Raw genomic sequence first — 57,671 nt, forward strand, 5'->3', positions numbered from 1 at the left:
GACTTTTGCTTTTAGTAATATTCGGTATTTTCAATATATATCTAGCTATGCGCAAATATCCTCGTACTAAATTTCAAAATTTTCAATTGATCTTAGGGAGCTTGGTCATTTTTTTTAGCTTAGTCAACAGTCCTGCTTTATGGATGATGGTTGTATTGGCCGTTTTATTTATCGGGCTGAAAGGTGTAGAGATTTCAGGAATAGATTTGACAAAAAATGCTTTTTGGCGAAAAAAACAGATCATGATGGTCCAAACAGAGCAATTAAAAACACATAATAATGAGCGTAAAAGACAGCAATTATTTGGTAACCAACGTATTGGAAACGACGTCTATGAATGGGATGATATCAACATTGCCATCATTTCTGGTGATACTATCATCGATTTGGGTAATACACTTTTGCCAAAAGATGATAATATTGTGATTGTAAGAAAAGGGATAGGCAGAACACGGATCTTAGTACCCCTGGGAGTGGCTATTCGTTTAGAGCATGCGACATTAGTAGGAAATGTCTTGTTTGAAGAAGAGCAGTTTTCCTTAAAAAACGAACAGATCAAAATCTGCAGCAGTGATTATGATGAAAATCCTCGCAGATTGAAGATCATTACCAATACCTTGGTTGGAGATGTCGAGGTGATACGAATATGATGGGAAGAATATCCAAAGCAATGCTAGCTGTTTATTCGGGGATTGCGGCTTTCCTTATTATTCTATTTTCACTTTTCACTTATTTTTATGCCAGTAACCAAAGTCATTGGTGGGGAGAATTGCTGCGTGCGCGTTTATTATACGTTCCGCTTATCTTCCATTTGATGGCAATTTCATTAGGTGTAGGATTGATCGTATTTCTATTGTTATCACTTATTCAAAAGGCAAAATACGGGAAAATCGAAGAAAAGCTTCGTGCACTTTCTTCTGGCAATTATGAATCCAAACTTTTGCATCAGCCGATCCCAAGCGCGTCGGATGATCTGTACATCAAAGATATTGATATGGAAATTGCTAAAATAAAAGAAAAAATGATCGAAGTATCCAGTGAATTACAGATTATGACTAGCCGTCCTCAATATGTAGATGGACAAACCAAAGAAGAGATTTTAGAATTAGAAAGGCATCGATTAGCTCGTGAGCTTCATGATTCAGTTTCACAGCAATTATTTGCAGCGATGATGATGATGTCGGCATTGACGGAGCAAGCAGAAAAAAGTGAGACACCAGAAATGTTCCGTAAGCAGTTGAAAATGGTGGCAGAGATCATCAACGCTTCCCAGTCTGAGATGCGTGCGCTGCTTCTTCATCTGCGTCCAGTCAATTTAGAAGAAAAAAGTTTAAAACAAGGCATTGAGCAGTTATTGAAGGAATTGCAGAATAAAATCCAGATTTCGCTAAAATGGGATGTAGAAGATGTAAAATTAACTAGTTCCATTGAGGATCACTTGTTCCGAATCGTTCAAGAATTGTTATCAAACACATTAAGACATGCTAAGGCTAATGAATTAGAAGTCTATTTGCATAAAATAGATAACAATCTTTTATTACGTATCATTGACGACGGGACAGGATTTAATATGAATGAAACCAAAACGGGAAGTTATGGATTGAACAATATCAAAGAACGAGTAGCTGGTATTGGTGGAACAGTAAAAATCATTAGTTTTAAAGGGCAAGGTACGAGCGTGGAGATCAAGGTCCCTTTGATGAAGGAGGCATAGATAAAGATGATAAAAGTTTTATTAGTAGATGACCATGAAATGGTACGCTTAGGCGTCTCTTCTTATTTATCTATCCAAGAAGACATTGAAGTGATTGGAGAAGCTGAAAATGGACGTCAAGGCTATGAAAAGGCGATGGCACTTCGACCAGATGTCATTTTAATGGATCTAGTCATGGAAGAAATGGATGGCATCGAATCAACAAAAGCAATCTTAAAAGATTGTCCAAAAGCCAAAATCATTATCGTCACAAGTTTTATTGATGATGAAAAAGTTTATCCTGCAATTGAAGCAGGAGCAGCAGGATATTTGTTGAAGACGTCTACCGCACATGAAATAGCTGATGCTATAAGGGCTACGCAACGCGGCGAGCGAGTATTGGAACCTGAAGTGACAACAAAAATGATGGAAAAAATGAGTCGGCGAAATGATCCAGTATTGCATGAAGAATTAACGAATCGAGAAAATGAAATTTTGATGCTGATTTCTGAAGGGAAAAGTAATCAGGAAATCGCGGATGAATTGTTTATCACACTGAAAACAGTTAAAACGCATGTGTCGAATATATTAGCTAAGTTAGAGGTAGAAGACCGAACTCAAGCAGCTATCTATGCGTTTAAACATGGTTTGGTGAAATAAAAACGATGATAAAGAGGATAATCAAAAGCTGAGAAAATAACTATTATTTTTCTTGGCTTTTTTACAATAATGATGCTTGCTTTTGTTTTTGGAAAGGCTTTGTTATACTGAGAAAAGAAGATACTAAAGGAGGAAAATGGTGAAACAAAATTTTGCAATTGTAGGCCTTGGACGATTTGGCGGAAGCATCTGCCGTACACTGATCGAAGCTGGACAAGAAGTACTGGCTATTGACAGTAATGAAGATCGAGTCAATGAATATATGAATATAGCCACTCATGCTGTTGTGGCAAATGCACAGGATGAGATGACACTTCGTTCATTAGGTATAAGAAATTTCGATCATGTAATTGTCGCTATTGGAGAAGATATCCAAGCCAGTATCTTAGTTACTCTGATGGTAAAGGAAATGGGCGTACCGAATATTTTAGCAAAAGCCCAAAATGAGTACCATGCCCGTGTACTAGAGAAGATCGGAGCAGATCGTGTCGTACACCCTGAGCGAGACATGGGGATACGGATTGCACATAACTTAGTATCAAAGAATATTCTAGACTACTTAGAGCTGTCAGATAAATATTCTTTAGCAGAAATCCGAGTCTCCAATCCTAAATTTTTCAACAAAACATTAGCTGAATTAAATTTCAGGCAACGTTTTGACTTAACAGTAGTCGCCATACGAAGAGTAGATCAAACGGTTATCGCTTCTCCTGCAGCAGATGAATATGTTCGCGAAAATGATAATCTACTGGTGATTGGAGAGACAGGCGATGTGGATATTCTAGACGATAAGATGAATCAATAGAAAGAAAAGAGAAAGTAGGTTGTTGGGATGGAATTAACGGTAACGCCAAAAGCACAAAAGTGGTTTGACTCAGAAATTGATCTGCCAGAAACTTACGGAATACGTTTTTTTGGAAAAGTCTACGGCAAAACAGAGGTTCATGATGGTTTTTCGATTGGAATGTCAGTTGAACAGCCAGAACATCCTGTAAAGAAAGTGGAAATGGATGGGACACTTTTTTTTATCGAGGAAGCAGATGAATGGTTCTTTAAAGGATATGATTTACTTGTTGATTATGATCCCAACCTGGAGGAGCCAACCTATCACTTTAAAAAACAATAAAAAAAGAGAGGGTGACACAAGTTTTGTGGCTCTTTGTCAATAAGGACTGATGGGTTGTACAAAATCAAATCTGGGTCAGAATGAACCTCATTCTGGCTCAGATTTTTTGTTATCTTACTTTGATTAATTGATTGATCAAAAAGATTCTAATTCTCATGTTCTCAAATGATTTAAATCCGTAGGATACTCGTTTCATTGTCTTTATATGGGTATTCTTCGCTTCTATTTTTCCATTGGTGTAAGGATAGATCATCGCGTTGGTGATGCCTTCTTCATAGGTCAGAAGGTTTTGGAGCTTTTCCCGAAAGCCGTCATCTAACGTTTCGGGAAGTTCTGCCAATAAGGAGAAAAATAAGTCAGGGTCTTTGTCTCGAAAGGCTTCAACTAATTCATGAAAATAGGGATACGCCTCCTTCAGGGACGTAGAAAAGCCAAGCAATCGATCAATCATCATCGCTTCCGTAAGAAATGGGTATTTTGGTGCTCGAAAACTTTTCCATGTTTTGTATTCATAATGGTTGATGTTTGCACGATTTTTTAGCAAAAAGCGCCAGTTCTTTTTCAGTTTTTCTGCCTGACTTTTCTGTCCTACTTTACGAAGTTCATTCATTTCACGGATACGCAACTCATTAAAGGCTTGATTCATGTGTTTGATAATATGAAACCGATCAATCACTACTTTCGCATTTGGCAGAATACGTTTGGTAAGCTGGAAGTAGGCGGCGTTCATGTCTGTGACTAAAAATTTTACTTCTTCAGGATTAGCGCAGCCTAAGAAATAGCTTGTTAATCGAGGCAATTTACGCGTAGGCAAGACATCAATTAATTGTCCTGTTTCGCCATCTGCGCAAATAAAGCTCATTTTATCTTCTATGGAAGCGTGCGAACGAAATTCATCAACCATCAATACTCTGGGGAGAATCCTCTTAGATTGCTTTGGTAAGTAGCTTTTAAACTCTTTCAACGTACGAATAACGGTGGTCAAAGATACCTGACAATTTTTCGCAATAAAAGATAAAGATACTTTTTCAGTCAGTAAAGAAGCAATTTTATATCTGACATGATTCGCGATTGAATGTCTGGGTTGAACAAAATAACTTTGAGCCGTCCAATGGGTTCGACAGTTTTTACAGGTATAGCGCTGCTTTTTTAAGCGCATAACCAAAGGCATGTGATTGTATTGTTCAAAGCGGACAATCGTTTCCTTCTTCCCATTTTTCACTACAATTACTTTCCCGTTTCCATCTACCACAGTAGAACCACAATTTCTACAGGTATGGGGAGCAGGTGAGAAAACAGCATCGACGATCAACGTCTTTTTCTTCTGAAAGGTCTCGTAAGAGACCTCTGTAATCATCAAATCTTTCTCTATTAATCGCAGCATTTTTTTGATAGAATCATTCATATAGCATATCGTCCTCTCAGTTGTTTATTTTGTCGTGATTTAATCATACTAGAGAACGATATGTTTTTTAATACTCTTAATTGTCAAATTAAGTTAGACAGATCATCAATACTTACGTAACTCAAAAATACTTCCAAAGGTGTTCGATAATCCAGTGATTTTCTAGGAATATTATTTCGTTTAGATGCGACAGATTGAATAAAAAATTCATCTACTGAATTGAAATCCATAGATTTCAATAAACCATCTCTACGTAACAATCCGTTAGAATTCTCGTTTAGGCCTCTTTGAGACGGCGTTCCTGGATCAGCGAAATAAATGGCAATATCATTGACATTACTGATCTGTTTCCAATTTGAAAATTCCTTTCCACAATCAAAAGTGATGGATTTGAATAGGTTTTTCGGTACAGATTCAAACCATTGATTTAATTTTTTTTCAATATCAATCGCTTGTCTACCACACGGTTTCAATGTGATGATAACTTTTGATAATCGTTCAACTAAGGTAATTACAGCACTTTTATGTTTCAGACCTACGATAGTGTCACCTTCAAGGTGACCAAACTCATTTGAGAATTGGCTATAATCCTTTTCACGTTCATGAATAGAGCGGCGGAAAGTTTGTTTTCCACGTCTTTCTTGATGTCCATTCGGTTTACGCTTGCCTTTCATCGGTAAGTCAGAAGAATCAAATAGCCCCTTTTTGAACATACGATAAATGGTACGAGCAGAACAACTAATAGGAAACGCTGCACGACCAACAATCACATCGGGTGTCCATCCTTGAACAACCTTTCTTTGAATATATTCTGATTGTTCCTCGGGTAAAACAAGCGGACGTCTACCACAGTTTGATTTGTTTTTCTTATACTGTTGATAATATTCTAAGGCTGATTTTCCTTGCTTGAAGAACAGATATACTTTATGGATCGTTTGTCTTGAACGATTCAAGCAATGGGCAGTTTTAGCAACAGATTGATTCATTTTGAAATAAGACTCTATTATTACAAGTTCATCCGTTGTAAGATGGGTATAGGTCATTTGTACTCACTCCTTATAATTCTTTGGTCGGAACTATTTTGAGTGTAGCACAAATGACTTTTTTAGTTGTCTAGCTTAATTTTACAATCGGCGTACCTAAAATAAAAATGGGGCTGAAGAATCAATTCTGATTCATCAGTCCCATAAATTATAGAGCCAGTTTTGTCACCTTCTCTTTGTTCTTTTGAAAATATTGTTTTCAGCTATTAATATCCTGCAGACAATTTTACTTGATTGGTTTGAAGCTCATGGGTGGCAAAGTAGCTTTTCAGATTGGTTAAAAAAATAGCCATTAATTTCTTTTGAAAATCAGGTGTCAAACCTGCAATGTGGGAAGTAATCAGTACATTGTCCATTTTCCAAAGAGGATGATCTTGTGGAAGAGGCTCTTCCTCAAAAACGTCTAATGCTGCAAAGGAAAGTTGCTGGTTATTTAAAGCCTGCACCAGATCTTGTGTCTTAACAGAAGCACCACGGCCAACATTGATGAATACAGATTTTGGATCAAAGTGTTCAAACATATGCTGATCAAAGAGCCCAGTTGTTTCCTCCGTTAGAGGTAAGATATTGACTACGAAATCTACTTCAGGAAGAACTTCCTTTAGTTGATTTAAAGAAAAAGTCTTTTCCATTCCTTCTGCTGGATGACCGGATGTATTGATTCCATAGCAGTTCATGTCTAATGCTTTGCATTTTTTTGCAATCATTTTTCCAATATGGCCAGTTCCAATGATTAGTATTTTTTTTCCTTGGATAGATTGGTAATGGACCGATGAACCTAACCATTTCATGTCACTCTGTGCTTTTTGTGCTTGAAAAAGACCACGAGAATACCCAAGGATGATTCCTAAGACATGCTCCGTAATCGATTCACTGTGGATGCCACTACCATTTGAAAGTAAAATATGTTTCTTTGAAAAAGTCTCAAGGGGTAGCTGATCAACACCAGCTGAGATAGATTGGACCCATTTCAAGGTAGAAGAGGCTAATAGTTTTTCTTGGTAGTCTGAGTTCCAGCCCAAACTGATCTCTACATTTTGTAGATCCTCTGGTTGTAATTCTGTTTTAAAGATATAACCAGGCGCTATAGTATGGATTTCTTCGATAAATTCATCACGAAATGGACGATCTGCATAAATGATTCTTTCTGACATAGTTAATTTCCCGCCTTTCTTTACTCTAAGTGTAGCGCATACAAGAAGAACTTTGAAGCGCCTTGCTTGTTTTTTGAGAAAGAAATATTTTTCAAATAAAAAAGGGGCTGTGACAAAAAAATGTCACAACCTCTAAAAGGGTCTATTGAAGTAGAAATAACGAGTTGTCTTTATTTCTTAATTGATCGATATTTTTGCCCATCCTTTGACAGCTTGAGCAAAAATAAAGATTCCTGCAAAAGCAATGAAGGCGCTTGTGTCAAAAGAAGGAAGAAAGACCATCAAGATTGTTGCAATTATAGTAGGCAATGAAATTGAATAGATCAATGTTTTTAAACAATCAAGAAAAGTAGCTTTTGTTAGTCGAAAGCGTGCATAGAGAAAAGCAGCAATGTTGGTAAATAGCAAAGTGATCAGCAGATTCAGAAAACTAGGATAAATAGAAAATATAAATGTCAGGACTTTTATCCAAAGTGGTATAGATGCTTTACTTAAAAAAGAACGGAGCTCCTTACCTGTTAAGTTTTTTAAAGATTCATTGGTGTAGGGAAGTTCTAATTGGTTATTGTTCAACAAAGCAGAAGTCGTGCCTGTATTAGGAAGAGCTATGATAAGTTTGTTTTTTAACATCCCGACACTAACAAAATTCCCCATCAAATCAGTAGAGATGTCCTGTTCTGTTCGTTTTCCCTCTGGATCAAATGTGAAGATAATGGAGTTTGTTTGGTAAATGAATCCTTCTTTTTCTTCGGTTTGAAGCTGCCCGTTTTGGATTGTAAAATCAGGAATGCGAGTAGCAATCTTTTGCCCATCCAATTGAATGTTGTTTAAGACTTGAAAAACTTGAAAAGAGATTGGCAAAGCCATAATTATACTCAAAACTAAAAGATAGACAATGGCTTTCCAAAATGGGACATTTCTCGTCTCCTTTAGGTCTTTGAATCGTATAAAGGAACTGATAATTAATTGTTTTGTTGTCATAAGTACTCCTCATCTAGTAGTGTCATCACTTGCAATTCTAGCGAAGTATCAAGTGAAATACAAGTGCTTTAGGGAAACATCTGAATGATTGGTGAAATATCAAAAAAATGTTATTCTTGTCTAAAGACTATCCAATATAAATAAAATGGAGGAAGGAATAGTGCCTACACAGCCACAGAGATCATCAAAAAAACTATTTGGAGTAGTGGTTTTGAATGCGGTGATCACTTTATCAGAATTTATTGGAGGGATTATGTCAGGGAGTTTGTCTCTTGTTTCAGATGCTTTCCATAACCTTAGTGATACATTGGCAATTATTTTTTCTTACGGGGCACAAAAAATGGCCCGAAAAGAAGCAAATAAAAAACGTACGTATGGCTACCAGCGTTTAGAAATATTGAGTGCTTTCATCAACTCATTCATATTGATCATATTATCCTTGTTTTTAACCGTTGAAGCATTCAAGCGGTTCACTTCACCAGAAAAGATAAATAGTCATTTGATGCTAACAGTAGCAGTTATTGGATTGCTCGCGAATTTGTTCTCAGTATTATTATTACGACAAGAAGCAGATGAAAGTTTGAATATAAAATCTAGTTATTTGCATTTGTTAAGTGATACACTGTCTTCGGTAAGTGTGATTATCGGAGCAATTTTGATCCGTTTTTTCGATATCTACTGGATCGATCCAGTTATTACACTGATCATTTCGATATATATATTGATAGAAGCGATAATGGTGATCAAAAAAGCTGCCGCTATTTTGATACAAAGTGCACCTGCTATTGACTATGAAAAAATGGAACAAGAAATTGAAGCAATCGATGGGGTAAAGAATGTTCATCATGTCCATATTTGGCAGTATAGCGAAAAGATAATTATTTTCGACGGACATATTGATTTTGAAGATCAGCTACTAAGCGAGATTGAAAAGATATATCCTCGTATAATTTCTTTATTAAAATTAAAATATGGTATTACACATGTGACGATCCAAGCAGAGACAAAGGCAAAGGATCAAAAAAAATTAATTTTTTTAAATAAAGATGAAAGTTATTGAAATATAGAGTATGATAAATAAGAATTTTTAATAAGGTAGGTTGGCTCATGAAGCAGTATCGACAGTTAAAAGGATATTTAGAAGCAAAAGGATATTGGGAGATACTAGTCTATCTCTTTTTTGGTGGTTTGGCTACGATTGTAAATTTTGTTAGTTTTGCTCTCGCACGCCAATATTTTGATTTAAGTATGGCCTTATCCAATTCTATTTCGTGGTTTTGTTCTGTATTGTTTGCTTTTGTAACGAACAAACTTTGGGTATTCCATTCAAAATCACCGAATTTTACACATGCACTTATTGAATGCGGTAAGTTCTTCTTCTACCGTATCCTTTCTTACGGATTGGACATGGGGGCAATGGTATTGTTGATCAATGTTATGAACAGCAATGAGTATGTGGCGAAAATCATCACTCAAATTATTGTTATCCTAGCGAACTATATTTTCAGCAAGTTGTTTATTTTTAAAGAAACTGAGGTTTTTGAAGAAGAAGTAGGTCAAAGTGAAAAAGACGACTAGGCATAACAATTGAAGAATTTCCTTCTCTTTGTTACTCTTTGTAATGTAGACATTATAAAGAAAACATTGAGGAGGAATTTTTTTATGACTTACACATTACCAGATCTACCTTATGCATATGACGCATTGGAACCTTATATTGACGAAGAAACGATGCATCTGCATCATGATAAGCATCACAATACTTATGTGACGAATTTAAATGCAGCAATTGAGAAATACCCAGAATTAGGCGAAAAAACAATAGAAGAATTATTATCTGATATGGACGCTATTCCAACAGATATCAAGACAGCTGTACGTAACAATGGTGGCGGACATGCTAACCATTCATTTTTCTGGGAAATCATGGCACCAAATGCTGGTGGCGAACCTACAGGAGAAATAAAAGAAGCGATTAATGAAGCTTTTGGTGATTTTTCTTCTTTTAAAGAAGAATTCAAAAAAGCAGCCGCTGGACGATTTGGTTCTGGATGGGCTTGGCTTGTAATGGAAAATGGAAAATTAGCTATTACCTCTACTGCAAATCAAGATTCTCCATTGATGGAAGGAAAGACACCAATTCTAGGTTTGGACGTTTGGGAACATGCTTATTATTTGAAATATAAAAATGTCCGACCAGATTATATTGCAGCATTCTGGAATGTTATTAATTGGGATGAAGTAAACAAACGTTTCGAAGCAGCAAAATAACCATTTCCTCCGTCATATCAGTCTTAAAAATAATTTGGAAAATAAAAGAGCGAAAGCTTGCTAGCGTTTTCTAAATTGGGTATAATGTTCTTGCAAGGTTACTTGCAAGAACTTTTTTGGAGGCTATACATTTATGGAACACGGAACGGTTAAATGGTTCAACAATGAAAAAGGATTTGGGTTTATTACAGTAGACGGCGGAGATGACGTATTTGTTCATTTCTCAGCAATTCAAGGAGACGGCTTCAAGAGCCTAGAAGAAGGTCAAGAAGTAGAATTCACGATTGTTGAAGGTGCACGCGGACCTCAAGCTGCTGAAGTGACTAAATTATAATAATTTGTTGAATAAAGACACGACTTCTTAGAGAGTCGTGTCTTTTTGTCTATTTATGAAGTTTTTAGATTTTTTGGCTAAGTAAATGCATTTGTTCACTTGACATGTCCTAACTAATTATCAAGCAAGGAACATTTTCTTCGTTAGTAATGGATTTTAAAGAAATTTCAGTTTTTGGATGTTGAATAAAAGACCATTTGTGAAACCACTAGTATACATACTCATTACCATGTCAATTCTATTACTTTAAAAGAAAATCGTTTTACTTTGAAGAGGAGCATATCTATCCATTAAAAGATGATGGTAATGAAATCACTAGTTCGAGTCATTTTAAGAGCCATGCAGTGAGCTGGAAATAAAACGAATAGAAGATGGGTTTAACAAAAGGACCAGTCATAGGAAGAAATTTTCGTGAAATCGAATGATAATCTGAACGGTAGGCAAAGACTGTTAAAAAGATGGGAAAGGTATGTGCGATCATTTTACTGCACGATTATTTGGAAAATACCTTGTTGTTCGCTTTTTCTGGAAAAAATACGTAAAAAAAGATAAAACGATTGCGAACTGCGTGTATTCGGTCTTTCGATCTTTTTCACGGTATGGTATGATAGTTAAGAATTTTGAGAAATTTTAAAAAATAGTAATCGTTACACAAAAATGTTTTTTAAAGTTTTCTTATGATTAAAAAGTGAATTTGCTGATTGAACAGTTATATGAGACAATATTTTAGAAAATGTGAAACAGAGGTGTATTATGAAGCGATGGCAAAAAGTTCTATTAACCTTGTTAGGGGTATTTGTTTTGCTGATTGCCGGATTATCAGCATACGGAATCAGATTTATGGGAGAAGCGAGCCAAACAGTAAACAAAATTTCTAAAAACTCTAATCGAATATCCTCCAAACGTTCTGAGAGAGTAAGCATTGATGACAAAGAACCTTTTTCGGTTTTGCTATTAGGTTTAGATACCGGTGGATTAGGAAGAACGGAACAAGGACGTTCTGATACGATGATGGTAGTAACAGTTAATCCGAAACAAAAAAAATCAACGATCATCAGTTTGGACCGAGATATTTATACGAATATCGTAGGTTATGGAACGGTAGATAAATTAAATCATGCCTATGCATTTGGTGGTGTCGAAATGGCCATGGATTCAATTGAGCAACTGCTCGATATTCCTATTGATCATTATGTAACGATCAATTTGGATGGCATGGAAGATTTGATCAATGCGGTCGGTGGCATCAAAGTGAATAATAAAATTGACTTTACTTTGGATGGTGTCCATGTACCAGTAGGTGAACAAACATTGAATGGAGAAAAAGGTTTAGCCTATTCTCGAATGCGACACGAAGATCCAGAAGGCGATATCGGTCGACAACGTCGTCAGCGGGAAGTAGTGACGAAAATCGTCAATAAAGTTTTAAGTTTAGATGGCGTAAGCAATTATAGAAAAATTTTAAAAGCAGTTGAGAACAATGTGACGACGGACTTAGATTGGGATGACATGCTTGATGTAGCGACGAACTACACCCCTGCGTTTGAAACAATCAAACAAGACCAGTTGCAAGGCGAAGGACAAATGATCAATGATATCTACTATCAAATTTTAGGAAAAAATGATCTTCTTTCGATCCAAAATGAACTGAAGAAACAATTAAATATAAAAACAAGCGATACATTACCTAATTTGAAAAATGAGAATGCTTCAATGATGTTCTTTGATGATTCGGAAGATGGCGATTCGACAAACGGTGATGGATCGAATAGTGAAGGGTACACCGATTATTCTTCCTATTCAGAAAACACATATGATCAGTACCAAGATCCGAATACCTATTATCAGCAAACAGAAGATACAAGTCAGTACTATACACCAAGTCAAGATACTCAAAGTTATGATCCTTACGCTGGACAGGAACAAAATGGTTATGGTTATGACCAGAATAATGAGTATGGAACAACAAGTGGGTACTAGAAAAAAATAGTTTGGTTAATAAAGAGTGCCACCTAAATTAGACAAAAAATCTAACTTAGGTGGCACTTTTTCTATGTGTTAAATTACAGGACGTCTCTTTTTAGCGCTTAGTTTAAAAAATAAATTGAATAATTCAATAGAGTTGCGAATAGTACCCATAAATAATAAGGAATCATGAGCCACATTGCCAGGCGATGATGTAGCCACAACTGATACATAAGCACTGACAAGAAAATAACTAAAAGTGTAATATCGATTGCTGCAATGAAAATATTTCTTAAATCGCCGATTGTAAAATTAAGCTAGACAACTAAAAAAGTCATTTGTGCTACACTCAAAATAGTTCCGACCAAAGAATTATAAGGAGTGAGTACAAATGACCTATACCCATCTTACAACGGATGAACTTGTAATAATAGAGTCTTATTTCAAAATGAATCAATCTGTTGCTAAAACTGCCCATTGCTTGAATCGTTCAAGACAAACGATCCATAAAGTATATCTGTTCTTCAAGCAAGGAAAATCAGCCTTAGAATATTATCAACAGTATAAGAAAAACAAATCAAACTGTGGTAGACGTCCGCTTGTTTTACCCGAGGAACAATCAGAATATATTCAAAGAAAGGTTGTTCAAGGATGGACACCCGATGTGATTGTTGGTCGTGCAGCGTTTCCTATTAGTTGTTCTGCTCGTACCATTTATCGTATGTTCAAAAAGGGGCTATTTGATTCTTCTGACTTACCGATGAAAGGCAAGCGTAAACCGAATGGACATCAAGAAAGACGTGGAAAACAAACTTTCCGCCGCTCTATTCATGAACGTGAAAAGGATTATAGCCAATTCTCAAATGAGTTTGGTCACCTTGAAGGTGACACTATCGTAGGTCTGAAACATAAAAGTGCTGTAATTACCTTAGTTGAACGATTATCAAAAGTTATCATCACATTGAAACCGTGTGGTAGACAAGCGATTGATATTGAAAAAAAATTAAATCAATGGTTTGAATCTGTACCGAAAAACCTATTCAAATCCATCACTTTTGATTGTGGAAAGGAATTTTCAAATTGGAAACAGATCAGTAATGTCAATGATATTGCCATTTATTTCGCTGATCCAGGAACGCCGTCTCAAAGAGGCCTAAACGAGAATTCTAACGGATTGTTACGTAGAGATGGTTTATTGAAATCTATGGATTTCAATTCAGTAGATGAATTTTTTATTCAATCTGTCGCATCTAAACGAAATAATATTCCTAGAAAATCACTGGATTATCGAACACCTTTGGAAGTATTTTTGAGTTACGTAAGTATTGATGATCTGTCTAACTTAATTTGACAATTAAGAAATTAAAAAATAGAGCAGACCATATAAAATTAAAAATGAACTGAATCACAAAAAGACCGACAAGATTGTTTCGCTGTTTTTTGTTGTTGTGATTAAGTAACAAATAAAGAGAAATACCCATCAATATATACAGTAAGGTCCACATCGGCCCAAATATCCAGCTAGGTGGTGCAAATGGTGGAAGTTGCAAAGAATAGTAATATTCTCCGGGATTTCCGCTAAGCAACCCTGATAAAAAGCCTAATATGACAATTCCTATAACACAAACCCAAAAACGAATATCTTTTATCATCTTCATTTTACTAACTCCTTTCTATAATAGTAGTTTACCATGAAGGCTCACAGCAAGACCTGTATTTAGTTTGTGAAGTAAGAAAAAAATTGATAATTGTTGTTATTAAAAAGTTGAACATTTGTTTATATGAATGATGTTTTTGAAAAAGATCATATGATTTGATTCTCATGTTTTCTATTTGTACTTTTCTCGTCTACTTCTGTTATAATCTGCATCTTACTTTTTTCACCTTTTTTACTTCAACATAAAATTATAAAAGCATAATGTTTGTGTTAATACAATAAAGCGTTTACAATGTGGTTATCAAATGAAGGAGGTTTCTACATGAAAAAGATTAGTACGTTATTGTTTATTGGGTTAGTTAGTTTAGGGTTGTTCGGTTTTAGCATTCCAGGTTTTGCGCATGGTTATATTACTTCTCCAGGAAGCCGTGCATACCTAGGAACATCAGCAGCAGGAAACTTAAATCAAAATGTCGGAAGAGCACAATGGGAACCGCAAAGTATCGAAGCTACCAAAAATACATTCATTGATGGAAAAATTGCTAGTGCAGGAGTCAGCGGCTTTGAGCCTTTAGATGAACAGACATCTAACAGATGGCATAAAAACATGGTTAATCCAGGAACATTAAATATTACTTGGAATTTAACAGCACAACATCGGACAAGTACTTGGGATTACTACATTACCAAACCAACTTGGAATCCTAATCAACCTTTGAAATTTAGTGATTTTGAATTGATCACAAAAATAGACGACAAAGCAACTGTTCCACCAAAAACAGTCAACCAAACGATCACACTTCCGCAGGATCGAAAAGGATATAATGTGATTTTAGCAGTATGGAATATCAGCGATACGACAAATGCATTTTATCAAGTGATAGACGTGAATATCCAATAATAATCAAAAAGGGCTGTGACAAAAACTATGTCACAACCCTTTTTTTAAATAAATAGTGTCCTCCTGTTAACTCTTCGGTCACAAGTACAGTATTCATAAAACATGAAGAGCTATTTTTGTTTGGCTGTTCTTATTACTTGATACAGGGCAGACTTTTTCACAACCTCTTTCATTTAGTCAGCGAGTCTCGTCATCTTCACGACAACTTCACAACGTGCAGTCTGAGGAAACATGTCGACGGACTGTAAATATTCAATCTTGAACTTTTTACTTAAATTAACCAGATCTCTGGCAAGTGTAGAAACATTACAGGAGATATAAACAAGTTTTTTTGGAGGGTATTTCAATAATGATTGGATCAATGCGTTATCCAAACCCGTACGTGGTGGATCTACGATGATACCATCAGGCTGAAAACCTTCATTCAACCATTTAGGCAGAACTTGCTCTGCTGTCCCGACTTCATATCGAGTGTTGTGATATCCTAATCTTTCCGCATTTTTTTTTGCATCAGCGATTGCTTGAGGAACGGTATCCATTCCCCGTACTTCTTTGGCTTGTTTTGCTACACTTAAGCCGATCGTCCCAACTCCGCAATAAGCATCCACGATCGTTTCATTAGGCTGGACATCTAATGCTTTGATTCCTTCGCCATAAAGCAATTCGGTCTGCTGAGGATTGAGTTGAAAGAAGGCACGAGGAGAAAGATCGAAAGTCACTTCATTGATTTGTTCTTCAATGGCTTCTTTTCCCCATAAGTGGATCGTTTCATCCCCCATCACGAGAGACGTTTTTTGTGCCTGGACATTTTGCATGATTGAAACAACTTCGGGCAGTCGTTCATTGATCTCACGGATCATTGCGTTTTTTTGCGGGAATTTTTTACTGCGAGTAATAAAAACAACTTGTAACTCCCCAGTTTTAACACCGATTCTAACCATGATTGTGCGGAAGATTCCACTGTTTGTCCGTTCATCATAGATGGGTGCATCAAATTTATTCAATAGTTGAACAACAGTATTCATTACTTTTTGTGTTCGAGGTTCTTGAACCAAGCAGTCTGTTATAGGGACTAACTGATGAGAGTTTGCTTCGTATAAACCAGCTTCAATTTTTTGAGTCTGCTTATTTTTTCGTAACTGAAATTGTGCTTTGTTTCTATAATGCCAAGGCTCATCCATCCCGATCGTCGGCAAAAGTTGATAAGATCGAAAGCCTGCTGGTTTGAATTTTTCCAATGCTTGCAAAAGCAGATCCTTTTTAAAATCCAATTGAGCTTGATAAGCTAAGTGTTGTAATTGACAGCCACCGCATTCATAGTAAACAGGACATGGTGCCACTACGCGATCTTTGCTTGTTTTTTTGACTTTTATTAATTCTCCTTCTGCATAGCGAGGAGTTGCTTTCGTGATTTTCACTAGTACTTCTTCTTTTGGTAGTGCATATGGAACAAATATGATCAACCGTTTGAAATAACCGATTCCTTCACCATTTATGCCTAAACGCTTGATTTTCAAAGGAACCGTTTGTCCAGTTTTGACAATTGTTTCTGCCATAAGTATCTCCCTTTTTCTTTTTTCTGTGGTTTATTCTAACATATAATACCTGATTACGGGGATTTTCTGTGGTATGATAGAGAATATATGTTCGAGGAGGATGTTTATGTTAACCGTTACGAGAATCAGTAAAGGCAAAGGCCCTTTCTATCGCGTAGATTTATCTGAAGGAGAAGCTTTACAAGTATCTGAAGATGTATTAGTACGCTATCGATTATTAAAAGGACGGGAATTAGACGAAGAAACTATCCAAGAGATCAAGAAGAGTAGCGGAGCTGATTTCGGTTTTCACCTAGCAATGAATTACTTAAGTTATCAGTTGCGATCGGAAAAAGAAATCCGAACATACTTAAAAGAAAAGGAAATCCTTCAAGAAGATCGAAATAAAATCGTAGCCCGCTTAAAAGAATTGGACCTTGTCGATGATTTGGTCTATGGGGAAAGTTATGTGCGCACGAATATGCGCTTAAGTGACAAAGGACCAAAGAAATTAGCGCAGCAGATGCAGCAAAAAGGTTTGAAACCTGAAATCATTGAACAAGCGCTCAGCCAATATACATTTGAAGACCAAGTTCAAAATGCACATCAGACAGCCGAAAAAGCGTTTGGAAAAAATCACGGAAAAAGCCAAAAAGAATTATTGAGAAAAATCCAACAAACATTGATGACGAAAGGCTTTTCTCAAGAAGTGATCCAACAAGCGATAGCTGATCTTCCGCAAGAAGCAGATCAAGAAATAGAATATGATTATTTAGTCAAACAAGGAGATAAACTATGGCGAAGAAATTTAAGGTTTGAACCTAAAAAAAGAAATCTAAAAGTAAAGCAAAGCTTATATCAAAAAGGATTTGATTTGGATATGATCCAGCGATTCATTACGGAAAAGGAAGAGGAAAGTGAATAAAGAATGGGAAAAATGGACAGATAAAGAAACAAAAGAATTTCAAGATCAGTTCATTCAATGGTATGAACAAGAAAAAAGAAACCTGCCTTGGCGCTATAATCGTGATCCTTATCGTATCTGGATCTCTGAGATCATGCTTCAGCAAACCAGAGTAGACACAGTGATCGATTATTTTTATCGTTTCATGGAATGGTTTCCTACAATTGAAGAGCTAGCAAATGCTCCAGAAGAAAAGCTTTTAAAAGCATGGGAGGGCCTTGGTTATTACTCAAGAGCCCGGAACATCCAAGCTGCTGCTAAACAGATCATGTCAGAATTTGATGGGGAAATGCCGCAAACGCCTGAAGAAATTAGCTCATTGAAGGGAATAGGACCATATACGACAGGCGCGATTGCAAGTATCGCATTTGGACTTCCAGAACCTGCAGTTGACGGCAACGTGATGCGAGTAGTCAGCAGATTGTTTTGCATTGAAGCAGACATCGCAAAAGCTTCTAGCAGGAAAATCTTTGATGAAGCGATGCGGAAAATCATTGATGAAAAGCATCCAGGTGAATTCAACCAAGCAATGATGGATCTAGGTTCAGCTATCTGTACACCAACTTCTCCAAAGTGTGAGACTTGTCCGATCCAAGCCTTTTGTTTAGCTAACAAACGAGGAATCCAAACGAGTTTTCCTGTAAAAACAAAAAAAGCAAAGCCAAAAGACGTTTATTATATCAGTGCAGCTCTTCAAAATCATTCTGGAGCGTATTATTTTGAAGAAAGAGATAGCCAAAAATTGCTGGCGAATATGTGGACATTTCCAATGATGGAAGTGACACAAGAGGAGTATGAGCGATTGAAAAAAGAATGGGAAACAAAGCCAGAAATCGATCTGTTTGATGACCTAGTAGCAGAAGAAGAGCAAAATCTCCCATTTGAAAAGCAGGAACTCTTTGTTTGGCAGACACGACATTTAGGAGAAGTTACTCATATTTTTAGTCATCTGAAATGGCATGTTCTCCTTTTTTACGGACGGGCAACCGAGGGAGCAGAACAAGAATTTACCGAGAACAAAACTTCGAAGTGGTTGAAGCCTGATGCATTTGATTCGGTCGTTTTTCCTAAGGTCCAAATGAAACTGGTAGATCAGTTAGAGAAAAATCGAAACAATAGGAATCCTTTCTAGGCAAAGCTCATTTTTATTGATATAATAATTATGATGTCGGTGTAATGAACACCCAAACACAAAGCACAAAATGCTGCTTAAGGAAGGGTTGCTATGGGAGTTCCAAAAGAAGGAGAGTTTGTGACGATCCAAAGTTACAAGCACGACGGCAAATTGCATCGAACGTGGCGAGATACCATGGTATTAAAAACAAGCGAACACTCTATGATCGGCGTGAATGATCACACATTAGTCACTGAATCTGATGGACGCCGATGGGTAACGCGCGAACCAGCGATTGTTTATTTTCATAAAAAATACTGGTTCAATGTAATAGCAATGATCAGAGAAAAGGGGGTTTCCTATTATTGTAATCTAGCTTCACCTTTTTTGCTGGACGATGAGGCCTTGAAATATATCGACTATGACTTGGATATCAAGGTATTTCCTGACGGCGAGAAACGACTATTGGATGTCGATGAATATGAGATGCACAGCAAAATGATGAATTACCCGAACGATATTGACTTCATCCTAAAAGAAAATGTGAAGATTCTGGTTGACTGGATCAATAATGGAGATGGCCCGTTCTCGGAAGGCTATATTGATATTTGGTATAACCGTTACAAGCAATTGTCGCGTAAGTAAACACAAAAAAGAACAGTAAGCCAGTGAGAGATTTTTCTCAAAAGCTTGCTGTTTTTTGCTTTTTTCGAAATAAATTTTTATAAAGTCTTTTTCATATAAATATGAGGCATGCCAGCATCTTCAAAAGGATCGCCGTAAGCTGTATATCCTAGTTTTTCGTAAAAAGTTTCAGCTGTGGACTGTGCCCCTAATAAAATCGTATTATAGCCTTGATTCTTAGCAAAGTTTTCTGCTTCTTCAATCAATATTTTTCCTAACCCTTGGTGTCTGTATTCAGAAAGAATCGCCATCCGCTGTAATTTCATTTTTCCGTTTTCTAAAGGCAAAAGACGTACAGTTCCTTGCGGTTCTTTTTTATCTGAGTACAGGACGAAGTGGATACAATGGGCTTCATCTTTGTCTATTTCTCGAGACAAAGGCACACCCTGTTCGACTACAAAAACTTGATGCCTGATCCGTACAGCATCTAAGTAAATATTGCTCATTGTATCTTTTGTTTGTACAACTTTCATGGTCTAGCCACCTTCCTTTCGTATAGTATACTGGAAAATAAAACAAATAAAAAGTATGGCAAGTTTTCAAAAATAAAAAAAGAATAAAAGAATTTTTAACGAATATAATATATACTAGTAAGAAAGAAAGGAGGAAATCTATTGTTTGAAAAACTTAGACAGTCTAAACTAATGTTTTGGTCGCTTGAATTATTGATCATAGCTGCATTGATCATGATTTCATCAGAAATAAACTTTATTTTCGAACCGATCGGGACATTTTTTTCCACGTTATTTGCACCTGTACTGATTGCAGGCTTTCTTTACTATTTATTGAATCCTATTGTCAAGCTGTTGATGAAAGCAAAAATCAAAAGAATATGGGCTGTCGCAATTGTGCTGCTCCTTTTAGTTGCAGCAATTATTTGGATTTTACTTAGTGTCATCCCAAGTCTAGTACAGCAAATTTCCTCATTGGCATCTAATATGCCTGATTTCATCAAACAGGTAGAAAGCTGGTTAAAAGAGGTAGCCGAATTGCCTTTGTTCAAGGAAGTAGATATCAATAAATATTTTGAGCAATTAGACATTTCTTACGGGACAATCATTCAGCAATTCCTTAGTGGAGTATCCAATAGTTTAGGTTCGATCGTTGGAACGATCGCTTCGGCAACCGTAGTAATCATTACAGCACCATTCATCTTGTTCTATATGTTGAAAGACGGAGAAAAACTAGTGCCAAACATCCAACAGTTTTTCCCAGAAAAAAGAAGAAACCAAATTGTGGAGTTATTGGGGCAACTGAATAAAACATTGGCTAATTACATTAGCGGACAAGCAATCGAATGTTTATTCGTTGGTACCTTCACATTTTTAGGATATATGGTAATTGGTGTGGATTATGCTTTCTTATTTGGGGTCATTGCGGGATTGACAAACCTAATTCCATATTTAGGACCTTATCTAGGACTAGCACCTGCATTTCTAGTAACAGTCTTCAATGATCCGGTAAAAGCATTACTTTGTTGTGTGGTTGTGCTAATCGTCCAACAGTTGGATGGGAATATCATTTATCCTAATGTAATTGGGAAATCACTGAAAATCCATCCATTAACGATCATTATCGTTCTTCTAGTAGCTGGAAATATTGCCGGATTGCTTGGTATCTTCTTAGGTGTTCCTTTTTACGCAATCTGCAAGACGATCATTTCCTATATAATCAAAATCGTCAAAGAAGACAAGCAAAATGAAAACAAGAAGAAAATTGCTACGACCTCGTAGGTAGTTTTAGTACACTTGTTTTTATTGCAAAGAAAATTGCTTTGTGATACCATTTTAACGTGGCTATAGTGCCACGTTTTTTTCTATCGTAAACTAAAAATTAATTTTATAAGGAGAGAATGCGATTATGAATGCTGACCCTGAGAGTCAGTCGCTGTTAGCGCAGATTTTATTATTGATCGTTTTGACATTGATCAATGCTTTTTTAGCAGCTTCCGAAATTGCTGTTGTTTCGATCAATAAGAATCGAATCGAGCAAAAAGCTGATGAAGGAGATGTGAAATCTCAAAAGCTTTTAAAAATATTGCAGAATCCAAATAATTTCCTATCGACAATCCAAGTAGGAATCACTTTGGTCAACATTTTGTCTGGTGCTTCACTAGCTAATACTTTATCGGAACGGTTAGCTCCGGTATTAGGTGGCGGCACAGCGGCAAAAAATATTGCAAATATCATTGTGCTGGCTATTTTGACCTATGTATCGATTGTTTTTGGAGAATTGTACCCTAAACGTATTGCTTTAAATAAATCAGAAGAAGTCGCAAAGTTCACTTCAGGGCTGATACGCTTGATTGGTGTAGTAGCTAAGCCCTTCGTCTGGCTGCTTTCTGCTTCCACAAGTTTATTGGCGCGTATCACGCCGATGACTTTTGATGATGAAGATTCAAAAATGACCAGAGATGAAATGCGTTATATGCTTGAAAACGAAGGCGTATTGAATAATGAAGAATTAGAAATGCTCCAAGGGGTTTTTTCTCTTGATACGAAAGTTGCCCGAGAAGTCATGGTCCCACGAACGGATGCATTTATGATTGATATCAACGACACTGTGGAAGAAAATGTGAATGAAGTTTTATCCGAAAACTATTCAAGAATCCCTGTTTATAACGAAGACAAAGATAAAGTAGTCGGAATCCTTCATACAAAGAATTTACTAAAAGCTGCCCATAAATTCGGCTTTGATAATTTAGATATCAAGAAAATCATGCAGGAGCCTTTATTCGTTCCTGAAACGGTCTTTATTGATGATCTGTTATATGAAATGAAAAAGACGCAGAATCAGATGGCTATTTTATTAGATGAATATGGCGGCGTCGTTGGGTTAGCAACACTAGAAGACCTTTTAGAAGAAATCGTCGGAGAAATCGATGATGAATCAGATGAAGTTGAGAATCTTTATGAAAAAATCGATGAACACGAATATATCATCCAAGGACGTATGCTGATTGATGAGTTCAATGAAGCTTTTGACAGTGATCTGCATATGAGTGATGTAGATACGATGGCTGGTTATTTGATTACAGCATTAGGCATGATTCCGGATGAAGGCGAAAAGTTATCGTTTGATGTCGATAATATTACGCTGGTTTCTGAAGAAATGGAAGGTTCTCGAATCCTTAAAATCCGTGTCATTTTTCATGATCCGGAAGAAACAGAAGCGGAACCTGAAGAAGAACGAAGATACTTCAGAAAAGAATTCGAAGATGACGAGCCAAGAAGATAATTGGAAACTTGGTTATGAAAGACGTGTTGCTTGAATAAACAAGCAACACGTCTTTTCTTTTAGTCAGCTGACAAAAAAATATTTGACTCTTATGGTTTGGTGGCTTTTTCATTCGCTGAATCCATGCTATACTGATTCAGTTGTAGTAGTTGACAAAGGTTGTGAAAAAGCTATCCTGCATTAAGTAATAAGAGCAGCCAAGCAAAAACAGCTTTTCGTATTTTTGGCTTGGGTGGGCTTATTGCTGATAGGCTGTCTCTAGAACGCCGTTTACTCGGAAAAAGAGACTGCTACACGGCTTTTGTCACAGCCCTATATGAAATTGTCTTTCTTTAAGAGATCGGACAATCTGTGCCTAGAGAAAATATAAATAATTGAATGGAAGAAATGGAGTTAGGTTATGAATAATCCAAAATTAAAGCAACAAGTGGACAATCGCAGAACTTTTGCGATCATTTCCCATCCGGATGCTGGGAAAACAACGATTACAGAACAATTACTATTGTTTGGTGGGGCTATCCGTCAAGCCGGGACCGTAAAAGGCAAAAAAACAGGTAATTTTGCCAAATCAGACTGGATGGAAATCGAGAAACAACGTGGGATTTCTGTTACTAGTTCTGTTATGCAGTTTGATTATCAAGGGAAACGAGTAAATATCTTGGATACACCAGGACATGAAGATTTTTCTGAAGATACTTATCGTACTTTGATGGCCGTGGATAGTGCGGTCATGGTAATCGATAGTGCAAAAGGGATCGAAGCACAGACAAAGAAATTATTCCAAGTTGTAAAAAAACGTGGCATCCCGATATTTACTTTTATCAACAAACTAGATCGTGATGGTCGTGAACCATTGGAATTGTTAGAAGAATTAGAAGAGCTATTAGATATCGAATCTTATCCGATGAATTGGCCAATCGGTATGGGTAAAGGGCTAGAAGGTCTTTATGATATCTACCATAATCGTGTAGAGTTTTATCGTCCGGAAAATTATCAGGATGAACGATTAGTAGAATTGGATGAAGATGGACTGCTTCCCGAAAATCATCCTCTAACTGAAAATTCCTTATATGAACAAGTCTTAGAAGAAGTAGAACTAATCAAAGAGGCTGGAGATGCATTTAATCAAGAAAAAATTGCTCGTGGCGATCAGACACCAGTATTTTTTGGTTCTGCATTGACTAACTTCGGTGTACAGACTTTTTTAGAGACTTTCGTTGAATTGGCACCAGCTCCTTATGGACACAAAACACAAGATGATCAGATGGTAAGTCCTTATGAGGAAGAATTTTCAGGTTTCGTATTCAAGATCCAAGCAAATATGAATCCAGCCCATCGTGACCGAATCGCTTTTGTCCGAATCTGTTCTGGAACATTCGAACGAGGAATGGATGTCTGGTTGGAACGTACAAATAAAAAACTGAAATTAAGCAATGTCACACAATTTATGGCAGATTCGAGAGAAAACGTCGAAAAAGCAGTAGCAGGCGATATCATCGGTGTATATGATACAGGCAATTATCAGATTGGGGATACATTGTTCGAAGGAAAACTAAAAGTTGCTTATGAAGAACTCCCTTCATTTACTCCAGAGCTGTTTATGAAAGTGACTGCAAAAAATGTCATGAAACAAAAATCCTTCCACAAAGGAATCTATCAATTAGTTCAAGAAGGAGCGATTCAGCTTTATAAAACATATCTAACGGAAGAATATATCATTGGAGCTGTTGGTCAGCTACAATTCGAAGTATTCCAATATCGTATGTTAAATGAGTATAACGCCGAAGTAATCATGTCTCCAATGGGACACAAAATCGCTCGCTGGATCGATCCAGAAGATTTGGATGAGAAGATGAGTTCAAGTCGCAATATCTTGGCTCGTGACCGTTTCGACCAACCGTTGTTCTTATTCGAGAACCAATTTGCAGAACGCTGGTTTGCGGATAAATATCCCAATGTAAAATTAAAAAGTTTGATGTAAAGAAGTCTTGACACAAGCTGCCCTGCATCAAGTAATAAGAATAGCCAAACAAAAACAGCCTCTCATATTTTGTTTAGAGCCGTGACGGATTTTCCGTGACGGCTCTTTTTACTATATTAAAATCATAGAAATGTCTAGGCTCTTTGTCAAATGATGTTGGTAAAGAGAAATCTTAGAATAATTTGGACAGAACAGAAAGAAGAAAACCTCTTTCTGTTCTGTTTATTTGGTTAAAAATGTTTTGCCATGACGAATCATAATTCGTAGTTTGAAATTGTAAAAGTTGCGAAAGCCGTACGCATTGCGTTTTAATACTTTGATGTGGTTGTTTAAGCATTCCAATGGTCCGTTTGAATAGCTGTAGTGAAGCGCATTTTGGATCTGTGGCAGAAACTTTTTAAACGTTCGTAAAGTGGTTGTATAGGTTTCTGGCAGACCGCTAATGTCTCTAGTTAAACAATCCTCAAATAGTGACTGATCTCTTTTCTTTACCGCATAAAGAATGTCTTGGTATAACTGATAGCCTTGGCGTAAGTTGGGACAAGCAGCTAACAGTCGATCGGCAATCTCACTTTCAGTCAAATAATCTTTAAAACTGGCACGCCAAACCCGTTTTTCATAGTTTAACTTTGCTTCTTCTTTTTGTAGGAGTTTCCAATAGCGCTTCAATTTTTTCCCTAACCCTCGTTGAGAGTGGGAATTTCCTTTAAGTCGTACCGTGGTTTCTTTCACTCGATGATTCAAGAAAGTTCTGCCAATATGTTGGACGATGTGGAAACGATCGATGATCAACTGAGCATTCGGGAAAAGCTTTTTCACCAACGAAACATAAGGCGCATACATATCAATAACAATCAATTGAACGGCTTCACGAGTCGCTAATGAAAACCGAGAAAAATAGCGTTCTAAATAAGGCAAGCGTCGATTTTCGACAATATCCAATAATGCATGGCTTTGTCCGTCCATCATGATAAAACTCATTGCACTGGCAACACTTCGAACCGATTTGAATTCATCAAAGCATAAGACCTTTGGCAAAGTCTGTTTGAAAGGATTCAATGGGCGGTAGAATCGCTTCATGACACGATAGACCGAAGAAGTGGAAATATTTTTCTGACGAGCGATTTCCGTCATGGAAGTATTCTCTTTTAAGCGAGCAATGACAGACCAACGAACTTTTTGACTAATGAAACAGTGTTTTTCAGCAACAGAGGTATCCGCTACGAATGTTCTTTGGCAAGACTTACATTTAAATCGTTGTTTCTTCAGCTCCAGATAAGTGCGATACTCAGACACATCATTCAGTAACAACCGAACGGTTGTCGTCCCCCAACGAATGATCCTAGAGGGGACGACACAAAGACAATGGGAACACTCTTCTGGCTTGTACAGAAGAGTTCCTTTGTAAATCAAGCAAATTTGCCCTTTGTATTTTTCTTTAGTTAAACAATTTTCCTCGAAATAGATATTTAGGTCTAGAATATTTAGGGTATCTTTGATAAGCTGAGTATGAGACATCTTGAATCCTCCTATGAATTGGTAGCCAAATTAATTCTAAAGGATTTCAGGGTGTCTTTTCTATATTTTTTTATACAAAAAAGATGTTGGTGAAGTTCACCAACATCAAAAAGTATAGAGCCAATGTCTAATCAAAAAAATATAAAAATTATTTTGCGTACATATGATTAAAGAAAGGAGAGTGTGACACATGGAAACAGAATGGCAAAGACGTGAAAGAAAAAAACAGAAAAAAGAAGAGATGTTACGATTATGTCGATTATTAGATGTAAAAGACTGGGACAAAAACGAGCAAATTGCACAAAAAGTACGATCAATCATCCATAAAGAGGAAAAAGTTAAAAATAAAGACACGCGTAGAACTGAAAATGAAAAGAGAAAAGTACAAAAGAAAAGAGAAAAATCAAAAAGCTAGAAAGAAAAAGAGGCTGAGACAGAAGCGTTTAACTCCAAGAAATAAGCTGGAATTCACAAAAATTTGAAAAGCAATTTTCGTGAATTTCAGCTTATTTCCGAAGGAGTTGCTTCTGCTTTCGCCGTTTATACGTGTTTAGAGCGTGAGACAAAAGTGTTCTTTACTTTTGTCCCACGCTCTTTAATTATTATGTTCAAAATTTGTTTACACGGCTAATGTAGCGCCTAATTCATGTTTTGGAATCGAGATTTCAACAAGGCCTGCCAATTCGATTACTTTGATTTCATCCTCGTGGTAAACGGCGTCTTTGATTTTATCTAAGAAATAATTTTTAGCATCTTCGATTTCTTTCGGCTGGATTTTACGTTTGTCATTGATCAGCAGAATTTCATTATGTTCAGGGGCTTCAGTGTAGACAATAGTGGTATTTCCGGCTGTGTAGACCTTGACTAGATGGGCATCAGTGTTTTCAAGCTGGTTTAATACAAGACGGGAATGGCTGTTTGTTACATTTACCAATTTCATGGCGCTCACCTCTTTTATGTATTTTTAATTGCTTGTTTCTCTTATTATAATTTCTTTTTTATAAAATGAACAGTATTTTGACTTTTCTGAAAAAAGAATGAGACGGCATTTCTCAAAGAAATACCGTCTCACGCTATAAAACTGGATTTATTCAGCCGTTTCTTCGGCTGATTCTTTAGCCAAACGTTCTGGTTTAGAAGTAACGATGATTTTTCCATCTTTATCCAGTTTTGCTTTCAACTCATGGATAGAAGGGTGATCAAGATAAAATTCAGCGATACCATCTTCGATTTGTTCTTGGATCGTGCGTCGAAGAGGACGAGCACCCATAGATGGATCATAGCCTAAGTCAACTAATTTTTCTTTGACATTCGTAGGAACTTCGATGTGAAGTTGCTGTGCTGCCAGCATTTGGTTGACATCGTCTAGCATTAGTGTGACGATTGTCATCAAGTTTTCTTTTGATAATGCACTGAATTCGATGATCCCGTCAAAACGGTTCAGAAATTCTGGTGTAAAGTAGTTGTTTAATTGGTTCAATACAGAACGAGTAACACCTTCGCGTGCCGCACCAAAACCAACGTTTGCTTCTACTTTACCAGTTCCGGCATTACTTGTCATAATGATGATCGTATCTTTAAAGCTGACCGTTCTTCCTTGTGCATCTGTCAATCGACCATCATCTAAGATTTGCAAGAACATATGCAAAACATCTGGATGAGCTTTTTCTACTTCATCTAACAAGACAAGACTGTAAGGATTTCTCCGTACTTTTTCTGTTAATTGACCAGCTTCTTCGTATCCGACATAACCTGGAGGAGAACCAATCAATTTAGAGACACTATGTTTTTCCATATATTCAGACATATCGAAACGAATCATTGAATCTTGTGAACCGAATAGTTCGTAGGCAAGTTGTTTCGCAAGCTCTGTTTTACCTACACCAGTTGGTCCAACAAATAAGAAGGAGCCGATTGGACGATTCTGTTTGTTTAATCCAACACGGTTTCGGCGAATCGCTTTCGCTACTCGATCTACAGCGTTATCTTGTCCGATGACATGAGCTTTCAAGTCATCTGCTAAGTTTTTCAGTTGTGTCTGTTCTTTTTCTTTTAATTCACCCACTGGAATACCTGTCCGTTGTTCAACGATTTTTTCCATATCTTTTTCGGTAATCACAGGTGTTTCCTCTTCAGTGAGCTGACGTTCTTTCATTTTTTGAAGTTTATTGATCTGATCGCGATAATAAGCTGCTTTTTCGAAATCTTCTTCTCGAGAAGCTAAAACTTTTTGTTCTTCTGCTTCTTGCAGTTTTTTCTCGATTGTTTTAGGATCAACGATTTGGATCGTCAAGTTTTTCTTAGAACCTGTTTCATCTAGCAAATCGATGGCTTTATCCGGCAAGAAGCGATCTTGGACGTAACGATTGGATAAAGTTGCGGCTGCTTCGATGGCCTCATCAGTATATTTTACATGATGATAGTCTTCATAACGTTTTTGCAAACCTTTCAAAATACTGATCGTTTCTTCGACAGTTGGTTCATCTACCCGTACAGGTTGCATACGACGTTCTAAAGCAGCGTCTTTTTCGATGATGCGGTACTCATTTAAGGTAGTAGCACCAACCATTTGCAATTCTCCTCGAGCTAAAGCTGGTTTTAAAATATTACCAGCATCCATATTTCCATCACCAGCAGAACCAGCACCGACGATTTCGTGAACTTCATCTATGAATAGGATCACATTTTCTGCTTGACGGATCTCTTCAATCAATTTTTGCATACGTTCTTCAAATTGTCCTCGTATACCAGTACCTTGGACTAAAGATACGACATCTAAACGAATGACTTCTTTGTCCATTAATTTTTGCGGTACATCACCATCTACGATTTTTTGTGCTAAACCTTCAACAACTGCTGTTTTACCAACACCTGGTTCTCCAATCAAGACAGGATTGTTCTTGGTTCGGCGATTTAAAATTTCAATGACTCGTTTGATTTCGTCATCGCGTCCGATCACAGGATCGATATCACCTTGTCGTGCTTGTTCTGTGATATTGATTCCGTATTCTCCCAATAAACCTTCTGTATTGCCTTGAGGTGGCTGACCACCATTGAAGTTGTTGTTTCCGCCAAATTGTGTTGGTGGTGTTTGCTCATAATTTCCTTGCTGTTGCATTTGGCGAGACATGGAACGGAAAAGATCGTCCAAACTGCCAAATCCAAATGGATCATTTTGGGCCATATTAGTCAGACCTCCATTTTGTTGATTTTTGATTTTTTGATAACAGCTCTGACAGTAATCGAGTTGTGTCCGCTGACCATTGACAGTGGCATACAAGTGAATCGTTGCCTCATTCTTGCCGCAGTTTTGACAAAGCATGAATCATTCACGTCCTTTCACAAAAATGGGTACATCCATATTTTACATCTCGTTTTTCATGAGGTAAAAGAATAACCCCTAGTTTTTTAAGAGATTTATGAGGTAGAAAAGGTGAAATCTCTATTGACCATTCCTGACCTTTGACTCTTATTATACTAAAAATAAAAAGGGAAGCAAGTAATTCGTTTCATATGAAAACAAAGAGGGTCAAAGGAAAGAATGATAAACGTCAGGAGAAGAGAAAGCGACAAGAAAAAGGAAATAAACACGTTTGTTATAAAATGTGAAGAAAAGGATGAAAAAGAATCCGGAATAATTTGAATACTTTTATCTGAAATTGAATGAAAACTGTTGTATCTAACGAAAAAAAATGTTAATCTTTACAGATGAAAGGGTGGCATTTGTTAGGATTCTCTGAATTACTAAAAAAGAAAACCCTCACATAAAAACAACACTCACTTAAAGGAGACCGATTAATATGGAAAAGAAAGAATTTCACGTAGTAGCAGAAACTGGGATCCACGCTCGTCCAGCTACACTATTAGTACAAACAGCAAGCAAATTTAACTCTGATGTAAACTTAGAGTATAAAGGTAAATCAGTAAACTTGAAATCAATCATGGGCGTTATGTCTTTAGGTGTAGGTCAAGGTTCTGATGTTACTATTACTGCAGAAGGTGCTGACGAAGCTGATGCAATGGCAGCAATCGTTGAAACAATGAAGAAAGAAGGCTTATCTGAATAATGGTTGAAATGCTAAAAGGGATTGCCGCTAGTGACGGTGTAGCCGTTGCAAAAGCTTACCTGCTAGTTCAACCGGATTTAACATTCAGTAAGGCAACAGTAGAAGATACTGCGGCTGAAGAAGCTCGTTTGGATGCTGCATTAGCTAAATCTACTGAAGAATTGCAGCAAATTCGTGAAAAAGCAGCGCAAAGCTTAGGTGAAGCAGAAGCGCAAGTATTTGATGCCCATTTGATGGTTCTTTCAGATCCAGAAATGGTAGGTCAAATCAAGCAAAATATTAAAGACAACAGCGTAAATGCTGAATCAGCGCTAAAAGAAGTAACGGATATGTATATCGGTATGTTCGAAGCAATGGAAGATAATGCTTATATGCAAGAGCGTGCTGCAGATATTCGTGACGTTGCTAAACGTATTTTAGCGCACTTATTAGGCGTTACTTTACCAAATCCATCAATGATCAACGAAGAAGTGGTCGTTGTTGCACATGACTTGACTCCAAGTGATACAGCACAATTAGATCGCAATTTTGTAAAAGCGTTTGTAACAGACATTGGTGGACGTACTTCACATTCTGCTATCATGGCACGTTCTTTAGAAATTCCAGCAATCGTTGGGACAAAAGAAATTACTGCTAAAGTCAAAGAAGGCGATATTTTGGCTGTCAACGGGATCGAAGGCGATGTAATCATCGATCCTACAGATGAACAAAAAGCTGAATTTGAAAAAGCAGGTGCAGATTACGCAGCACAAAAAGCAGAATGGGAAAAATTAAAAAATGCAGAAACTGTCACAGCTGACGGCAAGCATTTTGAATTAGCTGCAAACATCGGAACACCAAAAGATCTAGTTGGTGTCCATAATAATGGTGGAGAAGCAGTTGGTCTGTACCGTACTGAATTCCTGTATATGGATTCTCCAGACTTCCCAACAGAAGATGACCAATATGAAGCTTACAAAGCTGTATTAGAAGGTATGGAAGGAAAACCTGTAGTTGTTCGTACAATGGACATCGGTGGAGATAAAGAACTACCATATCTGCAATTACCTCATGAAATGAATCCATTCTTAGGATATCGTGCATTGCGTATCAGTTTATCTGAACAAGGCGACGAAATGTTCCGTACACAAATGCGTGCATTGCTTCGTGCATCTGTTCATGGTAATTTACGTATCATGTTCCCTATGGTAGCTACACTCAAAGAATTCCGCGCAGCAAAAGCGATCTTTGAAGAAGAAAAACAAAAATTGATAAGTGAAGGCAAGGAAGTATCTGATACGATCCAAGTCGGCATCATGATCGAGATTCCAGCAGCAGCAGTCTTAGCAGACAAGTTTGCAAAAGAAGTAGATTTCTTCTCTGTAGGTACGAACGATTTGATTCAATACACAATGGCAGCAGACCGTATGAACGAACGCGTTTCTTACTTGTACCAACCATATAACCCATCAATTTTACGTTTGATCAAAAATGTAATTGATGCAGCACACGCTGAAGGAAAATGGGCAGGTATGTGTGGAGAAATGGCTGGAGATCAAACAGCTGTTCCATTGCTAGTAGGTATGGGTCTAGATGAGTTCTCAATGAGTGCGACATCTATTCTTAAAACGCGTAGTTTAATGAAACGCTTGGACACAGCGAAAATGGCTGAACTTGCTGATCGTGCATTGAAAGAATGCGATATGATGGAAGAAGTCGTTGAACTTGTTCATGAATATGTAAAATAAACAACGTATCAAAAGCTGGTGTGGCTTGTAAAAGAGCTACGCCAGTTTTTTTGTTCTTTTTTAAGAAAACGTTTTTGTCAGTAAGAATAGACAAAAATAGGGCTTAAGTTTGAGTGACAGTTTGTAGGCTATGTTATACTATATAAGTGAAGGGGGACGTAAGGTGAAGGTATTATTATATTTTGAAAGTGAAAAGATGCTTGCAAAATCTGGAATCGGGCGTGCGCTTGATCATCAAAAACGTGCTCTGACGGAAGTCGGTATCTCTTATACACTAGATGAAAAAGAAGATTATGACATCCTGCACATCAATACATACGGAATCAATAGTCATAATATGGTCAATAAAGCCAGAAGAGAAGGAAAAAAAGTTGTCTATCATGCGCATTCTACAGAGGAAGATTTCCGAAATTCCTTTATCGGATCGAACCAGCTTTCTCCTATCGTAAAAAAATATCTGGTAGGATTGTACCAAAAAGCGGACTATCTGATCACGCCAACACCTTATTCAAAACAGTTGTTGGAAAGCTATGGTATCCGTGTGCCGATTCAAGCTATTTCCAATGGGATCGACTTAGAGAAATATCACCCTGATCCAATGAAAGAACAAAAGTTCAGAGAATATTTCAAACTGTCTCCGGATCAAAAAGTAATCATTTGTGTCGGTTTGTTTTTCGAACGTAAAGGAATCATTGATTTCGTAGAAATTGCTAAGAAGATGCCCGAATACACATTTATTTGGTTTGGTCATGTTCCCATGTACTCGATTCCTCGGAACATCCGGAAAATTGTAAAAGAAGATCATCCTGAAAATGTCCTGTTTCCTGGTTACATTCGTGGAGAGATCATAGAAGGTGCGTATTCAGGTGCAGATCTATTCTTTTTCCCTTCTTATGAAGAGACAGAAGGGATCGTTGTTTTAGAAGCTTTAGCAAGCAAACAAAACGTACTTGTTCGAGATATTCCAGTGTATAATGGCTGGTTAGAAGATAGCAAGAACTGCTATATGGGGAAGACAAACGAAGAATTTATCCGACTGATCCAACAGATTACCAATCAAGAACTACCGAGTACGACACAAGCCGGTTATCAAACAGCAAAAGAGCGAAGTATCAATAAAATCGGTGAAGAACTTAAAAATGTATACGAAAGTGTACTGAATGAAAAAGTCTCTAGCAAATTAAAAAAAGTAAATCAGGTCAAGGACTAGTTTGGAGGCGAAAAACATGAAAATCGGCTTTTTTACCGATACCTACTTTCCGCAAGTCAGCGGAGTTGCTACATCGATCAAAACATTAAAACAAGAATTAGAAAGACATGGGCATGAAGTCTATATTTTTACAACGACCGATCCTAATGCGGATAAGTTGGAAAAAGATGTGATTCGAATGCCAAGTGTACCATTTATTTCTTTCAAGGATCGAAGAGTTGTTGTTAGAGGCATGTGGTATGCTTATTTGGTTGCCAAAGAACTAGAACTAGATCTTATTCATACCCATACAGAATTCGGAGCAGGGATACTTGGGAAGATGGTAGCTAAGAAGTTGAAAATACCTCTGATCCATACTTACCATACGATGTATGAAGACTACCTTCATTATATCGGTAAAGGAAAAGTGATCAGGCAATCCCATGTAAAATACTTGTCTAGATTATTTGCAAATCATACGACAGGTGTAGTTTGTCCAAGTGAACGTGTTATTGATACATTACGCAGCTATGGTGTAATAGCACCGCTTCGCGTGATTCCTACTGGTATCGACATTGAAAAATTCAAACGTTCTGATATCACTCAGCAGGATATCAGCAAATTAAGGGAGTCACTAGGTCTTCAGGAAAACCATTTGATGATTCTTTCTTTAAGCAGGATTTCTTATGAGAAAAATATCCAAGCCTTGATTAATGGGTTTCCTCAGGTCATCTCCGCTTATCCTAACGCCAGATTAGTTATCGTAGGAAAAGGACCTTATGTAGAAGAGTTAGAGGAATTGATCTCAGAACTGCAGTTAGAAGAATTTGTGCAGTTCACAGGAGAAGTGGACAACAATGATGTAGCACTTTATTATAAAGCGGCAGATTATTTTGTCAGTGCTTCTACTTCAGAAACACAAGGGCTTACTTATACAGAAGCGATGGCAGCCGGAACACCTTGTGTCGTGGAAGGAAATGCTTATTTGAACCGATTGTTCGATCATCCTTCATTAGGGAAAACTTTTGAAACCGACGAAGACTTTGCACCAGCACTTATTGATTATATTTCCAGTGAAGTTCCTAAAGATCCAAAAGTTTTAGAAGCTAAACTTTATGATATTTCATCTACACATTTCGGCGAAGCTATGATCGAATTTTATCAAGACATGGTTGTTTATCATGAAGAAGAGATGCGAAGAAAAGAAGAAGAAGACTCGATTGAACGAATCAAAATAAAATTAAATTCATTTAAAAGATAAAATTCAAACATTTTTTATGAAAAAATCCTTGTTTCTAGCGTATACTAGCATAGAAGCAAGGATTTTTGATTTTTAGGAGGTCGAAAAAATGAAACTTGGTTTTATCGGAACAGGCGTCATGGGAAGTGCTGTCGCACGCCATCTACTAGAAGCAGGACACGAAGTAGCTGTCTATAATCGGACAAAAGCAAAAGCTGATCCTTTAGTAACAGAAGGAGCTATCTGGGCAGATACACCAAAAGCGGTAGCAGAACAAAGTAATATTCTCTTTACAATGGTAGGTTACCCCAAAGATGTAGAAGAAATCTACTATGGACAGTCGGGGATTTTTTCTGCAGATATCTCAGGACATATTTTAGTTGATTTGACTACAAGTACACCAAGCCTGGCAGAAAAAATTGCAAAAACAGCAAAAGAAAAAGGCGCAGATGCGTTAGATGCACCGGTATCCGGTGGTGACTTAGGAGCAAAGAATGGTACACTGACGATCATGGTCGGTGGAGAAGAAGCCGTTTATGATCAAGTACTGCCTTTATTCAAAGAATTTGGTACGACATTTACATTGCATGGTTCTGCTGGGAAAGGTCAGCATACAAAAATGGCTAATCAGATCATGATTGCAGGTACGATGACAGGAATGACGGAAATGCTTGTCTATGCACAAAAAAACGGACTTGATTTAAAGAAAGTGATTGAGACGCTTTCAGGTGGAAGTGCAGCTAACTGGTCTTTAAGCAATTATTCTCCTCGTATTTTAAAAGAAGATTACACACCTGGTTTTTTTGTCAAACATTTTATCAAAGATTTAAAGATTGCATTAGAAGAAGCAGAAAAAATGGATCTTGTATTGCCAGCAACTACCCAAGCATTGAAACTATATGAAGAGTTGGCAGATAAAGGTTTTGAGAATGACGGAACCCAAGCTTTGATCAAACTTTGGTGGCCTGAAGGAAAAATACCAGAAAAAAAATCATAAAAAACGAGTTTTTTTAGAGAAAATCAATGCAAGTAGGCTATGCTTTTGATACAATATAACAGAAATAAGAAAAGGAGGACCTCCGATGACACATTCACAATTAGTCGCAATCATAAAACGACTGGAGGCTATGGTCGAGTCAGCAGATAATGAACTGCAAGTTCGCCGTTTTGAAAAAGAAGGCGTAGAGAAGTGTACAGTAACTTATGATAAAGCGACCGATACATTTGAATTAACTGAAACAGATACTCATCAGCAATACGAATTTGATAATATCGATATCGTAGCGATGGAAATCTATGACTTAATCCAATAAATTTTAGGATAATTGACATTTGAAGTTGAAGATGCCTAAAAGAAGCCGAGAAGCAACTAATTTAGTTGCTTTTCAGCTTCTTTTTTGTTTAACAGTTCAATTTCAAACTGTTCTTTTTCTAATTTTTTGCGGTAACTGATCAAGATTTGTACAGGATCGATTTCTTCTTTTGACAATTGACGTTTCAAAGATAAATGAGCTTCTTTCTTTTCATAATAGAAGTCAGGAGAAACGTCACCAGAGGTAATCATTGTTTCTGCAAGTTGACCATAACAAACGAGGTAGTGCTTTTTCTGACTCTCATCTGCTGCTAATGGCATGCTGAAGGTGAGCGATGGTGTTCTTAAAAACTGCTTTTGTTCCTGGATCCGTCTAATAAAATAAGTAACTAATTCGATATCTTTTTGAAGCATACCGGCTTTTTCGAAATTCAACTGATAGATGAAATGTTGTTGTCTTTTTTTCAAGTAAGTCAGTAGCTTTTTATTTCGGCCTTGAAACAGCCCTTGGAGTTCCTTTTTTTTCTGTTCAAAAGTCATTTCCTGTAGGTCAGGAAGCTGGACTCGCAAAGCTAACAAACTAATTTCAGACAACCAAGGCATTTGATAAGTTTCTTCCATTATACGCAAAATAGACGGCATTTTTTTATAGAGACGAAAAGGCCCGTATGTTCGAGCCGTAGGAGTATCTGTTAATACAAATCCCTTATTGGTAATATGTACATAATTATAATTACTGAAATAATTCATTTGTCGGTTATAAAAAGGACGGTAATGTTGGATCAATTGACACTCGAGCAATAAAGCATCTAATTCCGTGTCTACTACGACGAAATCAAAATCTGTTATATGATGAATCATACGTAATACTTTTTTTGAATGCTGTTTATTCTGATGAAAATAGCTGCTTACTCTATTTTTGAGCCGTTTTGCTTTACCAACATAGATGACCTTACCATCTCGGTCTTTCATAAGATAGACACCCGGCAGCATGGGGAGAGTTTTCATTTTTTCTTTTAACATAGGATCTCCTTTTACGCTTTGAATAAAAAGACTATAACAAATTTTGAAATAATGGACAAGTTTTAGGGAATTCTATAGTTCTGTTCACAGAAAATACTTTGATAATCAAAATATGTGAGATAGATGATTTTTCTAATAAAAGAAATTATAAATGCTGATTTATCAGTTGTTTTAAATGAGTAAAATCTTAAAAAAAGCTCATATAGTAAAAAAATGATCTTTTAAGGTTGCATTTTGAAAAAAGTTAAGATATAGTTTGAACATCAAAAGATTTGATAATCAAACTAATTAGTGGACGGTGGAACATGGAACCAGATTTAAAAACAGTAAATGATTATCTTGTTAGTGTCTTCAATGATATTTTGACAATCGAAGAGTCTGAGCTGAAAAAATCTCAATTCAAAGATCTGTCAATCACAGAGATGCACACGATCGAGGCAATCGGGATGTACAAGAAAAAAACAACTTCAGAAGTAGCCAAAGAACTATCAATTACTGTTGGGACCTTGACCACTGCTATTAACAAGTTAGTAAAAAAAGGCTATGTCGAACGTATCCGCAGTGAAGATGACCGCCGCGTTGTAAAGTTGGGACTAACGAAAAAAGGAAAGTTACTATTTCGGGTCCATCAGCATTTTCATCGTGAAATGGTCAAGAACATCTTAGACGGAATGGCTACGGAGGAACAGCATGCCTTGCTGGATGCACTGAAAAACTTGCACGACTTCTTGCAAGACTATAAGTGAGGATATTTAATGGAACAATTTGGAATGATTACTGCAACAGCCAGCGTCCTTCCTGAAAAGATTATTACTAATAATGATCTTTCCAAGATGATGGATACCTCTGATGAATGGATTTCGTCAAGGACGGGTATTCGTGAACGAAGATGTGTAACAAATCAGGAGACTTCTGATTTATGCATTTTAGTGGCGGAAAAATTGATAAAACAGAAAAATCTAAACCCTAAAGATTTGGATTTTATTTTAGTAGCAACAATGTCGCCCGATTACACGACACCATCTGTAGCAGCACAAGTACAAGGGAAATTGGGAGCAACTCATGCTATCGCTTTTGATATCAGTGCTGCGTGCTCAGGATTTGTTTATGCGTTAAGCATGGCTGAAAAAATGATCCGCTGCGGCTCAACTAAGGGACTGGTGATTGGTGGTGAAACACTATCTAAGCTAATCGATTGGTCTGATCGTACGACTGCTGTGTTGTTTGGCGATGGAGCAGGTGGGATTCTCTTAGAAGCGAATCCACAGAAAAAATTGCTGAAAGAAAAATTAGCAGCTGACGGTACCAGAAGTAGCTCATTGACCGCTGGCTACCAGCAAAATAAAAATCCGTTCTATTCAGAAGATTCAGAAGGTTCGTATTATTTGCAAATGACTGGCAGAGATATTTTTGATTTTGCCGTACGAGACGTTGCAAACAATATCCAAGAAGTCATGAAAGACAAACCAGTTGATTATCTGCTTTTGCATCAGGCAAACCTCAGAATTATTGAGAAAATTGCCCGAAAAGTAAAGATGCCGCAAGAAAAGTTCCTGACCAATATGGATAAATATGGGAATACATCTGCTGCAAGCATCCCTATCTTATTGGATGAAGCAGTTTCTAGTGGAAAGATCACCTTAGGAAAACAGCAGAAAGTAATATTTACAGGCTATGGCGGAGGTTTAACATGGGGAAGTATTCTCATGGAGTTGTAGACTGTTAAATTATAAAAATAAAAAGCAAACAATATCGGAGGAATATATTATTATGGTATTCGAAAAAATTCAAGAAATCATCGCAGAAGAATTAGGAAAAGAAACTGAAGAAATCAAATTGACTACTGACATCCAAGAAGACTTAGAAGCTGACAGCTTGGATTTATTCCAAATCATCAATGAAATTGAAGATGAATTTGACGTGAAAATCGAAACAGAAGACGGAATCAAAACGGTTCAAGATTTAGTGACTTACGTAGAAAAACAAACTGCATAATCATTAAAATTAGGTTGGGGGCTGGGACATTTCCTGAAATAGGAATGTCTCGGCCTTTTTGAATAGGAAGAATCAAACATATATTCTGGATATATTGGAGAAAAACATGAAAACAGCATTCTTATTTAGTGGCCAAGGTGCACAATATCAAGGTATGGGAAAAGATTTATATGAAGAAGCCGTTGTAAAGCAGACATTTGATGAAGCAAGTGAGATTCTCGGCTACGATATGGCTGAACTTTGCTTTACAGAAAATGAACGTTTGGATCAGACGCAATATACACAGCCAGCTATTCTAACAGTCAGCATCGCGTATTATCGCTTATTGAAGGAGCATGGAATCATCCCAGATGCAGCTTTAGGACTGAGTTTAGGAGAATATTCGGCATTAGTAGCTAGTAATGCGCTATCCTTCACTGAAGCAGTTGCGTTAGTAGCAAAAAGAGGCGCTTATATGACAGAAGCTACCCCAGCTGGAAGCGGGAAAATGGTTGCAGTGATGAATGCGCCGATTGAAACGATCGAGGAAAGCTGTCATGAAGCTAGCAAGTACGGCATCGTATCTCCTGCAAATTATAATACACCTCAGCAGATCGTGATTGGTGGCGAAGAAAAAGCAGTAGACGAAGCTGTTTTACTATTAAAAGAAAAAGGGTTCAAAAGAATGATCCCTCTAAATGTCAGCGGGCCTTTTCATACAGCTATTTTAGAACCGGCAGCAAAAAAACTGGCGAAGGACCTAAGTCAGATTCAATTCTCTGAACCTTCTTTTCCTATCATAAGCAACACAACAACGGAAATAATGAAGAAAGAAACAATCGCGGGACTACTTGAACAGCAAGTCATGCAACCTGTTCGTTTCTATGAGAGTATCCATAAGTTAAAAACAATCGGCATCGAACAAGTCATCGAAGTCGGCCCCGGAAAAGTATTAAGCGGATTTATGAAAAAAATCGATAAAACAATACCAGTTCTGCGTGTTGAGAATAAGCAGACATTTGATGAAACAATAGCAATACTATAAGGAGGAACGTTATGGATGTAAAAGGAAAAAATGTATTTATCACAGGTAGTACAAGAGGAATCGGCAAAGCGATGGCCTTAGCTTTTGCAAAAGCTGGAGCAAATATCATTTTGAATGGTCGCGGAGAGATTCCAAAAGAAAAGATAGAAGAAATCGAAGCATTCGGTGTAAAATGCGTAGGAGTTTCCGGTGACATCTCTGATTATGAGAAAGCGGGACAAATGATCAAAGAAGCAGAAGAAAAGCTTGGATCGATCCATGTGTTAGTAAACAATGCCGGAATCACAAATGACAAACTTGTGATGCGAATGGATGCAGAAGATTTCAAAAAATGTCTGGATATCAATTTGATTGGAACCTTCAATATGACGCAGCACGTATTGAAAAAAATGATGAAGCAGCGAGAAGGGGCCATCATTAATCTCTCTAGTGTATCTGGGTTGATTGGAAATATTGGTCAAGCAAATTATGCAGCTAGTAAAGCTGGCGTAGTAGGATTAACAAAATCTGTGGCACGAGAAGCTGCAACTAGAGGCATTACATGTAATGCCATTGCGCCAGGATTCATCACAACTGATATGACGGAAGTTTTAGCAGACAAAGTCAAGGAACAAGCGGAAAAGCAAATTCCGATGCAGCGTTTCGGACAAGTAGAAGATATTGCACAAACAGCAGTTTTCTTAGCACAAAATCCATATATCACCGGACAAGTCATCAATGTCGATGGCGGATTGGTCATGCACGGATAAGAAAAGGAGAGCAAACAAATGAATCGAGTGGTAATTACTGGCTATGGAGTCACTTCACCTATTGGAAATGACGCAGACAGCTTTTTGAATAGCTTAAAAGAGGGGACGAATGGCATCGCACCGATCACTAAATTTGATGCTTCAGAAACAGGGATTACCTTAGCGGGTGAAGTCAAAGATTTCCCTTACGATAAATATTTTATTAAAAAAGATAGCAAACGAATGGATATGTTTTCGATCTATGGAATCTACGCTGCTTTAGAAGCAATGGAGATGAGCGGTTTAGATAAAGAAAAAATGAATCAAGACCGGTTTGGCGTCATCATCGGATCTGGGATCGGTGGTCTTCCAACAATCGAAAACCAAGTTATTCGTCTACATGAAAAAGGTGCAAAACGAGTTTCTCCAATGTTCGTACCAATGGCGATTGCCAACATGGCAGCTGGAAATATTGCTTTGCGTGTAGGTGCAAAAGGTATTTGTACAGCTATCGTAACAGCTTGTGCTAGCGGAACGAATTCAATTGGGGAAGCATTCCGTAACATCAAACATGGCTATTCTGATGTCATTCTTGCTGGAGGAACAGAAGCAACGATTTGTGAGATGGGGATTGCTGGATTTGCAGCTTTAACAGCACTCTCAGAATCAACTGATCCTAATCGTGGTTCGATTCCGTTTGACGAAAATCGGAATGGTTTTGTGATGGGTGAAGGAGCAGGCGTTCTAGTTCTTGAATCTTTAGAACATGCACAAGCTCGCGGTGCCAAAATCTATGGAGAAATCGTTGGATACGGTGCAAACTGTGACGCTTACCATATGACAGCTCCTACTCCAGATGGTTCTGGTGCATCTAAAGCAATGAAGCTTGCGATGGAAGAAGCTGGTGTACAGCCGGAACAAGTCGGATATATCAATGCTCACGGAACAAGTACACCAGCCAATGACCAGGCAGAAGCAAAAGCAATCCAAATCGCATTAGGTGAAAATTTCAGAGATACTTACGTCAGCAGCACGAAATCGATGACTGGACATTTATTGGGAGCAGCCGGCGGGATCGAAGCCTTGGCAACTTTGCTGGCATTAGAACATCAATTTATCCCACCTACGATCAATGTAGAAAAACAAGATCCTGAGATTGACTTGACAGTTGTCAAAAACGAAAGCAAACCTGCAAGTTTTACTTATGCAATGAGTAATTCATTAGGGTTTGGCGGACATAATGCGGTTCTGTGCATGAAACGCTGGGAGGAATAATTTTGGATATCAATGAAATCAGAGAATTAGTCAGTCAATTTGATCAATCCTCGCTAACGGAATTCGATTTGCGTGAAGGTCAATTTGAATTGTATATGAATAAAAATAAAACAAGTCGAGGCATGAATATGGTTCAAACAAACGAAACGTTGCCAGTTTCGGAGCCAGTCAATGTCATATCTGAACAAGCAACAACTGCTCCAGAAATAATGAAAGAAAAAGAATCGGCAGTATTTGATGGAATCGAGGTTGTTTCGCCAATCGTGGGAATCGTTTATCTGCAACCAGCGCCCGACAAACCAGCTTTCAAAAAAGTAGGTGATCAAGTTGCCAAAGGAGAAGTTATCTGCATTATTGAAGCGATGAAACTGATGAATGAGATAACTAGTGAGGCCGACGGAGTGATCACAGAAATCCTTGTAGAAAACGAGTCAGTTGTCGAATATGGACAGCCACTCTTTAGGATTCAGCAAAAATAAGCAAAGCAGGAAAGAGGGAAAACAATGAACATACAAGAAATAAAAGAAATCATTCCACATCGTTATCCAATGCTTTTGATTGATCGAGTGGAAGAAATGGTTGAAGGAGAACGGATCGTTGCTAAGAAAAATGTAACGATCAATGAGCCCTTTTTTCAAGGACATTTTCCAGAAGAACCTGTTATGCCAGGGGTATTGATTGTTGAAGCAATGGCTCAAGCAGGAGCAGTTGCATTACTTTCTCTTGAACAATTCAAGGGAAAGACGGCTTATTTCGGCGGATTGGACAAAGCAAAATTCCGTAAGAAAGTTACACCGGGAGATACCTTATACCTTGAAGTTGAGATATTGAAAGTGAAAGCTTCAGCCGGAATAGGCAAAGGAATCGCTAAAGTAGACGGTAAAAAAGTAGCCGAAGCGGAATTAACCTTTATGATTGGATAGGTGAAATATGTTTTCTAAAGTATTGATAGCTAACCGCGGTGAAATCGCTGTACGTATCATTCGTGCATGCCGCGAACTAGGGATCCAAACCGTAGCGATATATTCAGAAGCAGATGCCGAAGCACTTCATACACAGTTAGCAGATGAAGCAATCTGCATTGGCCCGGCAAAAGCCGTTGATTCATATCTGAATGTTCAGGAAGTACTGAGCGCTGCAATCGTGACAAAAGCCGAAGCAATTCATCCAGGATTTGGTTTTTTATCTGAAAATAGCCGATTTGCCTCCATGTGTGAAGAGTGCAATATCACATTTATTGGTCCTAAAAGTGCAACGATCGATGCAATGGGAAATAAGATCAATGCGCGTCAATTGATGCAAGAAGCAAATGTCCCAGTCATTCCAGGAAGTACTGGTGTATTATCTACAGTAGAAGAAGCATTGGAAATAGCAGACAGAATTGGTTATCCAGTGATGCTGAAAGCAGCTGCAGGTGGTGGCGGGAAAGGCATTCGGAAAGTTCAATCAAAAGAAGAGCTCCCACAGCATTTTTCTTCAGCTCAGCAAGAAGCAGCAGCGGCATTTGGAAATGATGATATGTATTTGGAAAAAATCATTTATCCTGCTCGCCATATAGAAGTTCAGATCTTAGGTGATCGATTTGGTCATGTCATTCATTTAGGCGAGCGAGATTGTTCTTTACAACGCAACAATCAAAAAGTACTGGAAGAATCTCCTTCTGTAGTGATCTCACAAACAAAAAGAGAAGCACTAGGAGACGCTGCTGTTCGAGCAGCTAAAGCAGTCAATTATGAAAATGCCGGAACGATCGAGTTTCTGATGGATGAAGAAGGCGATTTTTATTTCATGGAAATGAATACTCGAATCCAAGTGGAACATCCAGTAACAGAAATGGTCACAGGAATCGATTTAGTAAAAAAACAGGTGGAGATAGCAGCCGGTGAGCCTTTGAATGTGTGTCAAGAAGAAGTAGTATTCCAAGGACACGCAATCGAATGCCGGATTAATGCAGAAAATCCTGCTTTCCATTTTGCTCCTTCTCCAGGGAAGATCCAAAACTTACTGCTTCCAGCAGGTGGGATGGGACTGCGAGTAGACAGTGCAGTTTACCCGGGATATACGATCCCGCCATATTATGATTCAATGATTGCAAAAATAATCGTCCATGGAAATACGCGTTTTGAAGCATTAATGAAGATGCAGCGAGCCTTAAGTGAATTTATCACAGAAGGAATCATCACGAACGCAGAATTTCAGATGGATTTGATTAGTCATCCTGCAGTCATAGCAGGTGATTACAGCACAGCATTTTTACAAGAAGAATTTTTACCGAATTGGACACCAGAAACGGAGATAGGAGGCGCATAGATGGCTCTGTTTAAGAAAAAGAAATATATTCGGATCAATCCTAATAGAGAGAGCAAACCTGCTAACTCGCCATCTGTTCCTGATAACATGTGGGCAAAGTGTCCAAATTGCAAACATATCCTTTATACGAAAGACATCGGTGAAGAAAAAGTATGCCCTCATTGCGGATACGCTTTTCGAATCGGTGCATGGCAGCGTCTAGCTTTGATTATTGATGAAAAAAGTTTTGAAGAATGGGATACGGATCTTGTAACCAAAGATCCGCTAGCATTTCCCGAATATACGGAAAAAATTAAAAAAATGCAAGATAAAACAGGACTTCATGAAGCAGTCCTCACTGGTAAAGCAACCATTCAGGGGATTCCCTTCATTATTGGAGTGATGGATCCTAATTTTATCATGGGAAGTATGGGAACGATTGTCGGAGAAAAGATCACCAGATTATTCGAACGAGCAACAAAGGAAAGTCTTCCAGTCGTCTTGTTCACAGCTTCAGGTGGCGCACGGATGCAAGAAGGAATCTTTTCTCTAATGCAGATGGCAAAAATCTCTGCTGCTGTCAAACGGCATAGCAATGAAGGTCTTTTTTATCTAACTGTTTTAACGGACCCGACGACCGGAGGAGTAACTGCCAGTTTTGCAATGGAAGGCGATATTATTCTAGCAGAACCCCAAAGCTTGATCGGTTTTGCTGGAAGACGCGTCATCGAACAGACGATCAAGCAGGAACTTCCAGAAGATTTCCAAAAGGCTGAATTCTTATTATCTCATGGTTTTGTCGATCAGATTGTTCCCCGCATGGAATTGAAACAGAAAATCCATACGCTTCTTGAATTGCATACACAGAAAGGATGGATAGATCGTGGATAAGACAGCACATGATGTCGTTCAGTTAGCAAGAGCTAAAGAACGATGGACAAGCTTGGATTTTTTTGAAGAGATCTTCGATTCTTTCGAGGAATGCCATGGTGATCGTTTATTTGCAGATGACGAAGCGATTGTTGGTGGAATCGCTCGATTAGATGGCAAACCGGTAACAGTGATCGGTATTCAAAAAGGACGGGATCTGCAGGAAAATATCCGCAGAAATTTTGGTTCTCCCCATCCTGAAGGCTATCGAAAAGCTTTACGACTGATGAAACAAGCGGAAAAGTTCAATAGACCGGTGATTACCTTGATCAATACAGCAGGTGCATATTGCGGTGTAGGAGCAGAAGAGCGCGGCGAAGGAGAGGCTATTGCCAGAAATCTGCTCGAAATGTCTGATTTAAAGGTACCGATCATCGCCATCATCATTGGTGAAGGTGGAAGTGGCGGTGCCCTTGCTCTAGGTTTAGCGGATGAAGTCTGGATGCTGGAAGAAACGATTTATGCTGTGCTTTCTCCAGAAGGATTTGCGTCGATTTTGTGGAAAGACGGTAGTCGCGCCGCAGAAGCAGCTGAGTTGATGAAAATTACTGCGCCAGAACTACGCGAGTTAGGAATCGTTGATCGAGTTATTCCTGAAACGTTCAACGGCGAGCAGTTGCCACGATATAAAGTCGCACACATTATGAAAAAAGCGTTGATTGAAAGATTGACGGAACTTGTTCGATTAGATCAGCATAAATTACTGGAAAAACGATACAAGAGGTTCCGCCAATATTAGTTGTTTTTTGTTTCTAAATTTTTCTGTGATCAATCTTTATTTTTGGTCATTTTGTAAAGAAATGCTTTTTCTGAAAGACGAACGAGTATAGAGGTAGTTTTTTTTGCTGATATGCAGTATAATACGGGGTTGAGGAGTACTTTATGTGCTCCTTCATTTTTTGCAGATGAGGAGACAGCATGTTTTCAAATTACAAACCAACATGGATGGTAGAAGCCATCTATCAGATTACACCTGCCCAATTAAAGAATCTAGGCATCAAAGCAGTATTGACCGATTTAGACAATACGTTGATTGCATGGAATAATCCAGATGGAACAGAAGAGTTGCTTACTTGGATTTTAGAAATGAAAAATGCAGGAATCCCTGTTGTTGTTGTTTCAAACAATAATTCAAAACGTGTCGCGCGAGCGATTGAAAAATTTGATCTTTTGTATGTTGCACGAGCAATGAAACCTTTAGCAAGAGGGATCAACATAGCAAAGAAACAATTGGATTTAGCAGATGATGAGATAGTAATGGTAGGCGATCAGATTATGACTGATATACGTGGAGCCAATCGTGCAGGGATACGTAGCATCCTTGTAAAACCCATTATCGCAACAGATAGTTGGAAGACACAATTTAATCGTTTTTGGGAAAAAAGAATTATGGCCTATCTATTAGCAAAACACCCTGATATGGGCTGGCGAGGTGGAATCGAATGACAGAAGAATTACAATGTATCGGCTGTGGTGCCGTTATACAAACAAACAAACCCGGTGAATTAGGATACACGCCGCAAACGGCTTTGGAAAAAGGTTTAGCTTCCGGGGAAGTCTATTGTCAGCGTTGTTTCAGATTACGCCATTATAATGAGATCCAAGATGTCTCATTGACGGATGACGACTTTTTGCGCTTACTGAATGAATTAGGGCAAAAAGATGCATTGATCGTCAATGTGGTGGATATTTTTGACTTCAATGGTTCACTAATCCCAGGACTACACCGTTTTGTCGGTGACAATCCAGTACTTTTAGTTGGGAACAAAGTGGATATATTACCTAAATCATTGAAAAAAACTAAATTAACACAATGGATGAAGGAACGTGCTTACGAAGCAGGAATTCGTCCAGTAGATGTATTATTAACTAGTGCTAAGAAATCTCATGAGATGACGGAACTATTAGAAAAAATCGAAGAATACCGCGATGGACGGGATGTCTATATCGTCGGAGTAACAAATGTCGGAAAATCGACGCTTATCAATCAAATCATCAAAAATACAGCGGGAGTACAAGATGTAATCACAACTTCGCAGTTTCCAGGAACGACCTTGGATAAAATCGAGATTCCTTTAGATGACGGGCATTTTTTGATTGATACACCGGGAATTATCCATCGCCATCAAATGGCGCACTACTTAGGTAAAAAAGATTTGCGGATCATTGCACCGTTAAAAGAAATCAAACCTAAAGTTTATCAGCTGAATGAAGGGCAAACACTTTTCTTGGGCGGACTTGCAAGATTTGATTTTATCAGCGGCAATCGTGCTTCATTTATTGCTTATGTGTCAAATGATGTAAATATTCATCGAACGAAACTGGAAAAAGCAGACGAATTTTATCAAAAACATGTAGGTGGATTATTACAGCCTCCTCGTCCTGATGAAGTCGAGGCATTTCCGGAGCTTGTTCGTTTTGAGTTTTCTGTGAAAGAAAAAACAGACATCGTTTTTGCCGGTCTAGGCTGGATCACTGTAACAGCGCCAGTAGTAATTGCGGGCTGGGCGCCAAAGGGTGTAGATGTATTGAAACGCAAAGCATTGATTTAAGGAAGAAGGAAAATTATGAGTTTAAGAGGAAAACAAAAGCGTTTTTTACGTAGCAAAGCGCATCATCTTCAGCCGATTTTTCAAATCGGAAAAGGTGGGATCAATTCAGCAATGATCGTTCAAATTGAAGAAGCTTTAGAAAAAAGAGAACTGATCAAAGTATCGTTACTTCAAAATACAGATGAGATTGCAGAAGAAGCAGCTCAAGTATTAGAAAAAGAAATAGATTGCGAAATCGTCCAAATCATTGGACGTGTTATTGTATTATACAAACCTTCCACAAAAGAAAAGTATCAAAGGCTATCAAAAGAAGTAAAAGCAATATAAGGAGTGACCATGATGAATACGCAAGCTAAGACATTTGTTCGTTCACAATTATTTCCTGAAGAAATGCCTCAATTCTTAGAGAAGAAAAAGCAAGTAGGGATCTTGGGCGGAACATTCAATCCCGTTCACCTTGCACATTTAGTGATGGCTGAACAAGCTGGCCGGAATTTAGGTCTTGACCGCGTATTTTTGATGCCTTCTTATCAGCCACCTCATGTTGATGAGAAACAGACGATTGATGCAAAACATCGACTCAACATGTTGGAATTAGCGGTGGAAGACAATCCTTTTTTGCAGATTGAAACGATTGAATTAGCTCGTGGTGGGAAAAGTTACACCTATGATACTATGAAGGAATTGACGCAAAACAATCCGGATACAGATTATTACTTTATTATCGGTGGGGATATGGTAGAATATTTGCCAAAATGGTATAAAATCGATGAGCTGACTTCTATGGTCAACTTTGTGGGTATACGTCGACCAGGATACACAACGGATACTCCATATCCTGTAATTTGGGTAGATGTACCTGAGATCGACATCAGTTCCACGAAAATACGTCAAAAGATCAAAGAAGGCTGTTCTATCCGCTACCTTGTTCCAGATAAAGTAATTGATTATATTCAAAATGAAGGGTTGTATGAATATGGACTATAGTAATGAATATACTGCTTATTCTAGAGAAAACCTGATGCAAAAAATACAGATGAGAATGAGCGAACAACGCTTCAAGCATGTGCTTGGAGTAGAAGAAACAGCCGTGGCTCTTGCCAAAAAATACGGTGCTTCTCCTGAAAAAGCTAGTATTGCTGCATTGACACATGATTATGCAAAAGAACGACCAGATGAGGAGTTCAAAATGGTAATCGTAAGAGACGGTTTTGATCCGGAGTTATTGAATTATAATAATGCAATCTGGCATGGTCTTGTTGGCGCTTCGTTTGTAGAGCGGGAATTAGGAATCACCGATGCAGAGATTCTTCATGCAATCCGGGTGCATACGACTGGGGCTGCTAAGATGAGTCTCCTTGACAAAATCATTTATGTAGCAGACTATATTGAACCAGGTCGAGATTTTCCTGGGGTACAAGATGCACGAGCCATTGCATGGGCTGATCTAGACGAAGCTGTAGCATTTGAAACAAAACATACATTGGCCCATTTGCTTGCGCAAGAACAACAGATTTATCCAAAAACAATCGAAACATATAATTACTGGGTAGCAAAAAAATAAGCTGCTCATATTAGGAGGAAATCATCATAGATAGTAAAGAACAATTAAAAATTGCGATTGAAGCAGCAGATTCAAAACGGGCAGAAGACATTATCGCTTTAGACGTTCGAAATGTTTCCTTGTTGGCAGATTATTTCATGATCTGTTCAGCAAATAGCGAACGTCAAATCAACGCAATTACAGAAGAAATCATTGATAAAGAAGAAGAAAACAAATATGAAGTAAAACGTATTGAAGGAAAAGAAGGCGGAAAATGGGTATTGATCGATCTTGGAGATGTGATCGTACATGTTTTCCATGCGCCAGAACGAAATTTCTATAATCTGGAAAAACTATGGTCAGATGCTCCGCTAGTCGATCTTAGTGAATGGTTGGATTAACATATGGCTTATGAAACATTTGCTTTCATTTACGATGAAGTGATGGACGAAACACTTTATCAGCAATGGTTAGCTTTTTCGAAACGTCATTTACAAGAAGACACAAAAAATATTTTGGAACTGGCATGCGGTACTGGAGCATTAGCGGTTGCCTTTGCAAAAGATGGATATAAAGTGACAGGGTTAGACCTTTCAGAAGAGATGTTGATGATTGCCAGCCAGCGAGCATATGAAGAAGACGCATCGATCCAATTTGTGGAAGGCAATATGCTCGATTTATCAGAAATCGGACAATATCAGGCAATTACCTGTTTTTCTGATTCGCTGTGCTATATGAAAAATAGACAAGAGGTACAGCAAGTGTTTGATGAAGTCTATCAAGCGTTAGAAGAAAATGGCCGATTTTTATTTGACGTACACTCCACCTATCAAGTAGATGAGGTTTTTCCAGAATATAGCTATCATTATCAAGGGGATAATTTTGCTTTTTTGTGGGATAGTTATCCAGGAAGCGAGAAACACAGCATCGAACATTTTCTTACCTTTTTCGTTGAAGAACAAGAAGGGTCTGGTCGATTTATTCGTGAAGATGAACTACATCAAGAGCGTACCTATCCATTGGAAAGTTATTTAAGAATGCTGGAAAACAGCGGCTTTTCGAAAGTCGAAGCATTTTCTGATTTTACAGACGAAGCAGCATCAGAGAAATCAAAGCGCTGGTTCTTTGTAGCATACAAAGACTAGCGGTTTTGCCTGCTCGAGTTAACAAGAAAAGAATAAATCTTCAACATAAATTATATATCCGAACGATATAGGCATTGCTCTTGCAGTGCAGCTTTTCGTCGCAGAAGTATTGTGTTTGCGAGAATAGTTTATATAGTTCGGGTATTTTTTCCGATTTTTGCCTTTTTTTACTTGTCTCTATTTCTTTTTTATCGATAACTATGAAGGAGGATGCGCATGAAAAGCTGCGGGATTATCGTAGAGTACAATCCTTTTCACAATGGACATCGCTATCATGTGGAAATGGCACGAAAAATAACAGGAGCAGAGGTCGTCATTGCTGTAATGAGCGGGAATTTTTTGCAAAGAGGCGAACCGGCTATCATCGATAAATGGCATCGCGCGAATGAAGCTTTACAAAATGGTGTGGATTTAGTAGTGGAGCTTCCCGTCGAATGGGCGGTTCAGTCAGCTGACTATTTTGCTAAAGGTGCAGTAAAAATCTTGCAAACACTGGACTGTGACAGTTTGTGTTTTGGAACAGAAGAAGAGACTTCGTTTGATTACAGCAGTTTCGGACGCTTTGTCCAAGAGAATCAAGATAGGATAGAAGAGGCATTTCAAGAACTGTCTGATCAAACGTATAGTTATCCGCAAAAAATGACTGAGGTTTTTCGCAGTCTGTATCCCGATATTACGCTTGATTTTTCTTCGCCAAATCATATCTTGGGATTAAGTTATGCAAAGGAAAATGCCAAGTATGTCCACCCTATGGAATTACATCCGATCCGACGTAAAAGTGCAGGCTATCATGAAAAAATCATCACAGATCAGAGGATAGCCAGTGCAACAGCCATTCGCCATGCGTTAGAAGAAGGAAAAAGAATAGCTGGACTTGTGCCGCCTCAGACAGAAGAAGATCTTTCAACTTGTTCGCTGCAGACTTGGGAATCTTATTGGCCGTATTTGCGTTATCGGTTGTTATCTTCTACTTTGCTGGAACTGACAGATATCTATCAGATGACCGAAGGAATAGAATCGCGCATGAAAACAGCAGCTGCAACTGCTGATAGTTTTGAGGATTTTGTGTCAAAGGTAAAAACAAAAAGATATACATGGACACGGATCCAACGATTATCTTGTTATGTCTTGCTGAATATCAAAAAGCAAGAGATTCCTGTCCAACAAAATAAAAATTATCTTCGACTACTTGGATTTACCGATGCTGGAAGAAGATTCTTAAAAGAAAAAAAAGAGATTTCTATTTATTCCCGAATCGGAAAAAAAGAGGCACAAGAAGCGGAACTGTTAGTTAGAAGTGATCAAATCTATCAATTGGGAGGCAATATTCCGGAACAGAATTTCGGGCAAATCCCAATCCGAGTATAGATAATTGACTAAAAATGAGAAGAATGAAGGAAGAAAGAAAAAAAGCTTCACAGAATCGTGATTCACAAGTATAATGGAACAGGACGTTTTTGCGTTATGAAACTATCAAATCAGAAAGCGAAGTGAAAATATGGGACGTAAATGGGCAAATATCGTAGCAAAGAAAACTGCTAAAGATGCTAATAATAGCCGGATTTATGCAAAATTTGGGATTGAAATCTACGCGGCAGCAAAATCAGGTGATCCTGATCCGCATGCAAACCAAAAACTACGTTTCGTCATTGATCGCGCTAAAACTTATAATGTACCAAAACATATTATTGACCGAGCAATCGAAAAAGCAAAAGGTGCAGGAGATGAAACATACTCTGAATTGCGCTATGAAGGATTTGGACCAAGCGGCTCAATGGTGATTGTTGATACATTGACGAACAATGTGAATCGAACAGCAGCAGACGTACGGGCAGCATTTGGGAAAAATGGCGGGAACATGGGTGTTTCCGGAGCGGTTTCTTACATGTTTGACAATACAGCAATCTTTGCTTTTGCAGGAGAAGACGCTGACGAGATCCTTGAATACCTAATGGAAAAAGACATCGATGTTCGCGATGTAATGGAAGAAGAAGGACAAATCATCGTTTACGGTGAAGTAGCGGATTTCCATAGTATACAAGAAGCATTAAAAGAAAAAGGAATCACTGATTTTTCAATCGCTGAGATCCAAATGATCCCTCAAAACGAGGTAACACTATCTCCAGAAGATCAAGAAACATTTGAAAAAATGATTGATGCACTGGAAGATCTAGAAGATGTACAGCATGTGTTCCATAATGTGGCATTAGAAGACTAAGCAACCAGTTTTAACGAAAAGTATTCAGTCTTTTTCGAAAAGCAAGACAATCTCACTAACAGATTGTCTTGCTTTTTTGTGTGATTTATTTTCTTTTCTAATTCAACCTGTGGTATGATGAGAGCATAAGTATCATGTGAAATGATATGAAGTATGTGGAAGATGGACGGGGAAGAATATGGAAGCAAAAATCACTTTAGAACCTTTTGAACGTATCTTAAGCGGTTACCGCAAAGTAGAAGAGTTAGCTGTGAACGTAACTGATTGTTCAAAATTAGCGCAAAAATACGCAAGATTCGGCGTTGAAGGCTATCGATTAGGAAACTATGTCGGTACAGGGTATCTGAACCGTTATTTAGAGTGTATGGTGGACCGCGCACCAATGCTGATTTATAGACAAAATTATCTGATTCCGCTGCTTTTTCGTCGTTCTGATTCAGCCTTTCGGTTATTTGAAGAAGAGTATCGGATGGAGGCTTTCTTTCTACTATTAGAGTGGAGCTTGAAACATCGTCCTGAAAAAATTCTTATCGAAAGAAATGAGAAGATAGACACGAAAAAAAATAAAGTGATCGATAGTGCATACCTAGCATTTCGTGTATCAGAGATTTTGGATTGTGGCGGCTATCCAATCAGCAATTTCCAATCAATTGACCAATTCATTGAATGGAATCGAATTTACCGATTGATCGACAATGGCGGGATTGGCCGTCATAGCAAGGTATTTGACCCAGAATATCCAGAAAACATGGAAGAACTGAAAATGATTATTTCGCTTGTCAAATTAAAATATCCTGAAACAGATTTGGATTTATATATAGAATAAATGACCTTAAATGATTGAATTACTTTTTCTGCAATTATTATTGTAAATAAAAAGACAACTGCTAACATTAATGATAGCAGTTGTCTTTTTACTTACAGTACTTTTTTCTCATAAGATGAAATATCCATATTGTTTAACAAAGGACTTTCATTATTGGAGGTAAAAAGGGTCAATTCATGCATCGCACGTGTACACATGGTGTAAAGGATCAATTTGTCTTGCTGAGAAGAAAAATGTTCTGCATCTACATCCCACAAGAAAACTCGGTCAAACTCCAGACCTTTTGCTAAAAAGGCTGGAAGTAAAATAATGGAACGCTTCATAAAGTCACTCTCATTTAAAATCAGCTGGACTTGTTGTTTCAACTCGTCTGGCAGTTGAGCATAAAGAGCTTCGCATTCTTCTTGTGTTTTAGCTATGATTGCTGTACGCCAATACCGGGCTTTTCCCTGAGTCGTTCGAATGGTATCTGCTAACCAATTCAATTTGATATCATCTGTTGTTCCTTGGATGAGCAAAGGAAGGTCTCCTTTTCTTGCTGTTGTTTCTACTTGATGTTCTTTCACAATAAAATGATTAGCAAAATCAGTGATTTCTTTTGTGGAGCGATAGCTTGTCGTTAATTGGAAACGAGTGACTTCACGGTCCACGAAAAGGTCTTCCAATGATCCAACGATCGTTTCATTTCCAAAGACATTTTGATTTAGATCTCCACAGAAAGTCAAATTTGCTTTTGGGAACAAGGCTTGCAGCAATGCCACTTGTGATGGTGCGAAATCCTGCATTTCATCAATAAAGATATAGCGAGCTTTGTGTGTAACCGTCACTGGATATGTTCGGCGCATCAGTAAAAAGAATAGTACAGCATCCTCTTGACGCAATTCTCTTTGACGCAAGTGTGTACGAACAGTTGTCAAATGTTCCTGCCACCTGGTCTCGCTGATTTTATGTCGTGTTAGAAGAGAAAGTGGCACAGTTTGTAGAAAGTGGAGATATTGTTTCGTTATATTGACAAATTGATAATTCATGATCCCTCGATGGATTCGACGGAATCTTTTACGTACGATTTGGTTGGCCAGTTTTTTACGTAATGAACGCTCCTTTTGTTCTGTATATTCAAGATTTGGATCTGTTGCGTATAGTTCTTGGAGCTGTTCTTCCGCCAGATCTTTGACCCATTGCTGACGTGTTTCGTCTTTTTGCAGACCGCCTAATTTTTTCAGGAGCTTCGTTTGTAATAGAGAAAGTCTATGATGTAAAGGTAATTGTTCATTTGTTTCTTTATACCATTGGCGAATCGATTCCTTTGATAGGATCGTACGGCCATTTATTTTCATATCACGGAACAAGGGACCGTAGTTTGTGATGCCTTGGATATAGCGATCAATCTGATCGACTAAGGTCAATCCGCTTTTCATCACTTGTATCGGATCTTTTTCCCCTAGCAAAAAACCACTTTCTTGTTGCTGTTCATCTAGTAAAGAAAACTCTGGCAGCAGCTGCACCAAATAATTTTTGAATGTCTGTGTAGGCACGCCGCTTTCACCTAATGAAGGCAATACAGTCGAGATGTAATCAGAAAACAAATGGTTGGGTGAAAATAGAAGAACGTTTTCAGCCTCGAGCCACTTGCGATTATGATACAACAGAAAAGCAATACGTTGAAGCAAAGCGGATGTCTTTCCACTTCCGGCGATTCCTTCAATCAGCATTACTTTACTTGTTGTGTCCCGAATGATTGCATTTTGTGCTTTTTGTATCGTAGAGACGATGTTTTTCATATGGTTGCTTGATGATTCATCCAATATCTCTAGCAAAAAGTCATCATTGATTACTTCCGACGTATCTACCATAGATAAAATACGTCCTTCTTGGATTTTAAATTGTCGTTTCAACTGCAGATCGACATCTATTCTATCTGTTTCAGTTTCATAAAATGCGGGACCAATCTCACCTTCATAATAAAGATTGGCAATTGGTGCGCGCCAGTCAATAACGATTGTTTCTTCTGCCAGATCTCTTAAAGAAGCGATACCTAGATATAATGTTTCTGTTTCACGGTCTTCTTTAAAGTCGATACGGGCAAAATAAGGACTATCTTTCATGACAGACAACGTTTGCAGGCGTTTTTGCTGTGCTTCAAGAGTATGGTATTTCAAAAGCAATTCCTGCTCATGTTGGCGATATTCAACAGCAGATTCATAAAAAGCTTCATTGGAACCAGCTCGAATCTTGTGATTAGCTGTGTCTTTTGTCGAATGATTCATTTCCTGAGTCAATTCTTGTTGTTTTGTATCCAGCATATTTTGTTCGATCTGGATTAGTTCGATCGTTTCATCCACGTGCGTTTGTTCTAGTTGTTTCTCATTCATCGCATGTTTGCTCCTTCCGCCGTAAATAACGAATTAAAAGTATAGCATAGTTTTTCGAAAAAAGGTACTTTTTAACTGATGAATCGAAAAAGTAATCCTTGCTGAATATTTTTGTTTGTAGAACTGATGAATTTTGGAAACGCTGATAGTGATAGTTGTTTTCAATTAAGGCCTATTGTTTTAAAAAGTGCTAGTCAAGGACTATGCTTAAGATGAAAGAGGCAGCTGGAAATTTATTACTAACCTCTCTAAGTCACATAAAAGAGGAGAAAAAACAATGACACATTTCAAAAAATTTTTACTTACTTTGCTTATTGGTGGGATAGCTTTATTAAGTGAATTTGTTTTTCACCAGCCGGCCCTTGCATTTGCGATTGTCGCATTTACTGGAGGGATTCTCGCCTTCTTGATGTTTTTGGAAATGATCAAGACGTTACGTTCAGGAAGATATGGCGTAGATGTATTAGCGATTACCGCAATCCTTGCAACATTAGCCGTCAAAGAATACTGGGCTAGTTTGATGATATTGATCATGCTTACGGGCGGAGATAGTCTAGAGGATTACGCGAATAAACGAGCGGGTAAAGAACTGCAGTCTTTGTTAGATAACACCCCAAGAATTGCCCATCGATTCAAAGAAGGAAAATTGCAGGATATAGTAATCGATGAAATAAATATTGATGACCAGTTACTAGTCAAGCCTGGCGAACTTGTACCCGCAGATGGTCGAGTGACCAAAGGAGAATCTTCGGTCGATGAATCTTCTTTGACAGGTGAGTCCCGCCCGGAAACCAAGAAACCTGGAGATCAGATTATGTCAGGGTCTTTAAATGGAGACGGATCGATCCAAATGATCGCTGAAAAACGTGCCGCAGACAGCCAGTATCAAATGATTATTAAACTAGTCGAAGAATCAAAAGAAAAGCCTGCCCGATTTGTCCGTTTAGCTGATCGTTATGCAGTCCCTTTCACGTTGATTGCTTATTTGATCGGTGGTATTTCTTGGTGGTTCTCAAAAGACCCTTTACGATTTGCTGAGGTACTGGTAGTGGCATCACCTTGTCCACTGATTCTAGCTGCGCCCATTGCTTTAGTTGCAGGAATGAGCCGTTCAAGTAAAAACGGGATCGTTGTAAAAACTGGAACAACGATTGAAAAGCTCGCACGTACAAAAACGATTGCTTTTGATAAAACAGGAACGCTTACCAAAGGGATATTGGAAGTAGAGGCGATTCAGCCAGTCAATGGAATAAAAAAAGAAGAGCTACTTCTGTATGCAGCTAGTGCAGAACAGGAATCTAGCCATATCTTAGCTCGTTCGTTAGTGAACAACGTGAAAAACAGCCAACTGTATCCTGTTAGTCAACTGAAAGAAGTGACCGGTCAAGGAATCCAAGCAGTAGTCAATAATCATGAAGTAAAGATTGGACGTGCCTCTTTTGTTTCAGCTGAAGAAATAGAAACGTCCAATACAGCAATCTATGTAACAATTGATCGATCTTTTGCAGGAACGATCCTATTTTCGGATCAGATTCGCCCAGAAGCAGCAAAGACAATCAAGGAGCTAAGAAAACTTGATGTGAAAAATTTGATGATGATCACCGGGGATGGATCTGCCATTGCTCAAACGATTGCAGAAAAAGTCCAATTAGATTCTGTACATGCCCGTAGCTTGCCTCAAGATAAACTGACCATTTTAGAAAGTATCCCTAAAGATCAAAGACCTGTTGCGATGGTAGGAGACGGCGTGAATGACGCACCAGCACTTGCTGCTGCAGATATCGGTATTGCAATGGGGGCTCATGGTTCTACAGCTGCTAGTGAAAGTGCAGATGCGGTCATCTTGAAAGATGATCTCTTGCGTGTAGCAAAAGCAGTAGTGATTTCAAGAGATACGATGAGAATAGCGAAACAGTCTGTACTGATTGGCATCTTTATTTGTATTTTTTTGATGTTAATTGCAAGTACGGGACTAATCCCCGCATTATTCGGA

The 57,671-nt window shown here is 38.0% G+C and carries 58 protein-coding genes and 2 pseudogenes (2 of these 60 cut by a window edge); 47 read left to right on the forward strand and 13 right to left on the reverse strand.

What is annotated here, in order from left to right:
• From liaF to ACIFUW_RS04400, 5 genes are all read left to right on the forward strand, one after another.
• On the forward strand, positions 1-650 hold the 3' portion of the coding sequence (gene liaF, locus ACIFUW_RS04380; RefSeq protein ID WP_002295408.1) for a cell wall-active antibiotics response protein LiaF. The gene continues 82 nt to the left of window position 1, outside the view; 650 of the gene's 732 nt are visible here — the last part of the coding sequence; its start codon lies beyond the left edge, outside the window; it ends in the stop codon at positions 648-650.
• The gene (gene liaS, locus ACIFUW_RS04385; RefSeq protein ID WP_002348689.1) at positions 647-1,714 is read left to right on the forward strand and encodes a two-component system sensor histidine kinase LiaS; all 1,068 of its coding nucleotides are present in this window, start codon (positions 647-649) and stop codon (positions 1,712-1,714) included. The genes liaF and liaS overlap by 4 nt, the downstream gene beginning before the upstream one ends.
• Positions 1,715-1,720: 6 nt before the next feature.
• Entirely contained in the window at positions 1,721-2,353 is a 633-nt protein-coding gene (locus ACIFUW_RS04390; protein WP_002348688.1) for a response regulator transcription factor, read from the forward strand.
• 139 nt (positions 2,354-2,492) lie between these two features.
• Positions 2,493-3,158, forward strand: a complete 666-nt coding sequence (locus ACIFUW_RS04395; protein WP_002289151.1) for a potassium channel family protein — start codon at positions 2,493-2,495, stop codon at positions 3,156-3,158.
• A 27-nt stretch (positions 3,159-3,185) separates the two neighbouring features.
• Positions 3,186-3,479 (forward strand): HesB/YadR/YfhF family protein, encoded by a 294-nt coding sequence (locus ACIFUW_RS04400; protein WP_002318627.1) that lies wholly within the window; start codon positions 3,186-3,188, stop codon positions 3,477-3,479.
• Between the two features lie 109 nt (positions 3,480-3,588).
• Here ACIFUW_RS04400 and ACIFUW_RS04405 read toward each other — a convergent pair whose 3' ends face one another.
• The 4 genes from ACIFUW_RS04405 to ACIFUW_RS04420 form a co-directional block, all read right to left on the reverse strand.
• Complete coding sequence (locus ACIFUW_RS04405) at positions 3,589-4,884, reverse strand: ISL3-like element ISEfa5 family transposase (protein WP_002297185.1); 1,296 nt, start codon at positions 4,882-4,884, stop codon at positions 3,589-3,591.
• 83 nt (positions 4,885-4,967) lie between these two features.
• Complete coding sequence (locus ACIFUW_RS04410) at positions 4,968-5,927, reverse strand: IS30 family transposase (protein ID WP_002301399.1); 960 nt, start codon at positions 5,925-5,927, stop codon at positions 4,968-4,970.
• Positions 5,928-6,133: 206 nt separating this feature from the next.
• A complete protein-coding gene (locus tag ACIFUW_RS04415) occupies positions 6,134-7,081 on the reverse strand; it encodes a phosphoglycerate dehydrogenase (RefSeq protein WP_002289148.1) in 948 nt (315 codons plus the stop codon).
• A 177-nt stretch (positions 7,082-7,258) separates the two neighbouring features.
• Positions 7,259-8,062 (reverse strand): DUF1189 domain-containing protein, encoded by an 804-nt coding sequence (locus ACIFUW_RS04420; protein ID WP_002348731.1) that lies wholly within the window; start codon positions 8,060-8,062, stop codon positions 7,259-7,261.
• A gap of 145 nt (positions 8,063-8,207) precedes the next feature.
• Here ACIFUW_RS04420 and ACIFUW_RS04425 point away from each other — a divergent pair, with 145 nt between their 5' ends.
• The 5 genes from ACIFUW_RS04425 to ACIFUW_RS04445 all read left to right on the forward strand — a co-directional run bounded on the left by ACIFUW_RS04425 (position 8,208) and on the right by ACIFUW_RS04445 (position 12,647).
• Positions 8,208-9,122 carry a cation diffusion facilitator family transporter gene (locus ACIFUW_RS04425; RefSeq protein WP_002318002.1) on the forward strand — a complete coding sequence of 305 codons (915 nt, stop codon included), beginning with the start codon at positions 8,208-8,210 and terminating at the stop codon, positions 9,120-9,122.
• Positions 9,123-9,169: 47 nt separating this feature from the next.
• Positions 9,170-9,640: a GtrA family protein gene (locus tag ACIFUW_RS04430; protein WP_002292862.1), complete on the forward strand. Its 471-nt coding sequence runs from the start codon at positions 9,170-9,172 to the stop codon at positions 9,638-9,640.
• An 84-nt stretch (positions 9,641-9,724) separates the two neighbouring features.
• The gene (locus ACIFUW_RS04435) at positions 9,725-10,333 is read left to right on the forward strand and encodes a superoxide dismutase (RefSeq protein WP_002298541.1); all 609 of its coding nucleotides are present in this window, start codon (positions 9,725-9,727) and stop codon (positions 10,331-10,333) included.
• Between the two features lie 133 nt (positions 10,334-10,466).
• Positions 10,467-10,667, forward strand: coding sequence for a cold-shock protein (locus ACIFUW_RS04440; protein WP_002292860.1), 201 nt, complete (start codon positions 10,467-10,469; stop codon positions 10,665-10,667).
• Positions 10,668-11,420: 753 nt separating this feature from the next.
• A complete protein-coding gene (locus tag ACIFUW_RS04445) occupies positions 11,421-12,647 on the forward strand; it encodes an LCP family glycopolymer transferase (protein ID WP_002295400.1) in 1,227 nt (408 codons plus the stop codon).
• A gap of 107 nt (positions 12,648-12,754) precedes the next feature.
• On the opposite strand, the pseudogene ACIFUW_RS04450 reads toward ACIFUW_RS04445, so the two are convergent.
• Positions 12,755-12,931, reverse strand: a pseudogene (locus tag ACIFUW_RS04450) (TspO/MBR family protein); the annotation flags it as partial.
• Positions 12,932-13,023: 92 nt separating this feature from the next.
• Between ACIFUW_RS04450 and ACIFUW_RS04455 the strand changes: the two are divergent.
• Positions 13,024-13,983 carry an IS30 family transposase gene (locus tag ACIFUW_RS04455; RefSeq protein WP_002301399.1) on the forward strand — a complete coding sequence of 320 codons (960 nt, stop codon included), beginning with the start codon at positions 13,024-13,026 and terminating at the stop codon, positions 13,981-13,983.
• A gap of 10 nt (positions 13,984-13,993) precedes the next feature.
• On the opposite strand, the pseudogene ACIFUW_RS04460 reads toward ACIFUW_RS04455, so the two are convergent.
• Positions 13,994-14,290 (reverse strand): annotated as a pseudogene (locus tag ACIFUW_RS04460) (TspO/MBR family protein); the annotation flags it as partial.
• Between the two features lie 321 nt (positions 14,291-14,611).
• Between ACIFUW_RS04460 and ACIFUW_RS04465 the strand changes: the two are divergent.
• The gene (locus ACIFUW_RS04465; protein WP_002292856.1) at positions 14,612-15,190 is read left to right on the forward strand and encodes a lytic polysaccharide monooxygenase auxiliary activity family 9 protein; all 579 of its coding nucleotides are present in this window, start codon (positions 14,612-14,614) and stop codon (positions 15,188-15,190) included.
• 173 nt (positions 15,191-15,363) lie between these two features.
• Here the strand turns inward: ACIFUW_RS04465 and rlmD are convergent, their stop codons facing one another.
• A complete protein-coding gene (gene rlmD / locus ACIFUW_RS04470; protein ID WP_002295399.1) occupies positions 15,364-16,746 on the reverse strand; it encodes a 23S rRNA (uracil(1939)-C(5))-methyltransferase RlmD in 1,383 nt (460 codons plus the stop codon).
• 106 nt (positions 16,747-16,852) lie between these two features.
• Here rlmD and recX point away from each other — a divergent pair, with 106 nt between their 5' ends.
• The 3 genes from recX (at position 16,853) to ntdP (ending at position 19,448) form a co-directional block, all read left to right on the forward strand.
• Entirely contained in the window at positions 16,853-17,650 is a 798-nt protein-coding gene (gene recX, locus ACIFUW_RS04475) for a recombination regulator RecX (protein ID WP_002295398.1), read from the forward strand.
• A complete protein-coding gene (mutY, locus tag ACIFUW_RS04480; RefSeq protein ID WP_002296955.1) occupies positions 17,643-18,821 on the forward strand; it encodes an A/G-specific adenine glycosylase in 1,179 nt (392 codons plus the stop codon). Before recX ends, mutY begins: the two co-directional genes overlap by 8 nt.
• A gap of 93 nt (positions 18,822-18,914) precedes the next feature.
• Positions 18,915-19,448, forward strand: coding sequence for a nucleoside tri-diphosphate phosphatase (gene ntdP / locus ACIFUW_RS04485; protein ID WP_002290817.1), 534 nt, complete (start codon positions 18,915-18,917; stop codon positions 19,446-19,448).
• A gap of 77 nt (positions 19,449-19,525) precedes the next feature.
• Here the strand turns inward: ntdP and ACIFUW_RS04490 are convergent, their stop codons facing one another.
• Entirely contained in the window at positions 19,526-19,960 is a 435-nt protein-coding gene (locus tag ACIFUW_RS04490) for a GNAT family N-acetyltransferase (protein WP_002290819.1), read from the reverse strand.
• A gap of 141 nt (positions 19,961-20,101) precedes the next feature.
• Between ACIFUW_RS04490 and ACIFUW_RS04495 the strand changes: the two genes are divergently transcribed.
• The 3 genes from ACIFUW_RS04495 (at position 20,102) to ACIFUW_RS04505 (ending at position 24,705) form a co-directional block, all read left to right on the forward strand.
• The gene (locus tag ACIFUW_RS04495; protein WP_002290821.1) at positions 20,102-21,220 is read left to right on the forward strand and encodes an AI-2E family transporter; all 1,119 of its coding nucleotides are present in this window, start codon (positions 20,102-20,104) and stop codon (positions 21,218-21,220) included.
• A 127-nt stretch (positions 21,221-21,347) separates the two neighbouring features.
• A complete protein-coding gene (locus tag ACIFUW_RS04500; protein WP_002295395.1) occupies positions 21,348-22,724 on the forward strand; it encodes a hemolysin family protein in 1,377 nt (458 codons plus the stop codon).
• Positions 22,725-23,124: 400 nt separating this feature from the next.
• Positions 23,125-24,705, forward strand: coding sequence for a peptide chain release factor 3 (locus ACIFUW_RS04505; protein ID WP_002295394.1), 1,581 nt, complete (start codon positions 23,125-23,127; stop codon positions 24,703-24,705).
• A gap of 222 nt (positions 24,706-24,927) precedes the next feature.
• On the opposite strand, the gene ACIFUW_RS04510 is transcribed toward ACIFUW_RS04505, so the two are convergent.
• Positions 24,928-26,223, reverse strand: a complete 1,296-nt coding sequence (locus ACIFUW_RS04510; RefSeq protein WP_002296623.1) for an ISL3 family transposase — start codon at positions 26,221-26,223, stop codon at positions 24,928-24,930.
• Between the two features lie 190 nt (positions 26,224-26,413).
• Between ACIFUW_RS04510 and ACIFUW_RS04515 the strand changes: the two genes are divergently transcribed.
• Entirely contained in the window at positions 26,414-26,638 is a 225-nt protein-coding gene (locus ACIFUW_RS04515; protein ID WP_002287661.1) for a hypothetical protein, read from the forward strand.
• Between the two features lie 204 nt (positions 26,639-26,842).
• Here the strand turns inward: ACIFUW_RS04515 and ACIFUW_RS04520 are convergent, their stop codons facing one another.
• Complete coding sequence (locus tag ACIFUW_RS04520; protein WP_002290825.1) at positions 26,843-27,163, reverse strand: DUF1827 family protein; 321 nt, start codon at positions 27,161-27,163, stop codon at positions 26,843-26,845.
• 147 nt (positions 27,164-27,310) lie between these two features.
• Positions 27,311-29,545, reverse strand: coding sequence for an ATP-dependent Clp protease ATP-binding subunit (locus ACIFUW_RS04525; protein ID WP_002287598.1), 2,235 nt, complete (start codon positions 29,543-29,545; stop codon positions 27,311-27,313).
• A gap of 478 nt (positions 29,546-30,023) precedes the next feature.
• Between ACIFUW_RS04525 and ACIFUW_RS04530 the strand changes: the two genes are divergently transcribed.
• The 6 genes from ACIFUW_RS04530 (at position 30,024) to ACIFUW_RS04555 (ending at position 35,759) form a co-directional block, all read left to right on the forward strand.
• The gene (locus tag ACIFUW_RS04530) at positions 30,024-30,290 is read left to right on the forward strand and encodes a phosphocarrier protein HPr (RefSeq protein WP_002287602.1); all 267 of its coding nucleotides are present in this window, start codon (positions 30,024-30,026) and stop codon (positions 30,288-30,290) included.
• A complete protein-coding gene (gene ptsP / locus ACIFUW_RS04535) occupies positions 30,290-32,017 on the forward strand; it encodes a phosphoenolpyruvate--protein phosphotransferase (RefSeq protein ID WP_002287603.1) in 1,728 nt (575 codons plus the stop codon). Before ACIFUW_RS04530 ends, ptsP begins: the two co-directional genes overlap by 1 nt.
• A gap of 163 nt (positions 32,018-32,180) precedes the next feature.
• Positions 32,181-33,227, forward strand: a complete 1,047-nt coding sequence (locus tag ACIFUW_RS04540; RefSeq protein WP_002296953.1) for a glycosyltransferase family 4 protein — start codon at positions 32,181-32,183, stop codon at positions 33,225-33,227.
• A 16-nt stretch (positions 33,228-33,243) separates the two neighbouring features.
• Positions 33,244-34,467, forward strand: a complete 1,224-nt coding sequence (locus tag ACIFUW_RS04545; RefSeq protein WP_002287605.1) for a glycosyltransferase family 4 protein — start codon at positions 33,244-33,246, stop codon at positions 34,465-34,467.
• Positions 34,468-34,555: 88 nt separating this feature from the next.
• Complete coding sequence (locus ACIFUW_RS04550; RefSeq protein WP_002287606.1) at positions 34,556-35,443, forward strand: NAD(P)-dependent oxidoreductase; 888 nt, start codon at positions 34,556-34,558, stop codon at positions 35,441-35,443.
• Positions 35,444-35,528: 85 nt separating this feature from the next.
• A complete protein-coding gene (locus ACIFUW_RS04555; protein ID WP_002287607.1) occupies positions 35,529-35,759 on the forward strand; it encodes a YkuJ family protein in 231 nt (76 codons plus the stop codon).
• Between the two features lie 56 nt (positions 35,760-35,815).
• Here ACIFUW_RS04555 and ACIFUW_RS04560 read toward each other — a convergent pair whose 3' ends face one another.
• Entirely contained in the window at positions 35,816-36,781 is a 966-nt protein-coding gene (locus ACIFUW_RS04560) for a GIY-YIG nuclease family protein (RefSeq protein WP_002287608.1), read from the reverse strand.
• 305 nt (positions 36,782-37,086) lie between these two features.
• On the opposite strand from ACIFUW_RS04560, the gene fabT reads away from it, so the two are divergent.
• The 21 genes from fabT to ACIFUW_RS04665 all read left to right on the forward strand — a co-directional run bounded on the left by fabT (position 37,087) and on the right by ACIFUW_RS04665 (position 53,306).
• Positions 37,087-37,527, forward strand: a complete 441-nt coding sequence (gene fabT / locus ACIFUW_RS04565; protein WP_002287610.1) for a fatty acid biosynthesis transcriptional regulator FabT — start codon at positions 37,087-37,089, stop codon at positions 37,525-37,527.
• Between the two features lie 9 nt (positions 37,528-37,536).
• Entirely contained in the window at positions 37,537-38,499 is a 963-nt protein-coding gene (locus ACIFUW_RS04570; RefSeq protein ID WP_002287612.1) for a beta-ketoacyl-ACP synthase III, read from the forward strand.
• Positions 38,500-38,551: 52 nt separating this feature from the next.
• Entirely contained in the window at positions 38,552-38,776 is a 225-nt protein-coding gene (locus tag ACIFUW_RS04575) for an acyl carrier protein (protein WP_002287614.1), read from the forward strand.
• A 106-nt stretch (positions 38,777-38,882) separates the two neighbouring features.
• The gene (fabD, locus tag ACIFUW_RS04580; RefSeq protein WP_002296950.1) at positions 38,883-39,800 is read left to right on the forward strand and encodes an ACP S-malonyltransferase; all 918 of its coding nucleotides are present in this window, start codon (positions 38,883-38,885) and stop codon (positions 39,798-39,800) included.
• 11 nt (positions 39,801-39,811) lie between these two features.
• The gene (fabG, locus tag ACIFUW_RS04585; protein ID WP_002287617.1) at positions 39,812-40,549 is read left to right on the forward strand and encodes a 3-oxoacyl-[acyl-carrier-protein] reductase; all 738 of its coding nucleotides are present in this window, start codon (positions 39,812-39,814) and stop codon (positions 40,547-40,549) included.
• An 18-nt stretch (positions 40,550-40,567) separates the two neighbouring features.
• Positions 40,568-41,803, forward strand: a complete 1,236-nt coding sequence (fabF, locus tag ACIFUW_RS04590; RefSeq protein ID WP_002287619.1) for a beta-ketoacyl-ACP synthase II — start codon at positions 40,568-40,570, stop codon at positions 41,801-41,803.
• Positions 41,804-41,805: 2 nt separating this feature from the next.
• Complete coding sequence (accB, locus tag ACIFUW_RS04595; RefSeq protein ID WP_002287620.1) at positions 41,806-42,282, forward strand: acetyl-CoA carboxylase biotin carboxyl carrier protein; 477 nt, start codon at positions 41,806-41,808, stop codon at positions 42,280-42,282.
• Between the two features lie 24 nt (positions 42,283-42,306).
• Positions 42,307-42,726 (forward strand): 3-hydroxyacyl-ACP dehydratase FabZ, encoded by a 420-nt coding sequence (fabZ, locus tag ACIFUW_RS04600; RefSeq protein WP_002287621.1) that lies wholly within the window; start codon positions 42,307-42,309, stop codon positions 42,724-42,726.
• Between the two features lie 7 nt (positions 42,727-42,733).
• The gene (locus ACIFUW_RS04605; RefSeq protein WP_002287622.1) at positions 42,734-44,113 is read left to right on the forward strand and encodes an acetyl-CoA carboxylase biotin carboxylase subunit; all 1,380 of its coding nucleotides are present in this window, start codon (positions 42,734-42,736) and stop codon (positions 44,111-44,113) included.
• Positions 44,114-44,983, forward strand: a complete 870-nt coding sequence (accD, locus tag ACIFUW_RS04610) for an acetyl-CoA carboxylase, carboxyltransferase subunit beta (protein ID WP_002287623.1) — start codon at positions 44,114-44,116, stop codon at positions 44,981-44,983. It begins immediately after the preceding gene.
• Positions 44,976-45,761, forward strand: a complete 786-nt coding sequence (locus tag ACIFUW_RS04615) for an acetyl-CoA carboxylase carboxyl transferase subunit alpha (protein ID WP_002287624.1) — start codon at positions 44,976-44,978, stop codon at positions 45,759-45,761. The genes accD and ACIFUW_RS04615 overlap by 8 nt, the downstream gene beginning before the upstream one ends.
• A gap of 179 nt (positions 45,762-45,940) precedes the next feature.
• Positions 45,941-46,468 (forward strand): YqeG family HAD IIIA-type phosphatase, encoded by a 528-nt coding sequence (locus ACIFUW_RS04620; RefSeq protein ID WP_002287626.1) that lies wholly within the window; start codon positions 45,941-45,943, stop codon positions 46,466-46,468.
• Positions 46,465-47,574 carry a ribosome biogenesis GTPase YqeH gene (gene yqeH / locus ACIFUW_RS04625; protein ID WP_002287628.1) on the forward strand — a complete coding sequence of 370 codons (1,110 nt, stop codon included), beginning with the start codon at positions 46,465-46,467 and terminating at the stop codon, positions 47,572-47,574. Before ACIFUW_RS04620 ends, yqeH begins: the two co-directional genes overlap by 4 nt.
• 15 nt (positions 47,575-47,589) lie before the next feature.
• Entirely contained in the window at positions 47,590-47,901 is a 312-nt protein-coding gene (gene yhbY / locus ACIFUW_RS04630; protein WP_002287630.1) for a ribosome assembly RNA-binding protein YhbY, read from the forward strand.
• A 9-nt stretch (positions 47,902-47,910) separates the two neighbouring features.
• Positions 47,911-48,561 carry a nicotinate-nucleotide adenylyltransferase gene (locus ACIFUW_RS04635; protein WP_002287632.1) on the forward strand — a complete coding sequence of 217 codons (651 nt, stop codon included), beginning with the start codon at positions 47,911-47,913 and terminating at the stop codon, positions 48,559-48,561.
• Positions 48,545-49,138: a bis(5'-nucleosyl)-tetraphosphatase (symmetrical) YqeK gene (gene yqeK, locus ACIFUW_RS04640; protein WP_002287635.1), complete on the forward strand. Its 594-nt coding sequence runs from the start codon at positions 48,545-48,547 to the stop codon at positions 49,136-49,138. The genes ACIFUW_RS04635 and yqeK overlap by 17 nt, the downstream gene beginning before the upstream one ends.
• 56 nt (positions 49,139-49,194) lie before the next feature.
• Positions 49,195-49,518: a ribosome silencing factor gene (gene rsfS, locus ACIFUW_RS04645; RefSeq protein ID WP_033582077.1), complete on the forward strand. Its 324-nt coding sequence runs from the start codon at positions 49,195-49,197 to the stop codon at positions 49,516-49,518.
• A 3-nt stretch (positions 49,519-49,521) separates the two neighbouring features.
• Entirely contained in the window at positions 49,522-50,262 is a 741-nt protein-coding gene (locus ACIFUW_RS04650; RefSeq protein WP_002287639.1) for a class I SAM-dependent DNA methyltransferase, read from the forward strand.
• Positions 50,263-50,478: 216 nt separating this feature from the next.
• Complete coding sequence (locus ACIFUW_RS04655; RefSeq protein ID WP_002287640.1) at positions 50,479-51,630, forward strand: nucleotidyltransferase; 1,152 nt, start codon at positions 50,479-50,481, stop codon at positions 51,628-51,630.
• A 130-nt stretch (positions 51,631-51,760) separates the two neighbouring features.
• Entirely contained in the window at positions 51,761-52,480 is a 720-nt protein-coding gene (locus tag ACIFUW_RS04660) for a YebC/PmpR family DNA-binding transcriptional regulator (protein WP_002287641.1), read from the forward strand.
• Between the two features lie 178 nt (positions 52,481-52,658).
• Positions 52,659-53,306: a hypothetical protein gene (locus ACIFUW_RS04665; protein ID WP_002287642.1), complete on the forward strand. Its 648-nt coding sequence runs from the start codon at positions 52,659-52,661 to the stop codon at positions 53,304-53,306.
• Positions 53,307-53,398: 92 nt separating this feature from the next.
• Here the strand turns inward: ACIFUW_RS04665 and helD are convergent, their stop codons facing one another.
• Positions 53,399-55,678, reverse strand: a complete 2,280-nt coding sequence (gene helD, locus ACIFUW_RS04670; RefSeq protein WP_002287644.1) for an RNA polymerase recycling motor HelD — start codon at positions 55,676-55,678, stop codon at positions 53,399-53,401.
• A 277-nt stretch (positions 55,679-55,955) separates the two neighbouring features.
• Here helD and ACIFUW_RS04675 point away from each other — a divergent pair, with 277 nt between their 5' ends.
• Positions 55,956-57,671, forward strand: partial view of a heavy metal translocating P-type ATPase gene (locus ACIFUW_RS04675; protein WP_002287647.1) — the 5' portion only. The gene runs 108 nt beyond the window's last position; only the first 1,716 of its 1,824 coding nucleotides appear in the window; it begins with the start codon at positions 55,956-55,958; the stop codon falls past the right edge of the window.

The organism is Enterococcus sp. PLH-Efm8 (genome assembly GCF_053011625.1).

Excerpts from the sequence above, each read along its gene's own strand:
- liaS (WP_002348689.1), top strand. The coding sequence starts at position 647 with ATGATGGGAAGAATATCCAAAGCAATGCTAGCTGTTTATTCGGGGATT.
- ACIFUW_RS04390 (WP_002348688.1), top strand. The coding sequence starts at position 1,721 with ATGATAAAAGTTTTATTAGTAGATGACCATGAAATGGTACGCTTAGGC.
- ACIFUW_RS04400 (WP_002318627.1), top strand. The coding sequence starts at position 3,186 with ATGGAATTAACGGTAACGCCAAAAGCACAAAAGTGGTTTGACTCAGAA.
- ACIFUW_RS04405 (WP_002297185.1), bottom strand. The coding sequence starts at position 4,884 with ATGAATGATTCTATCAAAAAAATGCTGCGATTAATAGAGAAAGATTTG.
- ACIFUW_RS04410 (WP_002301399.1), bottom strand. The coding sequence starts at position 5,927 with ATGACCTATACCCATCTTACAACGGATGAACTTGTAATAATAGAGTCT.
- ACIFUW_RS04415 (WP_002289148.1), bottom strand. The coding sequence starts at position 7,081 with ATGTCAGAAAGAATCATTTATGCAGATCGTCCATTTCGTGATGAATTT.
- ACIFUW_RS04420 (WP_002348731.1), bottom strand. The coding sequence starts at position 8,062 with ATGACAACAAAACAATTAATTATCAGTTCCTTTATACGATTCAAAGAC.
- ACIFUW_RS04425 (WP_002318002.1), top strand. The coding sequence starts at position 8,208 with ATGGAGGAAGGAATAGTGCCTACACAGCCACAGAGATCATCAAAAAAA.
- ACIFUW_RS04430 (WP_002292862.1), top strand. The coding sequence starts at position 9,170 with ATGAAGCAGTATCGACAGTTAAAAGGATATTTAGAAGCAAAAGGATAT.
- ACIFUW_RS04435 (WP_002298541.1), top strand. The coding sequence starts at position 9,725 with ATGACTTACACATTACCAGATCTACCTTATGCATATGACGCATTGGAA.
- ACIFUW_RS04440 (WP_002292860.1), top strand. The coding sequence starts at position 10,467 with ATGGAACACGGAACGGTTAAATGGTTCAACAATGAAAAAGGATTTGGG.
- ACIFUW_RS04445 (WP_002295400.1), top strand. The coding sequence starts at position 11,421 with ATGAAGCGATGGCAAAAAGTTCTATTAACCTTGTTAGGGGTATTTGTT.
- ACIFUW_RS04455 (WP_002301399.1), top strand. The coding sequence starts at position 13,024 with ATGACCTATACCCATCTTACAACGGATGAACTTGTAATAATAGAGTCT.
- ACIFUW_RS04465 (WP_002292856.1), top strand. The coding sequence starts at position 14,612 with ATGAAAAAGATTAGTACGTTATTGTTTATTGGGTTAGTTAGTTTAGGG.
- rlmD (WP_002295399.1), bottom strand. The coding sequence starts at position 16,746 with ATGGCAGAAACAATTGTCAAAACTGGACAAACGGTTCCTTTGAAAATC.
- recX (WP_002295398.1), top strand. The coding sequence starts at position 16,853 with ATGTTAACCGTTACGAGAATCAGTAAAGGCAAAGGCCCTTTCTATCGC.
- ntdP (WP_002290817.1), top strand. The coding sequence starts at position 18,915 with ATGGGAGTTCCAAAAGAAGGAGAGTTTGTGACGATCCAAAGTTACAAG.
- ACIFUW_RS04490 (WP_002290819.1), bottom strand. The coding sequence starts at position 19,960 with ATGAAAGTTGTACAAACAAAAGATACAATGAGCAATATTTACTTAGAT.
- ACIFUW_RS04500 (WP_002295395.1), top strand. The coding sequence starts at position 21,348 with ATGAATGCTGACCCTGAGAGTCAGTCGCTGTTAGCGCAGATTTTATTA.
- ACIFUW_RS04505 (WP_002295394.1), top strand. The coding sequence starts at position 23,125 with ATGAATAATCCAAAATTAAAGCAACAAGTGGACAATCGCAGAACTTTT.
- ACIFUW_RS04510 (WP_002296623.1), bottom strand. The coding sequence starts at position 26,223 with ATGTCTCATACTCAGCTTATCAAAGATACCCTAAATATTCTAGACCTA.
- ACIFUW_RS04515 (WP_002287661.1), top strand. The coding sequence starts at position 26,414 with ATGGAAACAGAATGGCAAAGACGTGAAAGAAAAAAACAGAAAAAAGAA.
- ACIFUW_RS04520 (WP_002290825.1), bottom strand. The coding sequence starts at position 27,163 with ATGAAATTGGTAAATGTAACAAACAGCCATTCCCGTCTTGTATTAAAC.
- ACIFUW_RS04525 (WP_002287598.1), bottom strand. The coding sequence starts at position 29,545 with ATGCTTTGTCAAAACTGCGGCAAGAATGAGGCAACGATTCACTTGTAT.
- ACIFUW_RS04530 (WP_002287602.1), top strand. The coding sequence starts at position 30,024 with ATGGAAAAGAAAGAATTTCACGTAGTAGCAGAAACTGGGATCCACGCT.
- ptsP (WP_002287603.1), top strand. The coding sequence starts at position 30,290 with ATGGTTGAAATGCTAAAAGGGATTGCCGCTAGTGACGGTGTAGCCGTT.
- ACIFUW_RS04545 (WP_002287605.1), top strand. The coding sequence starts at position 33,244 with ATGAAAATCGGCTTTTTTACCGATACCTACTTTCCGCAAGTCAGCGGA.
- ACIFUW_RS04550 (WP_002287606.1), top strand. The coding sequence starts at position 34,556 with ATGAAACTTGGTTTTATCGGAACAGGCGTCATGGGAAGTGCTGTCGCA.
- ACIFUW_RS04555 (WP_002287607.1), top strand. The coding sequence starts at position 35,529 with ATGACACATTCACAATTAGTCGCAATCATAAAACGACTGGAGGCTATG.
- ACIFUW_RS04560 (WP_002287608.1), bottom strand. The coding sequence starts at position 36,781 with ATGTTAAAAGAAAAAATGAAAACTCTCCCCATGCTGCCGGGTGTCTAT.
- fabT (WP_002287610.1), top strand. The coding sequence starts at position 37,087 with ATGGAACCAGATTTAAAAACAGTAAATGATTATCTTGTTAGTGTCTTC.
- ACIFUW_RS04570 (WP_002287612.1), top strand. The coding sequence starts at position 37,537 with ATGGAACAATTTGGAATGATTACTGCAACAGCCAGCGTCCTTCCTGAA.
- ACIFUW_RS04575 (WP_002287614.1), top strand. The coding sequence starts at position 38,552 with ATGGTATTCGAAAAAATTCAAGAAATCATCGCAGAAGAATTAGGAAAA.
- fabD (WP_002296950.1), top strand. The coding sequence starts at position 38,883 with ATGAAAACAGCATTCTTATTTAGTGGCCAAGGTGCACAATATCAAGGT.
- fabG (WP_002287617.1), top strand. The coding sequence starts at position 39,812 with ATGGATGTAAAAGGAAAAAATGTATTTATCACAGGTAGTACAAGAGGA.
- fabF (WP_002287619.1), top strand. The coding sequence starts at position 40,568 with ATGAATCGAGTGGTAATTACTGGCTATGGAGTCACTTCACCTATTGGA.
- fabZ (WP_002287621.1), top strand. The coding sequence starts at position 42,307 with ATGAACATACAAGAAATAAAAGAAATCATTCCACATCGTTATCCAATG.
- ACIFUW_RS04605 (WP_002287622.1), top strand. The coding sequence starts at position 42,734 with ATGTTTTCTAAAGTATTGATAGCTAACCGCGGTGAAATCGCTGTACGT.
- accD (WP_002287623.1), top strand. The coding sequence starts at position 44,114 with ATGGCTCTGTTTAAGAAAAAGAAATATATTCGGATCAATCCTAATAGA.
- ACIFUW_RS04620 (WP_002287626.1), top strand. The coding sequence starts at position 45,941 with ATGTTTTCAAATTACAAACCAACATGGATGGTAGAAGCCATCTATCAG.
- yqeH (WP_002287628.1), top strand. The coding sequence starts at position 46,465 with ATGACAGAAGAATTACAATGTATCGGCTGTGGTGCCGTTATACAAACA.
- yhbY (WP_002287630.1), top strand. The coding sequence starts at position 47,590 with ATGAGTTTAAGAGGAAAACAAAAGCGTTTTTTACGTAGCAAAGCGCAT.
- ACIFUW_RS04635 (WP_002287632.1), top strand. The coding sequence starts at position 47,911 with ATGATGAATACGCAAGCTAAGACATTTGTTCGTTCACAATTATTTCCT.
- yqeK (WP_002287635.1), top strand. The coding sequence starts at position 48,545 with ATGAATATGGACTATAGTAATGAATATACTGCTTATTCTAGAGAAAAC.
- ACIFUW_RS04650 (WP_002287639.1), top strand. The coding sequence starts at position 49,522 with ATGGCTTATGAAACATTTGCTTTCATTTACGATGAAGTGATGGACGAA.
- ACIFUW_RS04655 (WP_002287640.1), top strand. The coding sequence starts at position 50,479 with ATGAAAAGCTGCGGGATTATCGTAGAGTACAATCCTTTTCACAATGGA.
- ACIFUW_RS04660 (WP_002287641.1), top strand. The coding sequence starts at position 51,761 with ATGGGACGTAAATGGGCAAATATCGTAGCAAAGAAAACTGCTAAAGAT.
- ACIFUW_RS04665 (WP_002287642.1), top strand. The coding sequence starts at position 52,659 with ATGGAAGCAAAAATCACTTTAGAACCTTTTGAACGTATCTTAAGCGGT.
- helD (WP_002287644.1), bottom strand. The coding sequence starts at position 55,678 with ATGAATGAGAAACAACTAGAACAAACGCACGTGGATGAAACGATCGAA.